Here is a 57671-nt window from a genome sequence, read left to right on the forward strand (position 1 = left end):
AAGCTCGCTCCCACAAGGGGGGTGTAGTGGGTGTCAAATCTCACCGTCATCCTGGAAAAAAGTGGGCTCGCTATTCATGCACCGTCACCCGATTGCGCCCGGTCTTCTTCGAGGTATACAGCGCCTGGTCGGCCCTGGTGATCAGCTCGGCGTGGTCGTTCGAGGGCTGGCTCAGGTCGGCCACTCCCAGGCTGACGGTGAAGCGGATAGTCTGGTCGTTGAACTGCACTTCCAGCGCTTCGATAGCCTTGCGCAGGCGTTCGGCGAAAATCTGTGCGCCGGCCTTGTCGGTGTCTGAAAGCACTACGCCGAACTCTTCACCGCCATAACGCCCGGCCACGTCGGACTCGCGCACATGCTCGTGCAGCAGCTTGGCGACGTGCTCGATGACCTTGTCGCCAGCCTGGTGGCCGTAGGTGTCGTTGACCCGCTTGAAATGATCGATGTCGAGCATGACCAGGCTCAACGCATGGCCATAGCGCTGGTGCCGGGCGTAGGCGGCTTTCAGATTGCCCTCCCAATAACCGCGGTTGTACAGGCCGGTCAACTGATCGGTACTGGAAAGTCGCTGCAGCTGTGCGTTGGCGGCCTGGAGCTGATGCCGGTTGGTGGCGACGTCGGTGACGTCATAGATCACCAGGCAGATATGCTTGATGGTGTTGTCGGGCGAGCGCAGCGGCAACAGCGTGGTGTTCTGGTACATGAACGCTTCCTGGCCGGTGATCGGCTGGTAACTCTTGAAGCGCATCAAGTACGGGCGCTGCTCCCAGACCGTGAACGCTGGCGTGCCCAGGGTCGCGACGCTTTCCACCTTGCGGCTGAACCATTGGCGATCGATTTCAGGGAACAGGCTGAAAAAATGCTGGTTGTGCGCGTCCTTGGGCTGCACCCCGGAGCGGTTCTCCATGAAGGTGTTCCAGACTTGCACGCGGTACTCGCGGTCGAGCACCACCACCCCGACGTCGATGCTCTGAACGATGGCCAGCAACCAGTGGAATTCGTTCAGATCGATGGATTCGCTCATGGCTCAGTTCATCAGGTAGGCGAGTTTGTGGGTCAACCGTTCGACGGAGTCCTCCGTGAACAACAGCAACAGGTCGAAACGAATATCGTGCCCTTCCAGGCTGTAGCTGATTTCCACCGCCAGGGTCTTTTTCCAGTGTTTGCTGTTGTCCCGGATCAGTTCCTCGATGGCCGCGTGCTGGCCGAGAATCTGCGGGTGGCCTTGGGAAAACACCACGTCGATCTGTTCGGCAATGCTGCTCAGGCATGCGCCGATCAAGACGCTGGAAAGGTCCAGCAACATCTCCAGGTCCGAATAGTCGGCGCTCTGGCGCTGCATCAATTGCGCGATGTCGGCGATTTCCGAGTCATGGAAGATCAACAGGGCTTCGCCAGCGATGCCGCTGCCGATAAACCCCTGGCAGATCGCGGTGAGTTGCTGGGAGCTGCCGACGTCGGTCAAGGCCATGTGCAACTCCCCGACCTCGAGGAGGTTCACGTTCGGCACCGGCAATTGCACGAAGACCCCCAGCACCTTGGCGATCAGGGCCGCTGCCCGGCCGATGGCCACGTTGACCGTCTCGCGGAACACATCGTGGAAACTGATGGCCGTGTTCGTGACCGAACGATTCTGCAACGGCACCTGGCTGGGTTGGGCCAGTAGCCCCAGCCGCGCCAGCGTCTGGCGCAGGTCGTTTTCATCGAACGGTTTTTTCAGGAACGCCAGCGCGCCCAGCTCATGTACGCGGCGCACCGCCTCATCCTGGACGTCACCGGAAATCACGATGACCTGCGCCTTCAATCCTTCGTCGCGCAAGGCGCCCAATACCTGGTAGCCATCCATTTCCGGCATGGTCAGGTCGAGCAGCACCACGTGCCCCAGGCCCTGGCGTATGGCGTCCATGGCCTGGCGGCCATTGCTCGCCTCGGTGACCGAAACCGGCCAGTCTGTCGGCAGTGCACGCAACACCTGTTTGCGCGCCATGTTGGAGTCGTCACACACCACCAGGGGAATCAACGACACAGGAACGACCATGGGTGACCAATGGCAGGGGAGGAGGGGCTACTGACATCATTCATAGGCTTGCAAAGACCCTTTGATTAACGAACCGGGTTTATCAAGCTTAGCGTCCTGCACGAAAACTGCGGGGCTCGGTTGCATTAGAAACTGGACCAATAAGTCAGGGGCGTCAACTGCACTTCGTCATTCACACCCCACGCAAAGCCACGGTCGACGCGCGATTGGCCATGGCGGGTGCGGTTTGTGGTCTATAGTTTTCAGCAGACCCGGAATCTTTCCGTACCGGCGATCAGGGACTGCGGACGCCTCGCGCCGTAGCTGCATCGGATACCCGCAGGCCGTCAGCAGTGAACAATGCAGGGAGCACACCATGGCGATCCAACGGGCGAGTGTAATGACGTCGGCCCCGGATATCGTTCATCGTGAAAGCGCCCTGGCCGATGGGACGAGCCATTGGTTTCGGCGCGGCTTCGACCAGGCCAGGGAAGCCTACATCCTGTTCCCGCTGCTGGCCGTTCTGCTGTTGGTGGTCATCTGGGCAGGCACCCTGTACCTGATCAAGGTCGAACAGGCCCGCGCGCAGCAAGGGATCGCCGAGGCGAGCCTGGAAATCGGCGCCACCTACGAGGCGCAGATCCTGCGGGCAGTGCGTGAAATCGATCAGACCCTCAAGCTCGTCAAGTACACCTACGAGTCCGAGCGGGAGCCCAACCCGCTGCCCAAGCTCAAGGCTCGCGCCTTGTTGCCTTCTCCCTACTTGTTCGACGTCAGTGTGGTCGATGCCAGCGGCCGGGTCGTCGCCAGTACCCAGCCGAGCGAAGCCGGAAGCCGAATGGCCAAGGATGAGCTGCAAACGCTGGGCCCGGACACGGCGCTGTCGATCAGCCGTCCGTGGAAAAGCCCGGTGACGGGGGAGTGGAAGTTGCGTTTCAGCCGACGGCTCGATGGCGGGGATGGCGCGTTCGCCGGGATCGCCATGGTCGAGGTCGATGCCGCCTATTTCGTCAGCAGTTATGACGCCTCGAAACTCGGCAATCACGGCTTGCTCGGCCTGTTGGGTATTGACGGTGTCTTTCGGGCACGGCGCAGTGGAGAGGACGTATCGGCCGGCGACTCGATCGATTACGCAAGCGTGGTACCGGACACTGAAAACACCGAAGCCGTACGCGCGATCAATGCGGGGGATGGTGTGTGGCGCTACACCAGTGCCCGCCAGCTCTACGACTTCCCACTGGCGGTGATTGTCGGGTTGTCCGAGGAAGAACAACTGGCGGCGGTGAACCAGCAAGCGCGTACCTACCTGTGGCGCGCCACGGGCGGCAGTCTGGTGCTGGTGTTGCTGGCGGGGCTGCTCGCCCGGATGAGCTGGCAACTGGTGCAAAGCCGCTTGCGCGCCGGCGAAGCGAAAATCGCCTACGCGGAAAGTGTCGAGTACCTGGCCTATCACGACGGCCTTACGGCCTTGCCCAATCGCAGTCTGTTCAGCAAGCTGTTGGGCCAGAGCATCCGCGAGGCCAGCCGTTATGATCGGCAACTGGCGGTGCTGTTTCTTGACCTCGACCGCTTCAAGCAAGTCAACGATACCCTGGGGCACGATGCCGGCGATCAACTGCTCAAGGAGGTCGCGCTGCGCCTCGAGGCGTGTCTGCGCGGCAGCGATACGGTGGCTCGATTGGGCGGCGACGAATTCGTGATCTTGCTGCCGGAGCTGTCGCAGGACAACGACGTGGCGACTGCCGCCCAAAAAATCCTGACCGCCATAGCCCGGCCCTTCAACCTCGAGGGCCAGGAGTTCCGTGTGACCGCCAGCGTTGGTATCAGTGTGTACCCACAGGATGGCCTGGACGAGCAGACACTCAAGAAAAACGCCGATATCGCGATGTACCAGGCCAAGCAATGTGGCAAGAACAACTTCCAGTTTTACTCCGCGAAGCTGAACGCGGACTCACTGGAACGGCTGACGCTGGAGCTGAGCTTGCGCCACGCGCTGGAGCGCCAGGAGTTCCAACTGCACTACCAGGCCAAGCGGGACATTCCCAGTGGCCAGATCACCGGTATGGAAGCGCTCCTGCGTTGGAATCATCCCGACCTGGGTATCGTGGCGCCCATGCAATTCATCCCGGTCGCGGAAGAGACCGGTTTGATCGTGCCGATCGGCAAGTGGGTGCTCAAGACTGCCTGCCGGCAAAACGTCGCCTGGCAACGACAAGGGCTGCCACACCTGGGAGTCGCTGTGAACCTCACGGCTCGGCAGTTCGCCGATGAGAACCTGTTGACGGACTTGGCCGAGATACTGGCCGAAACCGGTATGGACGCGCGCCTGTTGGAGCTGGAGATCGCCGAGAGCCTGCTCATGCAGGACGTCAAGAGGGCGTTGAATGTATTGACCGGGCTCAAGCGCCTGCAGGTCCGCATCGCCATCGATGATTTCGGGATCGGTTATTCGTCGCTCTCCGCGCTCGAGCAGTTTCCGCTGGATGTCATCAAGATCGACCGCTCGTGTATCTGCGATACCAGCAGCGTGTCGGAAGACAAAGCCCTGACCGAGGCCATCATCGCGATGGGCCGGACCCTCAGCCTGACCGTGGTGGCCCAAGGCGTGGAAACCAAGGAGCAGGCCGATTTCCTGCGGGATAACGCCTGCGATGAGTTCCAGGGTTTCTACTTCAACAAACCGGTGCCCGCCGATCAGTTCAAGCTGTTGCTGCAAGCCCAGGCGGCTGGCACGGGGCTCGGTACGTAGAGCCGTACTCACTGCGACTCGAGCGGCACTGCCCTGACGCTGCCGTCCAGCTCCCGTGCCTGGATATAGCCGATGGTGTCGGGGTTCTCTGCGATACGTTTCTTGACCTCCGCCCCGCTCGAAACCGCCTGCGGCGGCTGGCCCCTGCCGGTGAAGATGATTTTCGACCAATGCGCCTTGAGCTGGGCTGCGGACTTGCCGGTGAACGTTGTGTAGAACTCATCGCGGGTTGGTGAATCTTCTGTCTGGTCAATGGGAATCGCCTGTCCGCCGCCGGGAAAACGACTGGCCTTGCCCAGGAAAATATCCGCCACCTGATTGCGCGCGAGCGTCTTCACCGGGCTGGACGCGGCGACGACCACCACCACGTCGGCCTTGACGGCAACGCTGGCGGCGCACAGGGCGAGCCCCGCCATGGCGAATCCGATGAGTCTCACAACCCACATGGCCTGCTCCATCAGAAGACAAAATCAACAGCCAGGCTGATGACGTTGAGCGAACCCCCCGACGTGAAGTCCGGTTGGGGGTTGATCAACGGACCGACCGAGTTGCCCTTGAAACGTGTGTGATCGAATTGCACTTTGGCGTCCATGTTCTTGGTGAAATCCCAACGCATACCCAGGGAAAGGGTCTGCAGGCCTTCGTTCGAGCCCAGGACGCTGTTGAGCGCACCGTTGAGTTCGGCGGCCGTGCCCGCCAAGGCCGGCGGCAAGGTCGATAGCGTCAGGCCCGGGCTGGAGACTTCTGTTTCGGTCCTGGAGCGCGCGTAGGTGACATAGGGGGTGAACGCTGCGATGCGGTACCCGCCGCTGATGTACCAGGCGCTGGTCCTGCCCAGGCCGGAACGGCTGTCGAGACGTCCCCATTCACTCATGACGAACCAGTCGCCCGGATCGTAGCTGGCACCCACGCCGATAAAGTCGACGGGGGTGTCATCGGAGTCGTAGCGATCGGCGATGGCGATGCCTTCCGGACCGAACTCCCTGAACGTATCGAAGAGTGAATTGAATGGCTCCAGGGTCAGGTCGGCCTTCATGTAGGTGATGCGTGTGGTGAGGGCACCGAGTTCGGTGGTGTTGGTGACCCCCCAGAGATTTCTCGTCAGCGCCTTGCCGGTCCCGTCGGAATCGCGGCTGTCGGTCTGGCCGTAGTGGGCCTGCACCGTGTTGGTGATTTCATCGACTCGAAACCGGTAGCTGCCATCGATGCCGTCGCTGCTGGAGATCGGCATCAGGCCGTAGACCTCCATGGGCGCCCGCACCCAGGGCAGGGTGTAGCCCACTTTGCGGTTGTCGGATACCAGGAATGTCGGCAACACGGTACGGCCAATGCGTGCGCTGAAATCCGGCGTGAACTGGTACTTGATGTTGGCCCACTCGACGAAGGGCCGGTAACTGTTGTCGTAGCGCTGCTCGGAAATGACCTGCACCACGGCCGACAGCTGCGGGGTGAAATTGGCGGTCAGTTGGGCGCCTATCAGGCTGTCGACGTCGGCGCTCCAGTTGCGCGAATGCCCCGCGCCGTTGGGCTTGAAGATACTGGACGTGAAGTCGGCTTTTTTCTCGCTGGAATGGACGATCCCCACCGTGCCGAAACTGCTCAGCGAGAACATGTCGGCTGCGTCGGCACTGGCACCGCCGGCATACAGCGTCACGACTACCAAGGCCAAGGTATTGGGCTTTTTCACCATGGGGGTCAAGGTAACCTCGTTGCGTGGATCGCCATTCGTCTGTTCCTTGTAACGTTGGCTGAAGCTGCGCGTTATCACGCGCCGAAGCGTAGCCTAGATCGCCAATTTGAGCGTAAAGGTCGCTCCCGTTCCCGGGCCATCGCTATGGGCCTCCAGCGAGCCGCCCATCTCCATGGCCGCCAGGACGCAGCTGTGCAGGCCAAAACCATGGCCATCCTTGCGTGTGGTAAAGCCATGGGCAAAGATCCGCGTCAGGTTCTCGGGCGCTATGCCTTCGCCGTTGTCGATGACCTTGATCACCAGGGTGTCTTCTTGGGGGATCTCGCTCTGAAGGATGATTTGAGGGGTCAGCTCCGGCCGGTCATCCATCGCCCTGCTGGCGTTTTTTATCAGGTTGATCAGGATCAGCAGCACCCGATGCTTGTCCAGTTGCAGCAAGGGTGTTTCGGCCAGGTTTCGCACCACGGTGATCCGATGCGCGGCGATGATGCCGGCGTTCATGCGCACGGCATCCTCGATCAGGTCCTTGATCTGCACGGTTTCGGCCAGGCTGGAGGTGCCTGCGTAAGATTGCTGGGCGGCGACGATTTCCTTGATGTGATCAACGCTTTTGCTCAGTTGGCCGAGTTCTTCGGTCATGCTCTGTTGCTCCACCGCCAGCGCGTCCACCAACTGGTTCAGGTAGCCGGGCAGCAGCTTGCCTTTCTCGTCGTGGGAGATGAAGTCGCCGAGGTCATCGGCGTGCTCGTTCATCATTTGCACCGCCTTGCCGAGCCCCAGGGCCTTGCTGGTGCGCAGCTTGCGGGTGACCAGGTCGGCGGAGATATTCACGCTGTTGAGCACGTTGCCCACGTTGTGCAGGACGTTGGTGGCGATTTCGGCCATGCCGGCCTGGCGAGCGGCGGCGGCCAGTTGAGCCTGGGCTTCGGCGGCGCGCAGACGGCTCTGCGCCAGTTGCCAGCTCATCCGGGCGAGCACGCCCACCAGCAGCACCAGGACCAGGCTGCCGCCTGCCGCGCGCCAGAGGTAGGTACGCGCTTGCTGGTTCACCGCGGCCAGTTGTTCCTCCTCGGACAACCCGACAATCACCGCCAGTGGAAAGTCGTAGAGCTGGCGGGCACTGGTGTAGCGCCGAACCCCGTCCCAACCATTGACCGAGAGCACTGCCTCGGTGTTTTCCGCATCCGGCACCACCGCCGTGTAATCGACCGTATCGCCGGCCAGTACCGTTTCTCCGGTGCGCCGCACGCGGAAGAGGCCGTCAGTGCCCAGCAGCCCGAGCGCACCTTGTTCGCCGAGTTTCGAGGCGTCGTAGCTGCTGACGAAATAGGCGGCATCGACCTCGACCCTGGCGATCCCGGAAAGTGTGCCATCCGCGGCGTCGAGTCGCCGGCTGAAGCGCAAGCGCCATTCTCCCGTGACCGGACTTTTCCACGGATGACTGATGGACAATGAGTCGCTGTGCCGCAGTGTTTGCTGCTCATTCGGGTCAGCGATATTTTCCCGGTCGTTGGTCCGTGTACTCGCCACGAGCCTGCCGTCCGGGTTGACCACGCTGACGTCGAACACCAAGGCCGGCGGTAACAAGGCCCGCTCCTGGAGCCGGCGCAGGGGATTAGGCTCGCTCTCGGTCTCATAGGTGTATTTGACCAGCTTGAGGGTTTGGTCGATTTCATGGATGGCGCGCAACATTTGCGCTTCGTAGGTGGCGCCCATTTCCAGGCTGGCCGTCGCGGCGCTCTGTTGCGCGCGAAGATGTTCGACCTTGATCAGATAGAGGGTAGCGCTCCAGATGGCCAGCAACAGCAGAACGGCCAGCAACGGGAACAGGATGTAGGCTTCCTTGGCCTGGTCGAAGGCGCGCCGAAGCACGCCGGCCTTGGTATCGCCATCGGCCTCGGCACAATGAGCAGTGCCAGGGGCCAACCTCAGTGTCTCAGGCCGCTGGATCGGCATGGTGTGCTCCCTGCATTGTTCGACCGAAGGCTGGTGGGCGTCGACACAGTCACGGCTCGAGGGGTATTGCTCCTGCTGGCCCGAGCATAAAGAGCCTGGATCTGTCAGAACTATAGACCACAAACTCTGTATGCCAATGTGCGAAGGTGGGCCCGACTGACTGGGGCACTGAGGATTTTGTGGCAAGGGGATTTTGTGGGAGCAAGGCTTGCCCGCGATACACACGACTCGACTTCAGGAAGACCGCGTCGCATCCATCGCGGGCAAGTCTTGCTCCCACGACCCCCTTCGCCACAGGTTATTCAGTGTTTGCTCTATCGGGGTCACACCGCTTGCTTGATCTTGCGATGCACCCACTGCGCCTCGTCCTTCAATTCAAGGACCTGCCAATGGAAGCGCTCCAGGGCGGCGCTGTGCCCGACGCTGATCAGGATCGTGTCCGGCAGCGTCTGCCTGAGCAGTTGATAGCAACGCGCTTCGTTTGCCGCATCCAGCGCCGAGCTGCTTTCGTCGAGGAACAGCACCGTGGGCCGGGCCAGCAGGGCCCTGACGAACGCACAGCGTTGTTGTTCGCCAACGCTGAGGGTCTGCGCCCAGTCCCGCTCCTGCTCCAACTGATCGCTCAGGTGTTGCAGGCCGACCTGCTCCATGACCTGGCGCAGCGCGGCATCCTCCTCGCAACGGGCTGGGTGGGGGTACCAGAGTGCTTCGCGCAGGCTGCCCAGCGGCAGGTAGGGTTTTTGCGACAGGGTCAGGGCGCGTTCACGGTCATAGCCGCTCGAGCCGCGCGCGTGGGGCCAAAGCCCGGTAATCGTGCGGATCAGCGTCGACTTGCCGTAGCCGGATGGCGCGCTGATCATCAGGCTGTCACCGGGCTTGAGTGACAGGTTGAAGCCTTTGAACAACGGCCGGCCGTTTGGCAGCCAGATGTCCAGGTCCTTGATATCAAGGCCGCTGGCCTGTTGTTGGTGCCTGACCTGGGATTTGACCTCGACGTTATCCAGGCGCTCCTGGAAGCCGACCAAGCGGTCGATCACCGACTTCCATTCCGACAGTTCCGGGAACACGCTCACCAGATAGGCGATGGCCGCGTGCACTTCGCCGAAGGCCGCGCTTATCTGCGTCAGGCGGCCAAGGGGAAAGGCGCCGGCAAAGAACTGTGGCGCCATGATGAACATCGGTATGACCGTCGCGCTGCGCAAATAGAAGGTCGAGTAGCCCATGATCAGCTTCTGTTTTTTCACCAGCGCCCAGAAGTTTTCCAGCGCCGCCTCCAGGCGGTGGTTGAAGCGTTCGTTCTCCACAACTTCGCCGCGGTATTGCGCCACCGAGTCAGCGTTCTCCCGCAGGCGGATGAGCGAGAAACGAAAGTCCGCTTCACGCCGCTGTTGCATGAAGTTGAGGCTGGGCAGCGCACGTCCGAGCCAGAATGCAAGGCCGGTGCCCAGGAGCGCATACACCAGGGCGACCCACACCAGCAGCCCGGGAATGACGATCGATTGCTCGTTGAACGGCACGCTGACGAGGCTGGAGGCTTGCCAGAGGATATGCAGGAAGGAAAACAGCGACACCACCGACGTCAACAGGCCCAGGCTCAACTTGAGCGACTTGACGATAAACAGGTCGATGTCCTCGGCGATCCGCTGGTCGGGGTTGTCGACCTCGGTCTCGGTCAGCTTCAGCTTCTGGTAGCGCTGGCTGCCCAGCCATTGACCGAGCATGTTGCGGGTTGCCCAGCGCCGCCAGCGGATGGTCAGCTTCTGCTGGAAATGGAACGCGCCAACGGTAAAGGCGGCCATGCCGATCTGCAGCAGGATGAACTGCAGGCTACCGATCAGGAAACCGTGGTAGTCCAAGGCCTGCAGGGCGTTATAGAAATGCAGGTTCCAGAAATTGGTGAGGATGTTGACACCGACCAGGCACAGGGTCATCAGTACGGTAGCCAACAGCAGCAACAGGGCCGGGTACTTTTCCTCGGAAGCCCAGAAGGGCTGCGCGAGGCGCCAGAAATTGCGAAGTGTGTGCATGGGGTCTTGGTGAGCCTGGTCGCTAACGACGTTGAGTTTGCAGGGGCGGGAGGATAGGATCAGCCAATGCTAATCGTTTGCATTAATTAGGGAAAGCCACGGGAGCCCTGTTATCGAATTTCCAGAATGGCTTAACCAGGCCTGGCCGCCCATACAGCGGGTCGTCCGGCAGGAACCTGGCGACCAGCCTTCCATCGCGTTGAGCCAGCTTGCCGACCCTGCCGCGTTGCAACCCTTGCTGACCCGATTTGCCCTGCGTTACCCGGGGGTGAACCGCGCCGCCGTGGTTTCGCAGTGGTCGATGAACTACATGAGCATTGTCTTGCCGGCCACCCTGGCCTGTGTGCTGACGCGTGGCTGCGCGATCGAGTTCTGGGGCGAGGGCGCGTTGTTGTTGCACGACGACGGCCAACCGGCGGCGCTGGGCCTGGCCGCCGGGCTGTCGCCCTTGAACGCGGAGGACCGGGCGGTGTATTGGTCGCGGTTGGTCCACGAGCATTTGGCGCCACTGTTTGGCACGTTGGCCGCCGCCGGTGGCTTGGCCCCGAAAATACTGTGGGGCAACTTTGTCGCGATCTGGGACGGCGCCTTCGCCAGGATGGACCCGGATCTGTCCAGGGACGGCTTCGCCGAAGCGCACCGGTGGCTGGAACCGGTTACGGTGAACAACGGACGCCTGAAGCTGCGAGGCCTGCAACGCATGGTCGAATCACCGGCCCCGCAGATATGCCCCAGCTTGCCCTTGCGTCGGCATTGTTGCCTGCATTACCAACTGCACGAACCGGTCGAAGGCCAGCCGCCAGTGCTGTGCGAATCCTGCCCCAAACTGCACCGCCTGCCGGTGGCGGAACAGGTGAGCTACCTGCATTACATCTATGAGGAGGGTTGAGCGCAGCTTTTGACAGCCTTGGCCAGAAACCCTCCACATTCCTCAAGACAGCATTTGCGCCTGGGATGAGGCGTTGGCCTGGGGGGCTACTTCGCTGACCTTGCCATGTTCGACGTGGATCAACCGATCGGCCAGGCCGAAGTAGGCGTCGTCGTGGGAGATGACGATCAGCAATTTGCCGCGCTCGCGCAGGTCCGGCAGGATCCGGGTGTAGAAGAAGTGCTTGAACACCGGGTCCTGGTCGGCCGCCCATTCGTCGAACAGGTAGCAGGGGCGGTCATCCAGATAGGCACTGAGCAATGCCAGGCGCTTGCGTTGCCCGGTGGACAGCGCCAGCGTCGTCAGCTTGCCTCCTTCGATCTGCACCTTATGGTCCAGTTGCAGGTGCACCAGGTAGTCCTGCGCCTGTTTCACCAAGTCCGGATCGTCGCCATCGAACAGGTTTTCGAACAGGCAGAAGTCGGTGAAGATCGCCGAGAAGTGCTGTCGATAATGGAGGTTGTCGTTGCTCGAGGACACCTGCTCATCGAGCATGATGTCGCCACTTTCCGGCCGGTACAGCCCGGTCAGCAGCAAAGCCAGGGTGGTCTTGCCGCTGCCGTTGCCGCCGGTGATGAATACCACTTCGCCGGCATTGAGCGTCAGGTCGATGGGCCCCAGGGTGAAATGGCCGTCCTCGCGTTCGCGGTAATAGGTATGGGCGACCTGCCGGCACACCAGGCGGCGAACCTGGGTCGGCGAGATGGTATCGAAGGTCTCGTCGGATGCTTCCATCTCGCCTTCCAGGGCACGGATCTTATTCAGTGCGACGCTGGCGCGGCCCAGGGTCGGCAAGGCGTTCATCAGTTCCGACAGCGGCGTGATCATGTAGAGGATCGTCAGGATATAGCCGGTGACGAGGCTCACGCCCAGGTCGATGAAATGCGGTGCGGCGAACAGCACCACGCCGATCAGCATGTAGAACACCGCGTTGCCCCAGTTCAATACCAGGGCGTAGATGCTCATGCCGCGTACGAAGTCGCGACGGTATTGCTGGCTGACTGGAATCAGCAAATGGGTGAAGAAGTGTTGCCGGCGAGGATGGTTGAGCTGCAGTTCCTTGCTGCCATCGGTGAGCAGGCGGTACTGGTCGAACAACTGATCCTTGAGCTCCCGGGCCCGGGAGATCGAAGTCAACGCCCGACGTTGCGGCCAGTGAAAAGTGAAGCTGCCCGCGATGATCAGCAGCAGTGTCAGGCCGAGCAGTGGCAGGCTGAGCCAACCCAGGTAGCCCAGGCAGGCGGCGATGATCCCGGCATTGACCAGCAGGATCGGCACCAGCTCCACCGCCTGGCTGATGGTTTGCGTATCGTCGGTCAGCATGGCCAGCAGGCGATGCTTGCCCAGGCGCTGCAATTTCGCGTAGGGGGTATCGATCAGCTTGGCGCTCAGGTGCAGGCGCATGTCGTTGACCGCGGCCTGGCCCAGGCGCAGCAGGCTGATGTCGGAGATCACCCGGGACACCATGACCAGCAGCACCAGCCCGGCGAAAAGCAGCCCGTCCACCGGGCGTAGCTTATCGAACACCTCCAGGCTGTGGTTGATGTTGGCGATCAACCCGGCCGCCGCGAGGCCGCAGATCAGGCCCGTCAGGGTCGCCACCAGCAGTGCGCGCCATGAACGTTTAGCCATGAGTAACAACAGATCCATTTTCAAACCGCTCCGTTCGTAGCGATGGCCTCGAGCCGTGCCGCCAGTTGCTGGTGCAGGGCCGGTTGCTCGAGGATAGTGAGATGCTGCGCCGGGATGACCTCACGGGTCAACGGCCCGGTGCTCAGGTGTTCCCAGTGCGGGTCGGCGAACTCAGCCTGTTCCAGGGTATCGTCGGCCCACCAGACATGCACCGGGCAACTGAGTGGCGCAGGCTTGAAGGTCGCCAGCAGATGCTGCGTATGCTGCTGGTAGTGCAGCCGCGTTTGCAGGTGCTCCCAACTGTCGCCATCGAGCTGCAGGCCCTGCTGGCGCGCCCATTGGGCCAGTTCCGGCAGGCGTGCTGCCGGGGGCAGGGCGTCCAGTTGTTCCAGCAATGCCGCCAGGGTCGCCTGTGGCAACTGGCGCAACACGGTCTGGCTGTCCGGCGTCAACGACAGGGCGGCCGACTCCAGCAGCGCTTCGACGCTGTCTTCCTGGGCGTGATGCTGGTACTGGGAATCGATGATACCGAGAAACGCTACCTGTTCGCCCTGGCTCTCCAGGCGCGCGGTAGCGGCAATCGCGAGCAGCCCGCCGAGGGAGAAACCCAGCAGGTGATAAGGACCGTGCGCTTGCTGCTGGCGCAGATGCTCGACATAGACCGCCGCCAGGCTCTCGATGTCACCGCCCAGTGTCGTGCTGTCGTCGGCCAGGTAGGCCGCCTGGAGTCCCCACAGTTGCCAGGCCGGTAGCGATGCCAGCAGGGGACGGTAGTCCTGCACATGGCCTGTGGAGGGGTGGAAGCAGAAGAGCTTGCCGGCCTCGATGGGCGCTGCGGTTGGCGGCGACAGCCTGACCAGTGGCGAGAGCTTGAGTTCGGCCTGCACCAACGCCGCGAACGCCGAGACGCTGGGGGCGTTGAACACCGCATTGACCGTCACCGGCGCCGACAGCGCGGTCTGCAAGCGGCTGGCGAGGGTCACCGCCGCCAGGGAATGGCCGCCCAGCTCGAAGAAATCATCGTCGATACCCACCCGCTCCAGGCCCAGCACTTGCGCCCAGACCTCGGCAAGCAAAGCTTCCAGCGGCGTGCGCGGCAAGGCACTGCCAACGGTGTCGAGGACTTTGTCGGCCCATTGTTGCAGGGTCTTGCGATCCAGCTTGCCATTGCCCATCAACGGCAAGGCTTCGACGATCCGCAGGGTGGGCAGCATGTAGTCCGGCAAGCAATCCTGGGCCTGGCCATGCAGCCTGGCTACCGTGGTCGAATGCCCGGGCGCCAGGGTCATGAAGGCGAACAGTTGCTGGCCGAGCTCGCCCCGGGGAATGCATTCCACTGCGGCCTGGGCGACGCCGGGAAGGCGAGTCAATTGCGCCTGGATCTCATCGAGTTCCACGCGGAAACCGCGGATCTTCACCTGGCGATCGGCTCGTCCGGTGATTTCCAGGCTACCGTCGTGGAGGTAGCGGGCCATGTCGCCAGTGCGGTAGAGGCGTTCGCCAGGCGATTGCCCCCATTCGATGAAACGGCCGGCGTTCTGTTGCGCGTCCAGGTAACCCCGGGCCAGTTGCGGGCCGGCGATATACAGCTCGGCGCTCTGCCCGGGAGCGGCCAGCGCTTGCTGTTCGTCGAGCAGGTACAGGCGCATGCCATCGAGGCGGTCGCTCAGGGGCAGGCGGCGATAATCCATGGCTGGATCGGCTTTGTGCATCACCACGCCGACCGTGGTTTCGGTCGGGCCGTAATGGTTGAAGACTGTCAGCGTCGGCGCGAGGCCGTGAATGTTTTGCAGCAGGCGCCGCGAGCAGCTTTCGCCACCGAGGATCAGTTGCTTGCGAGGCAACACGGTCGCGCTTTGGGCATGAATCAGCCACGCGTCCAGCAGGGACGGTACGATCTTCAGGTGATCGATGGGGTATTCAGCCTGCCAGGCCGCCCAGGCCTGGGCGTCCATTGCCGTTTCCTTGTCCAGCAGGTGCAATTCACCGCCACTGAGCAGCGCCGGGAACAGCAAGGTGTAGCCCAGGTCGGCCGCCAGCGAAGTGACCACCGCACTGCGCTCGCCAACCCCCAGCGCCAGGCGCCGGGACACGCTGGCGACATAACTGGCGAGTTGGGCGTGTTCGACAATGACGCCTTTGGGCGTGCCGGTGCTGCCGGAGGTGAACAGCACGTAGGCCGCGTCCTGCCCTTGGCACTCGACGTTGGTTGCCGTGGCAGGTGCGTGCTGCCAGGTCGCTTCTTCACGCAGGTCGAGGCTACCGATGCCGGGCAACGCGGGGGCGCTGCCGGCCGAACCGCTCAGGACGAAGACTGGCTGCGCCTGTTGCAGGATGGCCAGGGAGCGTTGTGCCGGCTGATGCACGTCCAGGGGGACGAACGCCGCGCCGCTCTTGAGCACGGCGAGCATGGCCAGGACCATTTGCGCCGAACGATCCAGGTACAACGCCACGCGATCTTCGCGGCCCACGCCCTGAGCGCGCAGGTACTGCGCCAGTTGGTTGCTGCGGGCCTGCAACTGGGCATAGCTCAGATACCCGTGGTGGTCGCGCAGGGCCAAATGCTCGGGGAACTGCGCGGCACATTCAGCGAAGCGCGCCGGTACGCTGGCAAACGGCGGGGCGGCGACGTCGTCCTGCCGGGCGGCCAGCGTCGCGCCGAAGCTCGGCGCCTGCAACGACAGCTTGGCCAAGGGCTTGCCTGGGTTGGCGAGGGCATCGGACAGCAGCGACTGGAACTGCTCCAGAAGCGTCAGGGCTGCTTGTTCGCTGTAGCGGCTCGGCAGATGGTGCAAGTTCAACCGATAGCCAAGGCCGCTGGCTTCGTGGCGGACCGTTTCGGCAACCAGCAGCAACTCCATGCCTGCCGGGATGGCTTGCACGTCCGACACAGTGAGCGTCGATGCAAGACTGCCCAAGGTATCGAGTCGATCGGGCAGGTGTGCGCCCCACTGGAAACCGTAGTGCAAGGTTTCGGCCGGCAGTGCGGTGCTGACGCCGCAGTATTCCTGCCATTCGATGGCTTGCTCGCACAGCGTCTGCAGGGTCTCCAGCGCCTGGACAAATGAGCTGTTCGCAGCCGGTTGCCAGCGCAAGGGCAGGGGCTTGGCGAACAAACCCCAGCAGTCTTCGAGTTCCTCGTAGTCGTCGCGGCAATCGTGTACCCAGTTCAAGGTCAGTGCCGGGCTGTCGCCGGTACTGAGGCGCTGCAGCAACACCCCCCAGGCGCTCATCAGCACCTGCTCGGGCGAGGCACCGTGACGCTGGCAAAAGTGGTCCAGGGCGCTGCTCAATTGCGGGTTGGCGAGCAGGCGGGTGGTCGCCGGGGCATCGTGGCGGTCGTTGCGCACCTGGCGGTAGAGCAGCTCGCTCCCGGCCGGTTCGTCCAAGGCCTGGCTGGCCCAGAAGCGCCGACCGGGAACAGCATCTTCATCGGCCTGCAATTCATGGAGCCAGGCACTGTACTGGGTGTAGGTCATGGCCTCGTCATCGAGGTACGGCGCGTCCGTCGATCCCAGTGCCTGGGCCAGGCGCAGCAAGGTGCCGCGATCCGCGCTCAGGGCCGGCAGTTGCAGTGTCACCCGGTGCCGATCGTCCGCCACCGATTGCACTTCGACACTGATCGCGTCGACTGCGGTGGCGGTGGGCTCGACCACTTGCAGCGGCATCAGCAGGCCCGGCTCGGGCCGCACGCTCAGGCGCAAGGCCTCGTGGCACGCGCTCAGCGCGGCCAGCCGCTGCTGCAGGCGTTCCAGCGCCAACGCGCCGGTGATCTCCAACTCCAGGCGCACGGGCGGCAAACCCGCCAGCCATTGGCTGCGCTGTTGCGGCGAGAGGGCGAAGGCTTCTTCACGTTTCTCAAAGACGGTCATGCCTGCACCTCCGAAGCCGGCAGCGGCTGTGCTTCGGGCAACTGCCCCGTCAGTTCTTCGCGGCGCATCATCTGGCCCATGGCGACGCAGATCTTGCGTTCGCCCTCGAAGGGATCCCGGGCGTGAGCCACCAACATATTGTCCAACATGACCATGTCACCTTTTTGCCAGGTAAAACGTACCGCGCAATGTTCATACGCCTCGCCGATTACCTGCATCACCGCGTCTTCGATCACGCTGCCGTCGCCGTAGTACACGTTGCGGGGCAGGTGCCCGAGGCCGAACAGGTTGATCAGGTTGTTGCGCACTTCCGGCTCCAGGCAGGCAGTGTGGTGCAGTTGCACCTGGTTGAAGAACGACAGTTCCCCGGTCTCGGGATGTTCGACGATGGCCGGGCAGTGCTGGGCGATCCGCAGGTTGTCGGTGCCCAGCCATTCCCAGCGCATGCCCGAGGCCAGGCACTGGCGCTCGACTTCCTCGCGCTGTTCGGTCTTGAAGAAGTCCTGCCAGCGCACATCCAGCTTGTCGGTGAAGTGCCGCACGTAAAGCAGTCCCAGGGCCTTGAAGCGAGCGACGATGTCCTGGGGCAAGCGCGCCAATACCTGCCGGCAATCGACGATGGGCGTGCAGCCGCCACGTGGCGCCGGTGTTTCGCAGTAGAACCACTGCTTGCGTGGCCACTGCGGCAGATGGGAGCTCTCGTTGTGGAAGAGGATCATGTGCTGTTCCGGGTACGGCGTGGAGTGGTAGATATTCTTGCCGGACTTGTTTTTCGGCAGGTCGCCGTAGGTCCCGTAGAGGTCGGGCTCGATGGCCTGGGCGAACTGCTCGAAGGCCGCGGCATCCGGCAGGTTGAACCCTCGGAACAGCAGGCCGCCGTGGGTCAGCAACTGTGCATTGATCCATTCCCGGGCTTGCAGCGCCCAGTGCACCGGGTCCAGGTCGCCGAGCAACGGCTCGATCACCAACGGCAAGGCTTGCCCGGCGTCGAGGGTACGGGTACGGACCTGCTCGTGGGCCACTTGGCTGACGGCGGTGGCGCGGGTCTGCTTGAGCTTGCTCAGTTTCGACTGCTTGCGTGCGCTGCGGGCCGTGGCCTCGTCGAGCGACGAATCAGGCTGGGACGCGGCGCCAGCGTGGCTGCCCTCAAGGCGCCACGACCACTGCTCCAATGCCTGGGCGGGGGCCGAGACGATCTGCTCCAGCAGGTGTTCGAAGCCCTGTTCGAGGCGCTGGATGGTCTGCTCCTGCAACACGCTGGTGCGGTACACCCAGCGCACGTTCAGGCCTTGCTCTTCGTCCTCTTCGACAAACACGGCGAGGTCGAACTTGCTGCTCTGCTGGGGGGCTACCAAGTGTTCCACTTCAAGGTCCGGCAGGCTGGCATTGCCACTGGGCGTGTTCTGCATGACGAACAACACCTGGACCAACGGGTTGACCCCAGGCGTACGCGGCGGCTGCAACTCCTCCACCAGTTTGTCGAACGGCACTTGCTGGTGTTGGAACGCCGACAGGCAATCCTCGCGCAAGCGTTGCAGGCGGGCGTCGAAGGTTTCGCCCTCGCTCAGGCGGGCACGGATCGGCAGCACGTTGACGAAGAACCCGATGAGATGTTCCAGGGCCGGATGTTCGCGGTTGGCCAGGTCGGTGCCGACGATGAAATCGTTGGCCCCGGTGGCCCGCTGCAACAGGCTGTTGAAGGCATTGAGCAAGACCATGAACAGTGTCGCCCGTTGCGCTTGCGCATAGGCCTTCAGCACCTGGGCCTGGGCCGGCGTGAAGCGTTGCTCGAGGGCCGCGCCCTGGTAGTCGGGGCGTGCCGGGCGTGGCTGGTCAAGGGGCAACGGGATCAACGTTGGCGCGCCGTCGAGCTGGCGGCGCCAGTAATCGATGGCCCGCGCGAGCAGGCGCTGTTGCGCTTCGCTGCGTTGCCAGTAGGCATAGTCGGCGAACTGGATCGGCAACACCGGCAACACGGGGGTCGAACCGCTGATGCGTGCCTGGTACCCGACGATCAGTTCCTGCATCAGGATGCCCATGGACCAGGCGTCAGTGGCGATGTGATGCAGCACCAGTTGCAGCACATGGTCCTCGCGTCCCAAGCGCAGCAGGTTGGCGCGCAGCATCGGCGCCTGTTGCAAGTCGAACGGGCGCGCGGCCTGTTCATCGATCAGGCGCTGCAGGCTTTGCGCCTGCTCTGCGCTGTCCAGGTCACTCAGCTCGGTTGGCGTCAAGTCCACCAGCGGCGCCGGGTTGATGACCTGGCAAGGTTGGTCGCCATGGAGGTGGAACGCGGTGCGCAAGGACTCATGGCGTTCGAACACCGCCTGCAAGGCTCCTTGCAGCGCCGCGATGTCCAGCGCCCCACGCAGCCTGACGGTGGTGGTCATGTTGTAGGCGGCACTAGGGCCTTCGAAGCGATCCAGGAACCACAACCGTTGCTGGCTGTAGGACAGCGGCAGCGGTTGGTTGCGCGGCGCCGGGGCCATCTCGGCGTCAGCGTCGGCCTCGGTCTGGGCGTTGCGTTGCTGATCGACCGCTTGGGCCAGTTGCTCAAGGGTGCCGCGTTCGAACAGGGTGCGCAGCGGCAGGTTCACGTTCAACCGTCGGCGAATTCGCGACAAGACTTGGGTGGCCAGCAGCGAGTGACCGCCGATGGCGAAGAAGTCGTCGTGCACACTGACGTTGTCCAGGCCGAGAATTTCTTGCCAGAGTTCGGCCAGGACGTGTTCGGTCGGCGTGCGTGGCGCCATGGATTGCGCCTGTACCGCCTCGTCCTGGGGCACACCCAAGGCGGCGAGGGCACGACGGTCGACCTTGCCATTGGCGTTCAGCGGCAACTGTCCAAGGGCCAGCCAACGGGCCGGGACCATGTAGCTTGCCAGTTGCTGGCCCAGGTATGCGCTCAATACCTGTTGCGCAGGCTCGCCGCCCAGGTCGGCCGTCTCGTCGAGCACATACCAGGCCACCAGTTGCAAGGCGCCGCGGGCGTCGGGCAACGCCAGCACCGCCGCGCTGTCCACCGCCGGGTGTTGCATCAAGCGGTTTTCGATCTCGCCCAGCTCGATGCGGTGGCCACGGATCTTCACTTGCTGGTCGCGACGGCCGAGGTATTCGATCACGCCATCCTCACGCATCCGGCCGATATCACCGCTGCGATACAGGCGCGCATCGGCTTGGAACGGGTGCGGTACAAAAGCCTCGCGGGTGCGTTGCGGGTCGCGCAGGTAGCCGCGACCCACGCCGACACCACCGATGCACAATTCGCCGGGTACACCCACAGGGACCAGGCGCAGCGCCGAGTCGAGAACGAACACCTGGTTATTGGCGGTCGGCGTGCCGATGGGCATGTGCAAGCAGTCGTCGGCCGGTGCTTCAGTGATGGGGTAGAAGGCCACGTCGTCCGAGCATTCGGCAGGACCGTAGGCGTTCATCAACGGGATCGCCGGGAAGCGTGCGAACCAGTCCCGCGCCAGGACCGGCGGCAATGCCTCGCCGGTGGGCAACAGCCAGCGCAGGCTTGCCAGGGTGTGATGGGCCTGGCTTTCCTGGAGCATGCCGCGAATCAGCGCCGGAACGGTTTCCAACAGCGTCAGTTGCTGCTCCTGGACGGCGTCGAGCAGGGCCACGGGATCGTGGGCCTGGGCATCGGGAAGAATGTGCACGGTGGCGCCGAACAGCGGTGCGGCGAGGAACTGCCATACGCTGATATCGAACGCCGCCGAAGCTGTCTGGGCAATCCGGTCGTGTTCACCCAGGCCCAGGCTCGGGACCTTGCCGAACATGTTGTTGAGCATCCCTCGTTGTTCCACCATCACGCCTTTTGGCGTGCCGGTGGAACCCGAGGTGAAGATCACGTAGGCCAGTTGATCCGGCTGGTGCGCATAGGTGACCGGCGGTTGCTCACGACCTTGCCAGAGCGCCTGGGCGACCAGGCAGGTAGGCTGCTTGTGCATTTGCGGCAGGACGTTGTCCAGTGTCGAGGTCGCGTGCTCGCACACCAGCAACAGCGGCGCCTCACCCAGGTCCAGCAGTTCCGCCAGGCGTGCGTGGGGCTGTTGGATGTCCAAGGCCTGGAACGCGGCGCCGACCTTGAGCGTGGCGATCATCATCGTCAGCAACGCCAGGCCACGCTCGGCGAACAGCGCCACCAGGGTTTCCGGGCCGGCACCGGCGGCTTGCAGCGCATGGGCGATGGCATTGGCGCGGCGGTCCAGTTCGGCGTAGGTCAGCGATTGGTCCTGGCATACGGCGGCCAGGTGTTGCGCACGGTTGCGCACTTGCTCGGCGAACAGCGCCGCATAACCGCGCTCCAGCGGGAAGTCGAGGTCGCTGCGGTTGCAGTCGATCAACAGGTGCCGGCGTTCAGCCTCGGGCAGCATATGCAAGCTGCCCAACGGCGCCTGCGGTGTCTCCAGCATGGCCGAAAGCAGTTGCACCAGATGCCCGAGCATGCGCTGTACGGTGTCAGTGCTGAAACGCATGCTGTCGTAGGACAGGCGAATGCCCAGGCGATCGCCGGGGTACAGCACCACCGTCATCGGGAAGTTGGTGTGCACCCGGTCTTCGTAGATGTCGATGCTGAAGGCGTCCAGTTGCACGCTGCTGATGTCCAGCGGGGCGTTTTCGAACACCACCAGGCTGTCGAACAACTGCTGGCCGCGCGGCACTTGGCTGCAACGTTGAATGTCCACCAGCGACGCGCTTTCGTGTTCGCGCAATTGTGCGTTGTGGGATAGCAGTGCCTGCAACCAGTCGGCCACCGGGGCCTCCGGGTCGACATCGATGCGCAGCGGCAGGCTGTTGATGAACAGCCCGACCATTTCTTCTACACCGGCGAGGTCAGTCGGGCGGCCGGCGACGGTCACGCCGAACAACACGTCGCGGTTGCCGCTGTAGCGCGACAGCAACAGTGCCCAGGCACCCTGGATCCAGGTGTTGGGCGTCAGTTGGTACTGCTGGCAGAGCTGTTGCAAGCGTTGGGTCTGGGCGATGCTCAGGGTCTGGTCGAAGTCGCCGACCTGTTCCGGTGCCTGCTCCGGGCGGGCCACCGGACCGTCCACCTGCAGCGGCGTCGGCTCGCTGAAACCGGCCATTTGTGCCTGCCAGAAGGCGTGGGCGGCAGCCATGTCATGGCGTTCCAGCCAACTCATGTAGCCACGGAACGAGCGTAGACGCGGACGAGCCACCGGCTCCTGGCGCACCAGGGCCTGGTAGATCGCCAGCAGGTCTTCCATCAACAGGCCGAAGCACCAGGCATCGGTCAGGATGTGGTGGAAACTGCGCACCACGGCGAAGCGGCGCTCATCGAGCTGGAACACCCGCAGGTGGGTCAGCGGTGCGCAGGCCATGTCGAAGCCTTGCAGGCGTTGTGCTTCGAGGGCCTGGTCCATCGCCTCGCGCTGCTGCTCTTCGTCGAGATGGCGCAGGTCCTGCCAGTCGAACGCCTGGTGGGTCTGGCGGTACACGCACTGCAGCGGTTCATGGTCGTCCTGCCACCAGAAGGCGGTCCGCATCATTGGATGGCGCTCGAGGAACAGCTGCCACGCGGCTTCCATCGCCGGGCGCTGCAATACCCCGTCCCAGCTGTAGCGTTGTTGCATCAGGTAGATACCGCTGTGGGGTTGCAGCAGGGTGTGCAAAAGCATGCCCTGTTGCATCGACGACAGCGGGTAGACGTCTTCGATGTTCAGCCAGTCCAGCGGTTCGGCCGCCAGGGTTGCCGCTTGCTTGTGGCACAGCGGGAATGCCTGGCTGGCAGGGCGCAGGTCGGCCGCGGTGGCCAGTGCGGCGAGCTCGCTCAAGCGTTGGACAAGGCACGGCGCCCAGTCGGCGGCGAGGGTGCCTTGGCTGCGCAGGTGCAAGCGGTCATCCTGCCACCAGGCGTCTACGTTCAGCGGCCCGGTCGAAGCCGGCGATGGGGTTGGCGCTTCAACCTGAGCCAGGATGCCACGCTCTTCGCGGTGGCTATCGAGGTTGCCCAGCCAGCGAATGACGAGCGATGGTGCTGGCAGCTCGCGCAGCGGTTCTTGCAGGTAGGTATTGTCCGACAAGTAGCGCAGGGCGCCATAGTCGACGCCGTGTTGCGGGTAGGCGCGCATCTGCGCGGCCAGTGCCTGCAAGCGTTGTAGCAGGCTCTCGCCTTCGGGCTGGAGGAAGTACGGCACGGTCAGTGCCAAGGGGCCCATGATGCGTGCCGGGTCGAGGTCGGCCACGGCAATCGGCGCAGCGACCGGCAAACGCTCGGCACTCGGACGGGCATCGTGCACGCTCAGCGCGACCAGGCCATTGCCGCACAGTTCACGGCACTGTTCGGCCACGGCAGCGGCCAACAGGGTGTTCCAGTCCAGTTGCAGCACTTCGCCCAGGCGCTTGAGTTCGCTAGAGGTGGCGGCCGGCAGGGTGTCTTCGACCACGCTGGCCGGTTGCTGGCTGTCAGGCAGTTGCAGCGGTTCCACCCCTGCGTATTGCAGCCAATGTTCCCAGGCGTCATCCAGGGCATCACCCTGGGCATGGGCCTGCTGGTGCCGTGTCCACTGGGTGAAATCGCCACCGGCGTAGGACAGGCGCACCGGCCGCTGATAGCGCAGCTGTGCCAAGGCCAGGTTGAGGTCAGCCAGTAGCAGCGACCAGGAGGCTTCGTCCAGGCACAACGGATGAGCGGCCAAGAGCAGGGATTGCGTGCCGTCCACCTCCAGCAGGCTGGCATGCAGGGTTTGGCCTGCACCCAATTCCAGCGCATCGACACCGGCCTGGGCCAGGGCTTGCAGTTGCGCCGGGGCGCAGGTCTCCAACTGCTCGGTGGTGATGACCGGGGCCTTGGCCACGACCAGTACCCGTTGCTGCCACTCGCCCTCCGGCAGCGCCTTGAGCGCCAGACGCAGGGCCTGGTGGTGGTGTTGCAACGCGGCGATGGCCTGGGCCAGCAACTCGCTATCGATGGCCTGGGTCAACGCCACGCAGCGCCAGGTGGCGTGCAATGGCCCTTGCTCCAGGCGTGCCAATTGCCCGGCAGCCAGCGGCAGGTCATAGCCATCGGCAACGGCTTGCGCCACGCCATGGCTGGCATCGGCGCCCAGTACCCGGGCGATATCGGCGATGGTGCGGTTCTCGAAGAGCTGGCGGGGCGTGAGTTTCAGCCCTTGCTGGTTGGCGCGGGCGATGATCTGCAAGTTGATGATCGAGTCGCCGCCCAAGGCGAAGAAGTTGTCATGCACGCCTACACGTTCAAGCTTGAGGACGTCTTGCCAGATGGCGGCCAGCTGCGTTTCGACTTCATTGCGCGGGGCCACGTGAGTGGCGCTGTCGTCCGTGGCTTTTTGCGGGAGCGGCAAGCGCTGGACATCGACCTTGCCGTTCCGGGTGAGGGGCAGTTCGTCGAGGGTGATGAAGTGTGCCGGCACCATGTAGTCCGGCACCCGCGCACCCAGGTCGTTACGCAGTTTCGTCGCGGACAGTGACTGGCTGGCGACCAGGTAGGCCACCAGGCGCAGGCTGCCGTCCAGTTCCACGGCGCGGACCAGCGCCTGTTCGATCAGCGGCGACAGGCGCTTGATCTGCGCTTCGACTTCGCCCAGCTCCAGGCGATTGCCACGGATCTTGACCTGGCTGTCGACCCGGCCGAGGAATGCCAGTTGGCCGTCCACTTGCCAGCGCACGCGATCGCCAGTGCGATACCAGCGTTGCTGATCCGCGTCGAGATGAAAGCGTTCGGCGGTCAGGTCCGGACGGTGCAGGTAACCCCGGGCCAAGGCGCCATTGATCAGCAGCTCACCGGACACCCCGGTGGGCACCTGGCGACCCTTGGCATCCACCACTTGCAGTCGGCGGTTCGGCAGCGGCCGGCCGAGGGCAATGCTGCGCAGGCCTGCGGGCAGCTCGGTGGCGATTGCGCCGACCGTCGCTTCGCTCGGCCCATAGTGGTTGAACACCCTGAGGCCAGGCGCCAGGTGGTTGACCTGCTCCAGCAGCGCCGGGCTGAGGGCGTCGCCACCGAAGACCAGCAGGGCGCGCGGCAACAAGCGTGCATCGGGCAGCGCCTGCAACAGGCCGGACAAATGGCTTGGGGTGATCTTCAGCACATCCACCGGGTGTTGGTCGAAGAGTTCGGCCAATGCCAGGGGGCTGAAACCGCTGTCTTCATCCACCAGCAACAGGCTGGCGCCGCTGCACAGGGCGCCGAACAGTTGGGTGTGGCCCAGGTCGGCGGCGATGCTGGACAGCAAGCCGTAGCGGGCGGGCGGCGGCGGGTTGAGCACCGCGTGCACCGCCGTCAGGTAATCGACGATGGACTGGTGCTCGACCACTACACCCTTAGGGGTGCCGGTGGAGCCTGAGGTGTAGATCACGTAGGCGGCGTCAGTCGGGTTATGGGCCACGGCAGGTGGCGTGTCTGGCTGGGCGGCGATGGCGTCGGCCTGTTCCGCCAGCCACAGCGTCGGCGTGTGCTCGGCCAAGCCTTTGAGCAGGGGCGAGGCGGTGGTGCCGATCAGCAGCGCGGCGCGGCTGTCCACCAGCACATCGGCCAGGCGCCCGGCGGGCTGCTTGAGGTCCAGCGGCAGATAGGCCGCGCCAGCCTTGAGGGTGGCGAGCAGGGCGATCACGAACCCGGCACTGCGTTCCAGGGCCAGTGCCACGACGCTGTCGTGACCGATGCCCTGGGCGCGCAAGTACTGGCTGAGGCGGTTGGCTTGCTGGTCCAGTTCGCGGTAGGTCAGGGCGACCTGGCGGTCGCGGACCGCCAGGTGATCCGGGTGGGCGGCCACTTGTTGTTCGAAGCACTGATGCAGGCACGCCTGGGGTACCGGCAGTTGTACGCCGCGTCCCTGCACGAGCAGTTGCTGGCGTTCTTCAGGGCTCAGCCACTCAAGCTCGCTGACCCGGCACTGCGCTTGCGCCGTCATCGCCAACAGGATGGCGCGCAATTGTGCCGACAACACCGCGACCTCGGCGTCGCTGAAGCGACTGCGGTCGTAGCTGATCAGGTAGTGCAATTGTTTGTCCGGCACCACGATCAGCGACAACGGGAAGTGGTTGCGGCCTTGGGTGAGGGTGATGCCGTCGGCCTGCTGGTCGCTGCTCGGGGCACTGAAGCTCAGGCCGCCGGTGTCCTGGTTGAGCGCGTCGGTGACCGGGAAGTTCTCGAACACCAGGATCGAGTCGAACAGCGCCTGCTCGGCGGCGATGCGCGTCATCGACTTGAGCTTGCCCAGGGGCAGGTAGGCGTGGTGGCGCAGATCGCTGTTGGCCTGCTGCAACTGCTGCAGCCAGTCCACCAGAGCCGGGCCTTCAGACCACTGCACGCGCAACGGCAAGGTGTTGATGAACAGCCCGACGGTGCTGTCCACGGCGGCCAGGTTCTCTGGACGACCGGCAACGGTGACGCCATAGACCACGTCGTCACGCCCGGCATGCTGGCCCAGCAGCAATGCCCAGGCGCCCTGGATCAGGGTGTTGATGGTCAGGTCGTTCTGGCGGGCGAAGTGCGCCAGCTGCTCGGTTTCGCTGGCCGTCAGCAGGCTTTCCCGTTCGGCGAACGGTGCCCCTGTTGGCGCAGGCTGCCGCACGGCGAAGGTGGGCAGCGGTGTCGGTTCGCTCACGTCCTGCAACTGTTCGCGCCAGAAGCCTTCGGTGGCAACCATGTCCTGTTCCGCCAGCCAGGCGATGTAGTCCCGGTAAGGGCGGGTCGGCGGCAGGTCGGCGGGGCGGCCGTGGGCCTGTTCGTAGTACAGCGACAGCCACTCCTGGACGGCGATGCCGACGCTCCAGCCATCCATGAGGATGTGGTGGAAGGTCCAGATCAGGTGCCAGCGCTCGGGCGCCAGGCGCACCAGGCACACGCGCATCAGCGGCGAGTCGTTCAGCTCCAGGGGCTGGGCGCGCTGTTCCAGCGCCAACTGTCCGAGCGCGGCCTGCGGCTCGGGACGGTCTTGCCAGTCCAGTTCCGTCAGGGGCAGTGGCACGTCCTGTTGCACCACCTGATAGGCATCGTCCAGCTCTTCCCAGAGAAAAGCACTGCGCAGCACGGCGTGGCGCCGCATCAACGCCTGCCAGGCACCGCGAAATGCGCTCAGTTGCAGCGGGCCGTTCATGTCCAGGCTCAATTGCTGGTAGTACACCCGCGAATCCGGTTCATAGACGCTGTGGAACAACAGGCCGTGCTGGGTCGGCGAAAGGGAGTAGATGTCTTCGATGTTGTTCATGCTTGCTTGGTCCATTTCAAAGTCTTGAAAACTCGAGTGAGCGTCGATCAAGGCGCCGCGCCGGTCCGCAGACCTGGGCGGGCGCCGCGTCGCTCGCTAGCTTTGGGAATCGGGTTTGGTCTTGAGTTTGCCCAGCAGTTTGTCCAGGGATTTCTGGTTCAGCGCCTTGGCCAGCGGGAAGTCCGCAGGCATCAGCGAACCGGCCTGTGGGTCGAGGCAGTGTTCGACCAGTGCCTGCAAACGTTCCAGCAGGCGAGCAGGCAAATGGCTGTCGGCGTTCGGCGTGACGCTGTGCCACTCGACACGCAACACGCCGTCCTCCAACCAGGCCACCACTTCACGGGTATGGGTCACTCGGTTCACCGGGGCCGCGTCCGCTGGCGGGGTCAGGCTGCTGGCGCGTAACCAGCCCGCTGGCGTTTGCTCATGCCCCAGGTAGTTGAACAGCACATCGCCATGGCTGGCCGGCAACTCGCCGCGCTGGCGCAGCAAGCCATAGCCCAGGCCCAGGCCGGGTACGTCACGCAAGGCTTGCTTGGCGTTGCGCACCTGATCGCCCGCGGCGCCGCTGGCACTCACGCGCAGTGGGTAGAGAGTGGTGAACCAGCCGACGGTGCGGCCGACGTCCAGCCCGGCAAACGGTGCATCACGCCCGTGGCGTTCAAGGTCCACGACGATGTCACTGCGCTGTTCGACCTCGGCCAGGGTCGCGGCGAGGGCGGCGATCAGCAGTTCCTCCGGTTGTGTGCGGTAAGCCGCGTGGGATTCGGTCAGCCATTGGTGCGTGCGGCTGGCATCCCAGTGGGCCGACAGGGTTTGGCGTTCGGCGACCGTGGCCATGGGCGGCGGGTTCGCAGAGGCCTGGGCACTCCAGTAGCGCTGCTCGGCGGCAGCCTTGGCGGCATGGGCTTGCAGGTGCTCGGCCCATTGACGATAAGAGGTGGTTTTCGCCGGCAACGTCGGCTGCTCGTCACGTTCCAGGGCGGCATACAGCTGTTGGAAATCTTCCAGCAGCGGCGTCCAGGACACCGCATCGACCACCAGGTGATGGGCCACCAGGTACAGGCGCTGCGGTGTGCCTTCCAGCAGGGCCGCGGCAAACAGTGGGCCGTGTTGCAGGTCCAGGCTTTGCGCGACTTGCAGCAATTGCTCCGGGTGCTCGCAGCAGGTCAACTGGGCCGGTGCCACCGGTGCGATGTGTGCCTGCCATTGGCCGTCGACGTGGGTGAAACGCAGGCGCAGGGCGTCGTGGTGGGCCACCAGCCGATCCAGCGTGGCTTGGACGATGGCCGGTTCCAGGCGACGGTCGCTGTCGGCCAGCACCGATTGGTTCCAGTGCGCGGCCTGGACCTGTTGCTGGTCAAAGAACCACTGGTGCAACGGCATCAGCGGCATCGGTCCGGTCACGTCGCCTTGTTCGGCCTGGGTCAGCAGCGCCGTGGTCACATGGGCCAGGGCCGCCGGAGTCGGCGAGCGGAACAGGTCCCGTGGCGTGAGCGAATAGCCCTGCTCACGCAAGCGCGAGATCAGTTTCAGGCCGAGAATCGAGTCACCACCCAAGGCGAAGAAACTGTCCGAGGTGCCGACTTCGCGACCGCCAGTCAAGGTTTCGCCGAGCAGTTCGCCGAACAACTGGCAGAGCAGGCGTTCCAGTTCGTTGCGCGGTGCCGCGTAGTCTTTCTGGGTGTTTGGCAAGGGCAGGGCGGCCAGGGCCTTGCGGTCGATCTTGCCGTTGGTGCTCAGGGGCAGCGCCGGGATGTGCACCCACACCGCCGGCACCATGTAGGCCGGCAGCTCGGCCGCGAGCTGGGTGTCGAGGTCCGACTGCGCGGCGCTACTGCTGTAGAACGCCACCAGGCGGTTGTCGATGACCAGGGTGCAGGCGCCGGTGATGGCCGGCAGGTTCAGCAGGGCTGAGTCGATTTCCCCCAGCTCGATGCGCTGGCCGCGCAACTTCACCTGGTGGTCGAGACGGCCCAGGTACTCGATGTTGCCATCGGCCAGGAAGCGGCAGCGGTCGCCGGTGCGGTACAAACGATCGCCGGCCACGAACGGGCTGGCGAGGAAGCGCTCTTCGGTCAGGTCCGGGCGTTTCAAATAGCCACGGGCCACGCCGACGCCGCCGATGTACAGCTCGCCGATGCTGCCAATCGGCAGCGGCTGCATGGTTTCGTCGAGGATGTACAAGCGCAGGTTGGCGATGGGCTTGCCGATCGGCACGATCACATCGTCCGCCGAGCAACGCCAGACCGAAACGTCGATGGCCGCTTCGGTCGGGCCATACAGGTTGACCAGCGCCGCCGGGTGCTGGCCCATGAAGCGCCGCACCAGGTCCACCGGCAAGGCTTCGCCACTGGCGAACACCTGGCGCAAGCTGTGGCAGTCGACCAGGCTCGGTTCCTCGACAAAGGCCCGCAGCATGGACGGTACGAAGTGCAAGGTCGTGACCCGTTCCTGCTGGATCAACTGGCTGAGGTAGGCCGGGTCGCGATGACCGTCCGGACGGGCGACCACCAGGGTCGCGCCAGTGATCAACGGCCAGAAGAACTCCCACACCGATACGTCGAAGCTGTACGGCGTCTTTTGCAGCACACGGTCGTTCGGGCCAATCGGGAAGGCGTCCTGCATCCAGTGCAGGCGGTTCATCAAGGCGCCGTGTTCGTTCATCACGCCCTTGGGTTGGCCGGTGGAACCGGAGGTGTAGAGCACGTAGGCCAGGTCGTTGGCCTGGACACTGATCGGCTCTGCGACTTCAGCGATTGGCAACGCCTCCAGCGTCCAGGCGTCATGCCCGACGGGCAGGCGCGACAGCCATTGCGCCTGGGTCAAGGTGACCTTGGCATCGGCGTCCTCGATCAGGAAGGCCAGGCGCGTGGCCGGCAACTCCGGATCCAGCGGCAGCCACGCGGCGCCGGCATGGACGATGCCGAGCAAGGCCACGACCATTTCCACCGAACGCTCCATGCACACCGGCACGATGCTGTCGCTGCCCACGCCAGCGGCGCGCAGGGCCCGGGCGACGGTTTGCGCCCGTTGGTCCAGTTCGGCGTAACTCAGGCGCTGGCCTTCGAACACCAGCGCCGGGGCGTTGGGGCTCAGGGCCGCTTGCTGGCTCAGGGCGGTGTGCAGGTTGGTCGGGCCGTTGTAATGACGTTCGGTGGCGTTCCACTCGATCAGTTGGCGATGACGCTCGGCCGCCGGCAGCGGTGTCCAATCCCCGAGGCGGGTGCGTGGCGCCTCGAGCATGGCTTGCAGCAGTTGTTGCCATTGTTCCAGCCAACGCCGGGCCGTGGTTTCGCTGAACAGCGCGGCGCGGTATTCCAGCAACACCGACAGCACTTCGCCGTCGTGCACTTCCCAATTCAGGTCGTACTTGGTGGCCTGGGCGGTCACCGCGCGTTCGCTGACCTGCAACTGCGGCCATGGCTGGCTCGACGTGTCGGCGTTCTGCATGGCGAACAGCACTTGGAACAGCGGGGTCTGGCCGAGGCTGCGCGAAGGCTTCAAGTGCTCCACGACCTGGTCGAACGGCACGTCCTGATGCTGTTGGGCATCCAGCACACGGTGACGCACCTGGTTGAGCAAACCTTCGAAATCCAGGGCCGGATCCAGGTCGGCGCGCATGACCACGGTGTTGACGAAGCAGCCGATCAGCGGTTGCAGCTCGGCGAATGGACGCTGGGCCACCGGGCTGCCGACCCGCACGTCGCGCTGGTTGGCGTAGCGCCCCAAGAGCAACTGCGCGGCACCGAGCATGAGCATGAACAGGGTGGCACCGCGTTGCTGGGCGAACTGCCGCAGACGTTCCACCAGGACGGGCGGCAATTGCAGTTGCACCGCGCCGGCCGCCGGGGCGAGCTGGTTTGGACGACCCTGTTCGGTCGGCAGGTCGAGCAGGTAGTCGCCGTCCTCCAGTTGGTTGCGCCAGTATTCCAGTTGGCTGCTGAACGCGGTCTGTTGGCCGGGCTCGCGCTGCCAGAGGGCGTAATCGGGGTATTGCAGCGCCAGCGCCGGCAGTGCCACCGGAGTGCCTTGGCACTGGGCGGTGTAGCACTGTCGCAGTTCCTCCAGCAGGTTCTGGCTGGAGGCGTCATCGGTGGCGCAGTGGTGCACGCTGAGCAACAGCAGCGACTGGGCGCCGCCACTGCGTTGCAGCAGCGTGGCCCGGACCGGCACTTCGGCGGCGAGGTCGAAACGGCGACCGGTTTCTGCGTGGGTCGCCGCGTCGGTCAGTTGCTGCCACTGTTCGTCGCTGGTCGCCTGCAGGGCCGTCACCTGCACGGTGAGATCGACCTTCGGTTCGATGACCAACGCCAACTCGCCGTCGGTATCACGCACGATGCGGCTGCGCAGGATCTCGTGGCGTTGGACCACACTGTTCAGGGCCGTTTGCAGGGCCTGGACATGGAGTTCGCCGTCCAGTTGCACGGCGCTGACCACGTTGTACTCGCCACCGCCGGCGCTCAGTTGTTCGAGGAACCACAAGCGTTGTTGTTCGAACGACAGCGGCAGGCGCGCCGGACGCGGCGCGGCAACGAAGGTCGCCGCCGGGGCTTGCAGAGGATCGCCCAGCAGCGCGGCCAAGGCGTCGAGGGTCGGGTGTTCGAACACCGCCCGCAACGGCGGCACAGTGGCGAACTGTTGGCGCAGGCGGGCAAACAGCGCCGCCGCCAGCAGCGAGTGGCCGCCGAGGTAGAAGAAATGGCTGTCACGGCCGATCTGCGTCGACGGCACGTTCAGCAACTCGGCCCACAGGGCGGCCAGTTGCTGTTCGGCGGCGCTGCGCGGCGGGTCCAGGGCGTCTGGCGCGGCTTGGATGTCCGGGGCCGGCAAGGCCTTGCGGTTGAGTTTGCCGTTGTCGGTCAGCGGCAGCTCATCGAGCAGCACGAACGCCGAGGGCACCATGTAGTCGGGCAGGGCGGCGCCAATGGTTTTGCGCCAGGCATGGATGTCGGCCTGCTGGTCGCACGTCACGTAGGCCACCAGGCGCTTGTCGCCGGGTACGTCTTCACGGGCCAGCACCACGGCCTGGCGTACGCCCGGTTGGGCGCCGATCAGGGTTTCGATTTCCCCCAGCTCGACACGGAAGCCACGGATCTTCACTTGATGATCCATGCGTCCCAGGTATTCGAGCTGGCCGTCGGGCAACCAGCGCACCAGGTCGCCGGACTTGTACATCCGTGCGCCTGGCAGGGACGAGAACGGGTCTTCGATGAACACCTTCGCGGTCTGTTCGGCACGGTTGAGGTAGCCCAGGGTCACGCCGGCACCGCCGATGTGCAGTTCCCCCGGGACGCCCACCGGCATCGGGTTGAGGAAGGCATCGAGCACGTAGGTGCGCACGTTGGCGATGGGCCGGCCGATGATCGGCCGCTGCGGGAAGTCATCCACCGCGCAACCGGTGGCATCCACGGTGCATTCGGTCGGGCCGTAGGTGTTGAAGAAGCGGCTGCCGGCAATCGATGGCAGGCGTTGCCACAGTTGGGCGTCCACCGCATCGCCACCGAACAGCACGAAGCGCGGCAGGTACACCTCGCCAAGGCGAACGCCGTCGCTTTCGAGCAGGGCCTTGAGCTGTGCCGGGGTGCACTCGAAGGCGTCCAGGCGGGTATCGCGGAAGAAACCGGCCAGGGCCTCGGGGTCGTAGCGCACGTCCTCCGGGGTCAGGTACAGGCTATGGCCGTCGAGCAACAGGATCAGCTCGGCCACCGAACTGTCGAAGGCGAACGAGTAGTTGAAGCTGGTGCGCATCGGCTGGTCGGTGTAGCGGCGATACAAGCCATGGATACGCGCCCAGGCCAGGTTGACCACCGAACCGTTGGTCACCAGGGTGCCCTTGGGCTTACCGGTCGAACCGGAGGTGTACATGATGTAGGCCAGGTCTTGCGGCCCGGCGAGCGGGGCCGGGTTGCTGTCCGGCTGGTTGGCGAACAGCGCCGCGTCGCTGTCCAGGCGCAAGCGGGGCAGCTCGGCGCCCAGTTGTTCCAACAGGCCCTGCTGGCCTATGAACAGTGCCGGTTGCGCGTCCTCGAGCATGTACGCCAGGCGATCCACCGGGTAGGTCGGGTCCAGCGGCACATAGGCGCCACCGGACTTGAGAATGCCCAGCAGGCCGACCAGCAGTTCCAGCGAACGCTCGACACACAGCGCCACCGGGCGGTTGGCGCCAACGCCCTGGCTGCGCAGGTAATGCGCCACCTGGTTGGCCCGACGGTTCAGTTCGCCGTAGCTCAGGCTGCGGCCTTCGAAACACAGGGCGTCACGCTCCGGGGTGCGCTCGGCCTGTTGTTCGAACAACTGGGCGAAGGTCAGGTGCGTTGGCACCTCCATCTCGGTACGGTTCCACTCGACCACGGTGCGTTGCCACTCCGCGTCCATCAGCAACGGCAAGGCGGCGACCGGGCGCTGGGGCTCGGCGAGCATGTGTTCGAGCAGGTGTTCCAGGCGGGCGAGGGTCTGGCGGGCGCTGTCGGCGACGAACAGGTCGAGGGCGAACATCAACTCCAGTTGGATCGGCGCGTTGGCCGGGCACAGCACGTGCAGGTCCAGGTCGCATTCGGAGTGGCGCAGCGGGGTGTCCAGCGCTTCGAATTCCAACCCGGGGAAGCGCAACCGCGACTCCATGGCCAGTTGCTGGGCGACCATGACCTGGTACAGCGGCGCATGGCTGAGGCTGCGCGGCAGTTGCAGGCTGTCCACCAGCTGCTCGAACGGCAAGTCTTGATGCAGCAGGCCATCGCGCAGGCGTTCGGCCACTTGCTTGACCAGGGCGCTGAAGCCGGCTTGTGGATCGAAGTCGGCGCGGATCGCCAGGTTGTTCAACAGAATACCCAGCAGGCCTTCGGTACCCGGTTGTTCACGGTGGGTGACCGGGGTGCCGACCAGCACCGTGGCGTCGCCGCTCAAGCGGTGCATCAGTACGGCGAAACCGGCGAACAGGACGGTGAACGGTGTGGTGCCGAGACGACTGGCAAAGGCTTGTACCCGGCCGCTGAGGTCGGCGCTGAGTTCACGCTGCACGATCCCGGCGCGGTAGCTTTGCACCGAGGGCCGTGGATGGTCGGTGGGCAAGGCCAGCAGCGGGCTGGCGTCGCTGTCGCGACGGTCCAGGGTGGTGGTCCAGTAGTCGAGTTGGCGCTTGAGTTCGGCGCCTTGCAGGTGTTCGCGCTGCCAGAGGGCGAAATCGGCGTATTGCAGCGGCAGGGCCGGCAGGTCGGCGCGAGTACCGTTGCAACGGGCTTCATAACCCAGGGCCAGCTCGCGCAGGGCGATGGTGGCCGACCAGGCGTCCGACACCAGGTGATGCAGGGCGATGCCGAGCACGTGCTCGCCCGGCGCCAGGCGCAGCAAGCGCGCACGCAGTAGCGGTGGGCGGGTCAGGTCGAACGGCTGCTCGAAGGTGTCTTGCAGGGCATTGAATTGCGCGCCGGCGCGGGCGGTGGCGGTCAGCCCCGACAAGTCTTCGAAGGGCAACGCGATGTCCAGCGCTGGGCTGATGCGTTGGCACGGCACGCCGTCGGTGCTGTGGATGCCGGTGCGCAGGATTTCGTGGCGCACCAGCAGGTCGTTCAGGCTGGCGTGCAGCGCCTGGACATTGAGTTCACCCTTGAGGTGCAGGGCGAACGGGATGTTGAACAGGGTGGTGCCCGGCGTCAGTTGCTCGATGAACCACAGGCGCTGTTGCGAGAACGACAGGGGTAGCAGCGTCGGGCGTGGTTGGGCCTTGGGCACGCTGAGCGCGTTGGCTTGCGGTGCGGCGGCCTCGGCCTGGCGGGCGTCGATGGCCACGGCCAGCAAGGCTACGGTGGGGTGTTCGAACAGCACCCGCAATGGCAGGTCCAGTTTGAACTGGGTGCGCAGGCGGGCCACGATCTGGGTCGCCAGCAGCGAGTGCCCGCCGAGGGTGAAGAAGTTGTCTTCCACGCCGACCGTGTCGCGCCCCAGGACTTCGGCCCAGATGGACGCCACGGTGGTTTCCAGGGCGTTGCGCGGGGCGATGCTCTCCTGGGCGTCCGCCTGCCAGTCCAGCTCGCGGGCGGCGAGGGCCTTGCGGTCGACCTTGCCGTTATTGTTCAGGGGCAGTTTGTCCAGGCCGACGAAAGCCGCCGGCACCATGTACGGCGGCAGTTGCGCCCGCAGGTGTTCGCTCAGGCCGTCGCTGCCCTGGGTCTCGTCATGGGCCGACCAGTACGCCACCAGCCAGGCTTCGCCGACGGTGTTTTCCCGCAGCAGGACAGCGGCTTCGCGTACGTTCGGGTGCTGGGCGAGACGGTGTTCGATTTCCGTCAGTTCGATTCGGTGCCCGCGCAGTTTTACCTGCTGGTCGCGACGGCCGAGGTATTCGATCACCCCGTCTGCACGCCAGCGTCCCAGGTCACCAGTGCGGTACAGGCGACCTTCGAGTTGAGGGTGCTCGATAAAGGCCTCAGCGGTGCGCTGCGGGTCGTGCAGGTAGCCGCGACCGACGCCGACGCCGCCGACGCAGATTTCCCCGGCGACGCCAACCGGCACCGGGCGCAGGGCTTCGTCCAGCACATACAGACGGTTGTTGGCGGTCGGCTGGCCGATGGGCATGTGGCTGACCTCGGCCCCCGGGGCTGCGAAGATCGGCTGGAAGGCCACGTCGTCGGCACATTCGGCCGGTCCGTAGGCGTTCATCAGGGCGATGTCGGGGAACCGTGCGAACCAGTCCCGGGCCACGGTCGGCGGCAGGGCTTCACCGGTGGGCAATACCCAGCGCAGGTCCGGCAGTTGCAAATCGCATGGGCATAACGCGAGCACGGTGCGCATCAGGCTCGGGACGATTTCCAGCACGTTCAGGCGCTCGCTGGCGAGCACCTGCAACAGGCGTTGCGGGTCGTGGGCAACTTCATCGGGAAGAATGTGCACGGTGGCGCCGAGCACCGGCGCGGCGAGGAACTGCCACACCGAAATGTCGAACGCCACCGAAGCGGTCTGGGGAATGCGGTCGGCGGCGCTGAGCCCCAGGGCCGGCACCTTGCCGAAGATGTTGTTGAGCATGCCGCGCTGTTCGATCATCACGCCCTTTGGCGTGCCGGTCGAACCCGAGGTGAACAGCACGTAGGCCAGGCTGTCGGGGCGGGCGAGCACCGGCAGTGGCGTGTCGTTGCCCGATGCCCAGCAGGCTTCGGCGAACAGCGCCGTGGGCGCCTGGTCGAGGCCGCTGAGCAGTGGCTCGAGCAGACCGCTGCAGGCTTGGCTGGCGATCAGCAGCGGCGCGCGGGACAGCCCGAGGATTTCCCGCAGGCGCTCGGGCGGATGATTGACCTCCAGGGGCAGCATCGCCGCGCCAGCCTTGAACACGGCCAGCATCATGGTCAACAGCGCCAGGCCACGAGGCGCCACCAGCGCGACCAGTTGGTCTTCACCGGCACCGGCCTCGCGCAGGGCGTGGGCCAGGCGCGTGGAACGCAGGTCCAGCTCGGCGTAGGTCAGCGATTCACCGGCGCAGATCGCGGCGACCTGATCACCGCGCAGGGCGACCTGGGCGGCAAACAGCTCGGCGTAGCTTTGATCCAGCGCAAAGTCGTGGGGGTTCAGCGCCCATTCGCCCAGCAACTGTTGACGTTCATCGGCCGCCAGCAGTTCGAAGCTGGCCAGCGGCGCGTCGGGGGCGACGAGCATGCTGCGCACCAGGCTGGCGATGTGGCCCAGCAGGCGCTGCACGGTGGCGGCCTCGAAACGTTCGCGGTCATAAGACACGCGGATGCCCAGTTGTTCGCCCGGCAGGATCACCACGGTCAAGCCGTAGTGGGTGTGCACACTGTGGTCCATGCCTTCGAGGCTGAACTGGAAACCGCCTTCGAGGATCTGTTCGTCGATGGGCGCGTTTTCGAACACCAGGATGCTGTCGAACAGGGTCTCGCCCCGGGGGAAATCGCTCCAGCCCTGGATGTCGGTCAACGGCGTGTGCTCGAAGTCGCGCATGTCGACGTTGAGTTTCTGCAGGTCGCCCAGCCAACTGCCGAGCGAGGCGTTCGGATCCACCGAAACCCGCAGCGGCAAGGTGTTGATGAACAGGCCGATCATTTCCGCAACGCCGGTCAGGTCAGCCGGACGCCCGGCCACGGTGACACCAAAGACGACGTCCTGCTGCCCGCTGTAGCGCGACAGCAGCAACGACCAGACCCCCTGGAAAAACGTGTTCGGGGTGATCCGGCGACCGCGGCAGAACGCCGCCAGTGCCTGGGTTTCCTGCGCGTCGAGGTGAATCAGTTGGTCGTCCACCAGCACCGCATCGGTGTAGCGGTCGCGGCTCACGCCGTTGTCCACGGTCAGTGGCGTGGGGGCGTTGAGGCCTTGCAACTGGCCGCGCCAGAATTGCTCGGCCTTGCCCGCATCCTGGCGTTGCAGCCACTGGATGTAATCGCGAAACGGCCGAGGGCTTTTCAGTTCCGGCGTACGGTCGTTGCACAGCGCTTCGTAGACTTTGAGGAAGTCCACGGTCACCAGGGAGATGCACCAGGCGTCCATCAGGATGTGGTGGAAGCTGCGAATGAACTCGTAGGACTCGTCGGCCAGGCGCACCAGCCGGAAGCGAATCAGCGGTGGCTTGGACAGGTTGAAGCCGACTTTCTGCTCGTCTTCCAGCAGCGTGCGGATCCGCGCCTCCTGCTCATGGGGCGCGAGCCCGCGCAGGTCGAGGGTGTCCAGCGGCACCTTGACCTGGCGATGGATCACCTGCACCGGTTGCTTCTGGCTTTTCCACTGGAAACTGGCGCGCAGGGAAGGGTGCAGTGCCACCACCTGGCGCCACGATTCGAGGAACGCCCCTTCATCGATGGCCCCGCCGATGCGGTAGCGATCCTGCATCAGGTACACCCCGGAGTCTTCGTGCAGCAGGGAGTGGAACAGCATCCCTTGTTGCAACGGCGACAGCGGGTAAATGTCTTCGATCGGGTTGCCAGTGGTTTTTTCGGTGGTCATTGAAAGCGTCCTGCGTAAAAAGGGGCAACGGTGATGGCGGGGCGACGGGAGGAACCGTTCACAGGTCGGCCTCGTCCAGTTCGGCCATCAGCGCTTGCATTTCGTCATCGGACAGGCCCGAGGCGCTGAATTCGGTGCTGTCGGCTTGCGGCTCGGCGGCGCTCGGCTCCAGCGGTTGCGCGACCTCGGCCATGGCCGCGATGGTCTGGCGTTCGAAGACTTGCTTGGCCGACAGCGCGATGCCTTGCTCGTGGGCCTGGGCCACCACTTGCAGGCTCAGGATCGAGTCACCGCCGATGGCGAAGAAGTTGTCGGTGACACTCACTGTCGAGAGTTTCAAGACCTTGGCGACGATCGCTTGCAGGGCGGTTTCCATGGCGTTGCGCGGCGCCACGTGGGCGTTTTCGTCGAACTGGTCCGGGTCGGGCAACTGGCGGGTGTCGAGCTTGCCGTTGGGCGTGCGCGGAAAGCTTGCCAGGGTCAGCACCAGGGCCGGCACCATGTACGACGGCAGGCGTTCACCGAGGAAGCGCTTGATCGCCTCCGAATCCGGCGCGTAGCCGTGGGCAGCCAGGATGTAGGCGAGCAGGCGTTTGCCTGCGGCATGTTCCTGGACGATCACCGCGGCTTCGCGCACGTCGCTGTGGCTGCACAACTGGCGTTCGATTTCGCCCAGTTCGATGCGGTAGCCGCGGACCTTGACCTGATGGTCCTTGCGGCCCAGGAACGCCAGGCGTCCGTCGGCCAACCAGCAGGCCAGGTCGCCCGTACGGTAGGCACGAGTGCCGTCGGCCAGGGTGACGAAGGCCTTGGCGGTTTCTTCGGGCTTGTTGCGATAGCCGCGGGCCAGGGTCGGGCCGGCCAGGACGATCTCGCCCGGTTCGCCAATGCCGCAAGCGCGGTCGAATTCGTTCAGCAGGCGCAGGTCCATGCCGGCGATGGGGCGGCCGATGCTGACGTTCCGGCTGGGCTCCAACACTTCATAGGTGGCCCAGACCGTCGCTTCAGTGGGACCGTATTCGTTCACCAGCCGGGCGTTTGGCAGGGTCTTGCTGTGTTGCGCGATCAGCGACGGCGGGCAAGCTTCACCGGCGACGATCCAGCAGGCGAGGGGAGCGGCTGCGTCGCTGCGCTGCAATTGATCGAGCAGGGCCTGGTACAGCGATGGCAGCGACAGGCCGTGGCTGACCTGATGCTGGGCAATCAACTGCGCCAGGCGAGCCATCTCCAGCTCTTCACCCGGGGCGGGCAACACCAGGCGTCCGCCTTGGGCCAGGGTCCAGAAAATCCCGGCGACCGAACTGTCAAAGGCAAACGAGGACAGCAGCAGGTAGGCGCGCACGGGCGTCTCATAGGCGGCCATGCGCACTTGGGTCGAGAAACTCAGCGCGCCATGGCTGATTTCCACGGCTTTCGGCGCACCGGTAGAGCCGGAGGTGTAGATCAGGTAGGCGAGGTCGTTCGCGTCCGGCAACGGCAGCGCCGGCCAATCGCCGAGGTCCGGCGTTGCCAGGTCGTCCAGCACGAAGCGTAGCAGATGGACCGGCACGCTGTCGGCCAGTTCGGCGCTGACCACGATGTGGGCAATGGCGCTGTCGGCGAGCATGTAGGCGCGGCGGTCGGCCGGGTAGGTCGGGTCGACTGGCACGTAGGCGCCACCGGCTTTCAAGACGGCGAGCATGGCAACGATGGCCGCGTTGCTGCGGGCGAACAGGATGCCGACGGGCACCCCGGGGCCGATGCCGGCAGCGACCAGTCGATGGGCCAGTTGCGTGGCGCAGGCGTCGAGGCGGCTGTAGCTGAGGTCGCCGTCCTGGTCGCTGAGGGCGATGGCGTTCGGTTGCTGGCGAACCTGACGGGCAATCAATTCCACCAGCGTCACGGGTTCGATGGACGGCACGCTCGCGCCGGCGCCAATCAGTTGGGATTGCAGTGCACCACCCAGGGGCAACTGGGCCCAGGCCTGTTGCGGTTCCGCCAGGGCACCTTGCAGCAGTTGCAGGCATTGCTCGGCAAGGCAGCCGGCGGCTTCGGCGCTGAGGGCATGGCGGTCGTAGACCAGTTGCGCGTGCAGGCCGTCGGGCAACTGGCGGACGTTCAGGCATGCCTTCAGCGGATTCATCACCGCGCTGGCATGACGTTCCCGGGCATCGCCCGAGCGCCAGGCAAAGGCGTATCCGGCGTCGAGGGTGCCGGTGTAATAGTCCTGCCAGCCGACCGCCCGTTCCAGGGTGGCGGCTACTTGCGCGCTTTGCTCCAGCAGGGTCACCTGGGCATCCAGTTCGATGTTCACGGGCAGGCACTGCTCGAACAGACCCAGGGTGTTCTCCAGTTCCGCGCCGCGACTTTCATGGATCAGGGTGAGCGGCACCTGTTGTTGGCCGGCCAGTCGTCCCAATACCGCTGCCCATGCGGCCAGCAGCACGTCCGGGGTCAGGGCCGGGTGGCGGGCGAGGTCGGCCGGCAGCGCCAGGTCCAATCGGGTCGGCGCAAACCCGCCTTCGAGGATCGATTCGAGGGACAGTTGCAGGGTGGCCTGTTCGGTTTCGCCCGAGGGTTTCCAGAAGCTCACGCCTGGATGGTCCGGCGCGTCTTCAACCAGGCTCCAGCGCCATTCGGCGTAGTCGGCGTACTGCAAGGTGTCGGACAGGTCCGTGGCGCTGTCTTGCAGCAGTGCACCGGCCAGCCATTTCAGGCTGGCGAGGTCGAAGTGGCTGCTGGCCGCCGCCAGGTCCAGGATCGTCTGTTCATCGGACAGGCGCACCAGGGTCACGTACAGGGGAGACGTCCAGTCGCGGGGCTGGTCGGCGAGTTGGGCCAGCGCGGCGTCCTGGTCGGCGTGGTTGTATTGACGCAGGTCCTGGAGCTTCACCGCCAGCGGAGCGGTTTCATCGATCACCTGCACCGGGTGGCGCAGGCCGGGCACGGGCATCAGGCGCGTGCGCAGGATTTCACTGTCGGCCACCAGCGCCTGCAGGCGCTTGTTCAGGGCGTCGATGTCCTGCGGTTGCGACAGCGACCATTGCAAATGGCAACTGAACGGGTGCTCCGCCGCGCCATTGATGTGGGGGTAAACCGATGCCTGTTGCGGCGAAATACGAAAACCTTGAAGTCCGCTCATGTTCATCTCGACTGGAAAAGGGCTTGAGCCTGGATCGCCGCACAGACGCTGGGGCTTGCTGGACATGGGTCAGGCAAGCCTCCTGCGAACGGCGGGTGGACCCGTTGAATGTCAGACGGCAACGTCGCTCGACAGCAGGGCTTCAGCCATGCCAGTCATGATGGCGCGCTTGCCGGTAAAGGGTTCGCGACCGTGCACAGCGAGCATGTTGTCGATGAACAACACGTCCCCCTGTTGCCAACTGAACCGCACCAGCGAGTCGAGGTAGGCCGCGCGTAGCGACTCCAGGACCTGGGGCTCGATGGGTTCGCCATCGCCATAAAAGGTGTTGGTGGGCAGGTCGAGGTCGTTGAAGTTGCTTTGCAGCGAATCGCGGATTCGCCCAGGCAGGGTGCTGATGTGGAAGAACGTGGCGTGGTTGAACCAGACCTCTTCGCCGGTGCGCGGATGGCGCACCACGGCCGGCCCGCGTTGGCGGGTGCGCAGGCGATTGTGGTCTTTCCATTCCACTTCGATGCCGACGCTGGCGCAGTAGGCTTCCACTTCGCCACGGTCTTCGGACTGGAACACGGTCTGCCACGGCAGGCCGAAACCATCGCCGTAGTTGCGAACGTACAGCACGCCTTTTTCCCGGAACCGCGCTTCGATCTGCGGGCTGATCCTGGCCTTCACGGCGCGGGTCGAGCCGATCGGTGTTTCACCGCCGGTCTCGGACGGCAGTTGGCAGTAGAAGAACAGCCGCAGCGGGAAGCGCGGTGAGTAGGAGTGTTCGTTGTGGGGGAAGATCATCTGGTCGGCCGGGTAGTCGGTCGAGGTGTAGATATTGCCGCCGACCCGTGTCCGGGGCGAGGCACGGAACATGTATTCCAGCGCTCCGGGGGAAAGGGCGGCGATCACCTGGTCGAACTGCTCGACGGACGCGACGTTGAAGCCACGAAACAGCAGGGCGCCGTACTGCAGCAGTTTCTTTTCCAACGACTCGCGTTCCCGGGTGGCCCAGGCGATCAGGTCGACGCCACTGACCGCTGGCTCGATCACCAGGGGCAGGGCATGGTCCGGGCTGAGCAGGCGCTCGGTCACCAGTTGTTGTTCCGAGACGTTCATGGCTTTGCGACGCACGGCGCCGAGGGCGCGTGGCGATGGGGGCACGATAGACATAACGGCATCCGACTCGGTTAAAGGGACAAGGAGCGACGTTTGGCTTGCATCATCTGGCTGCGACCGGCCAGTGCCTGGGACTGTTGCCGCTCACGGGCAAAGGCCTGGTCCCAGCTGTCGATGCGCTCGGCCAGTGCCGGCAACGGCTCGTCCAGCAGGGTGTGCAGGTGTTCCAGCAGGCACGTCCACAGGTGCTGCAGGCGCAAGGCTCGGCCCTGGTCGAAGTAGTCGCCGCGATACTTGAGGGTCGCGGCAAGGCCTTCGCTGCCGTGCACGAGGTCGAGTACCAGGTGGAAATCCCCTGGTGCCTGGGCCACGTCCAGCGCGGCCAACTGCGCGCCGGCGATGGCGGTCGGCGTCACCCGTGACGGTTGATAGTTGAGCTTGACCTGGAACAGCGGCGAGTGACCGGGACGGCGCTGCGGCGCGAGGGCCGAGACCACCAGATCGAAAGGCAGGCCTTGATGGGCGTAGGCCAGGCGCGCTTCATCGCGAACCCGCTCAAGGAAACCGGCCAGGGTTGGCTCGCCACGCAGGTCACAGCGCAGGGTCAACTGGTTGACGAAGAAGCCGATGACGTCGTTGTGCTCGGCCAATGGCCGGCCGCTGACGTCGGTGCCCAGCAGGAATTGCTGCTGGCCGCCCAATTGCTTGAGCACCAATTGGTAACTGCCCAGCAACAGCATGAACAAGGTCATGCCTTGCTCGCGGGCCAGTGCTGCCAACCGCTCGCAGCTGGCCTGGGGCACGGTGAAGTCCAGGCTGTGTTCGCCCGGGGCCTGGCCGCTGCCACCCAGCTCCAAGGTTTGGGGCATGCCGGCCAAGTGTCCGCGCCAGAAGTCCTGCTCGTCGGCGATCCGCTGTTCGTTCCAGTGCCGGGCTTCCCATTGGGCGAAATCGAGGTATTGCCCCGGGAGCGCGGCGTCGGCCGCCCCCGCCAGTTCCGCCAGCAATAGTTGCGCCGAGCGCCCGTCGAAGGCGATGTGGTGCAGGGTCAGCAGCAGGTCATGCTGTTGGTCATGTCGGCTGAATAACTGCGCCCGCAGCAGCGGGCCGGCTTGCAAATCGACGGGGGTGGCGTGTTCGTGGGCCAAGCGCTGGCTCAGCGTCTGTTGTTGCTGCGCTTCATTCTGCTCACGCACATCATGATGGACCAGCGCTACCGCCGTGGCCGGCAACACGTGTTGTTGCGGGCCATCGACACCGTCGCGGTACACCGTGCGCAGCACGCCATGTCGCTCGACCAGCGTGTTCAACCGCAGGGCCAGCGTCTCGATGTCCAGCGGACCTTGCAGGCGCAGGTGCAGCACCAGGTTGTGGCGGGTGTCGTCCGGGTTCAGTTGGCGCAGGAACCACAGGCGACGCTGGGCGAACGATTGATGCCCCTGGCTGAGGTTGGCCTGATCGGTCGAAGCCTCGGCCGTCGGCACCGGCTGATTCAGGAGGTCTTGCAGGGCCAGCGCCCATTGGCCGAGGGTGGTTTCCCCGAACAGATCTTGGGTATCGAGGTTCCAGCCCAGGTCCTTGTGCAGGCGCGCGGCGAAGTCGGCCACGCCGATGGAGTCCAGGCCCTGGCCGATCAGGCTGAGGTCGAAGTTGGCGGAAAAATACGGGTTGACCGCGTGCAGCGTCTGTTCCAGCCATTGGCGGCAGGCGGCTTGGGCCTGTTGCGGCGTTTCGGTCGCCAGGCGCTTGAGCTGGGCAAGGTCGAGGGTCACGCCGTTCGCGGCCAGCACGGCACCGCTCTGGGCGATGATGCTCAGCGTGCCCGCAGCGAGCTGTTTGCGTGCGCCTTGACGGGCGATCTTGCCGCTGGTGGTCATCGGGATGGTGCCGGCTTGCACCAGCACGATCTGGTCGATGCCACAGTCGGCGGCTTCGCGCACGGCGTTTTGCATTGACGCGAACAGCGTTGGGTGATGCGCCGGGTCGACGAACTTGCGTTGCGGCTCGGCGACAATCACCAGCTTCTCGCGACCCAGTGCCGGGTCCATTTCCGAGAAGGCGGCAATGCGCCCGGTGCGGATGCCCGGCTCGGCGTCGGTAATGGCGAATTCGATGTCGTGGGGGTAGAGGTTGCGCCCATTGAGAATCAACAGGTCCTTGAGCCGTCCGCAGATCACGACTTGGCCTTCGTGCATGAAGCCCAGGTCGCCGGAGCGCAGGTAATGGTCTGATGAGCCAACAATCCGGGCTTCAAAGGCTTCGCGCGTGGCTTCGGGATTCTTCCAATAGGATTCGGCGTTGCTCGGGCCCTTGAGCCAGACTTCGCCAATGCGATCGGCGGCGCATTGCTCGAAGGTTTGCGGGTCGACGATGGCAATGCTGTGCAGGGCTTGCGGGTAACCACAGGCGACGAACTCCACGGCGGCGGCATCGGTCGCCGCCAGCGCCACGCGGCCGGTCTCCAGCACGGCCTTGTCCAGGCGCAGCACCACCGGCAGCGCGTCGGCCGGCGTGGCGCTGACACACAGGGTCGCTTCGGCCTGGCCATAACCGGGGCTGATGGCCAATGGGTCGAGGCCACAGGCGGCAAAGCGCTGGGCGAACGCTTCGAGGGTGCCAGGGTGGATCGGTTCGGCGCCGTTGATCGCGTGCTTCCAGGCGCTCAGGTCGAGCTGCGCGATGAGGTTATCGCTGACCACGCGGTTGCACAGGGCATAAGCGAAGTTGGGGGCGAAACTGGCGGTGGCGCGATAGCGACTCAACGCTTGCAACCAGGTCGACGGCGCATTGACGAAGGTCTGGGAAGCCATCAGGTAGCACGGCATGCCGCTGTAGAGCGGGGCCAGCATACCGCCGATCAGGCCCATGTCGTGGTACAGCGGCAGCCAGTTGACCATGGCGCCGTGTTCGTCGAAAGCGTAGGCCTGGCGCATCAGTTCGACGTTGGCGATCAGATTGCGCTGACGTACTTCGACGCCTTTCGGCGAGCCGGTAGACCCCGAGGTGTATTGCAGGAAGGCCACGGTCGAAGCGTCGATGGCCGGGCGTTGCCACTGGCTGGCCGGTGGTGTGCCCAGGTCCTGGACAGTCAGCACATCGACCCGGCCCTCCACCAGTTCCAGCAAGCCTTCGCAATAATCCGCCGGGGCGAGAATCAGTGCCGGCTCGGCATCCACCACCACGTTGCGCACGCGGTCGAGGTGGCGCGGTTTGCGCGACGGTGGTGGAAACAACGGCACCGCAATCAGGCCCGCATACAGGCAAGCGCAGAAGGCGCGGGCGTAGTCGAGGCTGCTGGGCAGCATCAAGAGCACCCGATCACCCGGTGCATAACGCGCTTGCAGCGCAGCCGCCAGGGAGCGGGATTGCTCGTGCAGTTGGGCAAACGTCAGGGTTTCGCCAATCTCTACGCCGTCCGGCAGAAAATGCAGGGCGGCACGCTGAGGGAAGTGCTGGGCGTTGGCTTCCAGCACGTCGATCCAGTGTTCGAATGAAAACATGTGCAGTTCACGCCATGGCCACGATGACTTTGCGGTCACCGGTGAAAGGATTGCGACCGTGTGCCACCAGTCGGTTGTCGAGCATCAGGATATCGCCGGGCTGCCAGGGGAAACTGATGGCAGTCTCGCGATAGACCTCGCGCACGGTGTCGAGCATGTCGTCGGCGATCGGCGAACCGTCGCCGAAATAGACATGGCGCGGCAGGTTTTCTTCACCCACCGCCGCCAGCAGGCTGGCGCGTACGCTCGGTTCGATGGCCGAGACATGGAACAGGTGCGCCTGGTTGAACCAGACCCACTCACCGGTCTCGGGATGCTGCTGCACGGCGGCGCAACGCTGGCGGGTGCGCAGGTCGCCGTCGGCTTTCCATTCCCATTCGATGTCGTTGTCCTGGCAGTAGCGTTCGACCTGGGCGCGGTCCTGGGTGTTGAAGACTTTTTCCCAGGGCAGGTCCAGGGCGCCACTGTAGTTGCGCACATAAAGCAGCTCGCGGCTGGCGAACAGCTCGCGGATGTCGGCAGGCATGCGCTGGTAGATCAGGCGGCTGTCGGCAATCGGGGTCTCGCCGCCGGTTTCACTGGCCTTGATGCAGTGGAACCAGATGCGCGAAGGCCAGGGGCGGGTGTAGGCCTGTTCGTTGTGCAACGGAATGAACTGATGGGCCGGGTACTCGGTGGAGCTATAGACCCCGGCGAAGACTTTGCTGCGCGGCGTGGAGCCGAATTCGTAGCTGGCCAGCGGCGCGCCGAAGCTGGCGGCGAAGCGCTTGAAATCGATGGGGGTGGCGACGGTGAAGCCGCGGAACAATACGCCGCCCACCTTAGTCAGGACCTGGGCCAGGCCGTCGCGAATCGAGGCGTCCAGGTCATGGATCGACTGTCCCGATGTCCCCTGCACCAGCACGGGCAGCGCTTGGGCGCTTGCATCCGTGGGCGCCATTGAAAACAGTTCGGAACGCCCGTTCAGGTGTTCGATTGAGGTCATCCTTGTGCATCCTCTTATAGCTTCTTCGACCAGTCACAAGACCTTGAAAGCAGGGCAGCGGTCGGTTGTGTAGGACTCGTCTGTAATGTATTCAATTCAATACAAGACGACATACTAGGTACAAATGAGAGGGATTATCAATACTATTTATTTAATTTTTTTTTTGGATTAGACTCCGCTCCGCTGGCGCCAAACAGCCTTCGGCCAGCTCAAAAAACCAAAAATATCTGTCGCAGGGGAGCGAGGCGTGAATTTCAAAAAGAACACAATTGCGTTGGCTGTAGGGTCGGCCATAGGCTTGAGCAACGGCGCTTGGGCGGCTGAAGAAGCCGGCAAGATGGAGATCGCTCCAATCACCGTGACCGGTGAAAAGATCGACCGTACCCTCGAAAAGACCCAGTCCAGCGTTGTGGTCGTCACCGACAAGAATCTGCGTGAGCACGGCGACAAGGACCTGGTGGATGTGTTTGCCCGCACGCCCGGCGTCTATAGCCAGGCCGGCAATGAGAACTGGGGTATCCGTGGCGTGCCGGTGTCCGGTTTTGACGATCAGGGCCCGGCGGCTCTCAACGGTGCGGTGTCGGTGTATGTCGACGGTGCCGTGCAGCCCAACCGCGCACTGACCCTCAGCCCGGTCCCGCTGTGGGATGCCGAGCAGGTCGAGGTTTTCCTTGGCCCGCAATCAACCACCCAAGGTCGTAACTCCCTGGCGGGTGCGGTGGTCATCCAGACCAAGAACCCAACCTTCGAACCGAGTTTCTCGGCGCAGACCAGCGTGGGCAACTACGGTGAGCACGGCGCGGCCGTGGCGGGTGGCGGGGCCATCGTGGATGACAAGATCGCCGGGCGTATCGCCGTGGATTACGGCGAAGGTGACGGCTATATCCGCAACACCACGCTCAATGACGACGCCAACCCGCGTCGCACCAGCAACACCCGCGGCAAATTGCTGATCCTGCCTAACGATGACACCGATGTCCTCTTGACCTACGCCCACAGCGAACACCGCCAGGGCGACCGTTCGACCATGCGCGTCAATGGCAAGCCGAGCTACTACGACATCGCGTCCAACACCAAGGCCTTCGACAACCTCAAGCAGGACACCCTCAGCGCCAAGGTGGACTATCGCCTGAACGATGCCTGGTCGCTGACAAGCATGACCGCCAATACCAGTACGGACTACAGCAACCGCCTGGACTTCGACCAGACTGCCGTGGACAACGAGGTCGTTCTGCGTAAACAGGACGGTAACCTGTTCAGTCAGGAGCTGCGTCTGAATTACGCCTCGGACACGGTGAAGAGTTTCGTCGGGGCCTACTATGGCCACAACACCAACAACTTCCACGACCGGTTGCTGTTCGATGACGTACTGGTTCGTACCGTCAAAGGTGATACCAAGATTGAAAACAAGGCGGTGTTTGGTGAAGTGAACTGGACGTTCGCGCCGCGCTGGACGTTGATCACCGGCCTGCGTTACGACCACGAGACGAACGATACCGATATCGAGGAGGACGGCCGCTTCGTCCCGGAGAAAATCAAAAAGTCGTTTGATGCCGTGCTACCGAAACTGGGCATCGACTACGAACTGGCAACGGACCAGTACCTCGGTTTCATGGTGCAGAAGGGCTACCGCGGTGGCGGTGTCAACCTGCGCTCCGGTAGTGGCCACCAGGCCTATGACCCGGAATACACCACCAACTACGAGTTGTCCTATCGCGGTTCCTTCTTCGACAAGACCCTGCGCACCCGCGCCAACCTGTACTACACCGACTGGAAAGACCAGCAGGTCAGTGTGCGGGAGAACGGTAGCAACGTCATTGATATCTTCAACGCCGGTCGCAGTGACATCAAGGGCCTGGAGGTCTTTGTCGAAAAAGATATCACCGAACAACTGACCCTCAATGTAGGTGGCGCCATCACCGATGCCAAATACAAGGACTTCGTTGCGGACAATGGGCAGGACCGGAGCGGCGAATCGTTCCTTTACTCGCCCAAGTACAAGATGTCCGTGGGCGGTGTCTATCGCTTCGACGACCGTCTGATATTCGGCACGGACGTGACCTACCAGAGCACCGCGCCTTCGGAATACGAGTTCGATGCCAGCGGCAAGGTCACCGGTGAGCGCCGCAGCGACAACTACGTGCTGGTGAATTTCAACACCGAGTACAAAGTCACCAAGAACGTCGCGGTTTCCGCTTACGTGAAGAACGCGTTCGACAAGGAATACGTCACCAACAACCGCAACGACGACATCATCGACGTCGGCGCACCGCGCACGGTGGGGATGATTCTGCGTTACGACATGTAAACCCAAGGGCGCGGGGAGGCAATCTCCCCGCGCCCGCTCCAACGTTTCGGATGTTTGTTTCCAGGCTGTTCGTTCCCTTCCAAACCCAGCCTCCATGGAGGAAATCATGAGTGCTTTTTCGAATGTCACAGCAGGTGGCGCGCAACAGCTACGCCTGTTGCACACCGGTCTGTCGAGCCCTTACTGCCTCGATTCGACGCCGCTGCTGGAGCGTCAGCAACAGCAGGAATCCAACGCCCGCAGTTACCCGCGACGCATTCCCCTGGTGCTTGAAAGGGCCCATGGCATTTATGTGCAGGACAGCCGGGGGCAAGTGTTCGTCGATTGCCTGGCCGGTGCCGGGACCCTGGCGCTGGGGCACAACCACCCGGTGATCATCGAAGCCATCACCCAGGTCATGGCGGCCGGCGTGCCGATGCATACCCTGGACCTCATGACACCTGTGAAGGACGCATTCGTCCAGGAAATTTTCGCTTGCCTGCCCAGCGAGTTCGCTCGTCACGCACGCATCCAGTTCTGCGGCCCGAGTGGGGCCGATGCGGTCGAGGCCGCGCTCAAGCTGACTCGCACCGCCACCGGGCGACACTCGGTCCTGGCGTTCGAAGGGGCCTATCACGGGATGACCCTGGGCACGCTGGCCATCAGTGGCAACCTGTCGCCCAAAAATGCCCTTGGTGCCTTGATGCCAGGGGTACAGCGCCTGCCGTTCCCCCACGATTATCGTTGCCCGTTCGGGGTGGCCGGCGATCAGGCGGTCACCTTGAACGTGCGCTACCTCGAACACTTGCTCAACGACCCGGAAAGTGGGGTGACCGCCCCCGCGGCGATGATCCTGGAGCCAATCCAGGGCGAGGGCGGGGTGATTGCCGCGCCGGATCGCTGGCTGCAGGAACTGCGCCGGTTGACCCAGGCCCACGGTATTCCGCTGATCGTCGACGAGATCCAGTGTGGCATTGCCCGCAGCGGGCGGATGTTCGGCTTCGAGCAATCGGGCATCACCCCGGATGTCATCACCCTGTCCAAAGCCATTGGCGGCGGGTTGCCGCTGTCGGTGATGGTTTACCACGAGTCGCTGGACGTCTGGCAGCCGGGTGCCCACGCCGGCACGTTCCGCGGCAATCAGTTGGCGATGGCGGCGGGTACCGCGACCTTGCGCTTCATCCGCGATCAAGGCTTGGTCCAGCATGCCGAAACGGTGGGGGCTCATCTGCAAAAACAATTGCAGGCACTGCAAAACGAGTTCGACTGGATCGGTGATGTGCGTGGGCGTGGCCTGATGCTCGGCATGGAAATCGTCGACCCGCAGGGTACCCCCGATGTACAGGGGCATCCGCCGGTGGACACGGCCCGGGCCAAGGCTTTCCAGCAGGCGTGCCTGAAGCACGGATTGATCGTTGAACTGGGCGGCCGCCACGGCGCGACCGTCCGCTTCCTGCCGCCGTTGATCATCACCGAGCAGGAAATCGATTTTGTCGGGAAAATCCTGTTCCAGGCCGCGAGCACGATCAACGAGCGTCCCGCACGCTGATCATCGGGTCAGGGTCAGGGTCAGGGTCAGGGTCGGCGTCCGGCTTGGACGCTGGCCCCGGTCCAACGCGCACTCAGTAGTCCCAATAGGCCGCTACCCAACGAAAGGCATCACCGTCGACCGCCACCCGGCCAACGGAGGGGAACGGCAGGTGAGTGGCGACCAGCAGCTCACCGGACGCCGCCGCTTCTTGCATCAGGCGGACCCGAACGCGGACCGATTCTTCAGGGTCATGCTCAAAGCCGTTGTGCCAGTCGGGGTGGTCGAAAGCGACCGGGAACAACGCATCGCCGGCGAACGTCAAGCGCTCCTCGCCGCAGGTCACGTGGACCACGCTGTGCCCTGGCGTATGGCCGCCGGTGCGCTTGACCAGCACGCCCGGAGCGACCTCGTAGGCTTGCTCGAATGTGCGCAGCTTGTCGTGGTACTCGCGCATGAATTGCTCGGCGGTGGCGCGCAGTACGTCCGGTACCGGTGAGGGCATGGAGGTGAGGGAGAAATCCGGTGCCGCCCAGAACGCTACCTCGCTAGCGGCCACGTGGATCCGCAGGTCTGGACGCAGCCGGCGCTTCACCTCATCAACCAGCAGCCCACCAATGTGGTCCATGTGCATGTGGGTAATCACCACGTCGGTCACCGACGCCAGATCGATACCAGCGGCGGCAAGGCGCTTGGGAAACTGCCCGGCCCGCGGGAAACCGGGAAACTGGCCGCCGAGCCCGGCATCGACCAGTATGGTCTGCTCGCCGCTCCGTATCACCAGCACGTTCAGCGCCCAATCGAAGGCGTCCGGGCCCAGGAACATGTCCTTGAACCAGGCCGCACGAGCGGCTGGGTCGGCATTGGTGGACATCGTTGCGGTCGGCAGGGGCAACACCCCATCGCTGACCACCAGTACGTCGATCTCGCCAATTTTCAGCGCATAACGCGAAGGGACCAACTCCTCGTACGAGGCAGCGTGCAAGCTCATGTTTGAATCCGGATGCATTCCATCCTTTGCGGCAGGGGCGTTCAAATGTGTGGTCATGGTCGTTCTCCGAAGGCTTGGCTCAAGGGCGTTGGCGAAAGCCGCCTTTCTCGGCATGAGAAAGTGGCTGTCGCTGGAGAATGAGTCTGCATCGCGCCGGACCGCGTTCGATACCATACGTGGGTATGTTGTACAGGCGCTTTAGCGTGATGGACCCCAGCAAAAGGTATGGGCATTCAGTGAGCCGGGGAGACGACGGTACAGGCGCCATTGATGCGACTGACCCACCGCCATCGATTTAAGCTGATCCACCGCTTTCGCGAGCAAGCTCGCTCCCACAGGAAAGTCAGGGGGCATGTTTAAGCAGGGTCATTCCAGCGCTTGAACCACCAGTGCAGCCGGGAGATCGGTTTGCCCTCGGCGTCCAGTGGGCGGCCGTCCTGGGCGTAGGCTTGGGCCGGTTCCAGCAGTTGGCCGTTGAGGTAGCGGGCTTCGACCGCCGGGTTGCCGTTGGGGTGCAGGCGGCGGTAGCGGCCATCGCGCACACCGTCGCGATAGACCTCGGCTTCGGCCAGTTGCCCGTCGGGGAAGTAGTTGTTGGCCTCACCGTGCAGCAACCCGCGACGGTACGTTGCCTGGCGTTGCAAGCCGCCTTCGGCCGCATAAAAGCTCGCCACGCCCTGCAATTTTCCCTTTACGAACGGCAGGACCGCCGAGACCTTGCCATTGGGGTGATACAGGGTGCTGGTGCCCTGCAGTTCACCTTGGCTGTAGTTGAGTTTCGCCTGCGGGCGTTGAGCTTCTTCGATGTGCAGCGGGCCGTCGAGCCGGCCATCGACCAGTTGCCCGTCCAGCCGGCTGTCGCCGCGTTCCAGGTCCAGTCTTTTCGTGGTCATCGCCGTGCTCCCGTCAGTTGACCTTCACCAGGCCACCCTTGATGGTCAGCATGCCGCCGCCGTCCACCGTCTGTTCGGCGGCCGCCTTGTTCACCAGGCTGATGCCGGCGTCGTTGGTCAGGGTGGTGCCAGCCTTGTTTTCCAATGACGTCCCGGCCTGGTTGCTCAGGGCCGTGCCGGCTTTCTGGCTGATGGACGTGCTGGCCTGGGCTGCCAGGTCCGCGCCGCTCTTGATGGCGAAGCTGCCGCCGCTTTGCAGGGTCAGGGTGCCGCTGACCTTGATGGTCAGGTTGCCGTCCACCGTCAGGCTGTAATTGCCGGTGACCTTGTGGTCGTAGTTGCCGCCGGTGCTGTGGGTCTGGTCCGAGCCCACGGTGACGGTGCGGGTGTCCTTCACATCGAGGCTGTCGCTGCCGGTCTGGATGGTCACGCTGCGCTTGCCTTTCTCCAGGGTGACGGTTTCGTCGCCGTCCTTCACCGTGCGGGTGCGGGCGTTCTGCACCGTGAGGGTTTCGTCGTGGCCGACGGTGGCGGTGGTGTCGTTGAGCACGTTGATGTTGAAGTCCTTTTGCGCTTGGAGAAACACCTCTTCGGCGTCCTTCTTGTCTTCGAAGCGCAACTCGTTGAATCCGCCGCCGCCCTTGGACGAGTTGGTCTTGATTCCGGATTGGGTCTGGTTCGCCGGCAGCGCGTAAGGCAGGGCGTTGTCGCCGTTATAGACGCAACCGGTGACCAAGGGACGATCCGGGTCGCCGTCGATGAAGGTCACGATGACTTCCTGGCCGATTCGCGGCACGAACTGCATGCCAAAACCTTTGCCGCTCCAGGGCAGGACCACGCGCACCCAGCAGGAGGAAGTCTCGTCGTTCTTGCCGGTACGGTCCCAGGGGAACTGCAACTTGATCCGCCCGTATTCATCGGTCCAGATCTCTTCGCCGGCCTTGCCCACCACCACGGCCGTCTGGGTGTGCATGCGCGGTTTTGATGTGGTGCGGGCCGGTCGATAAGCGGTGGCCTTAGGGATCGCTTCGAAGCGATTGCGGTAGCTTTCATGGCTGGCTTCGTGGCTGACTGAGGTCACCACCCAGTCGATATTCAGCGTCGTGTCTTCATGGCCGGCGAGGGTGAACCAATACCCCGGCACCAACCAGCGACAGTCGCTCTCGCCGACAAAACGTTTCTCCTGGCTGCGCAGGCCGTCCACCCGCTGTTTGGTCAGTGCATCACCCTGGGCCTTGGCGTTGTAGCCGCCCGGATGTTCGTACATCGAGTTGGGTCCGGCCACGGCTTCGGCCTGGCTGAAGAGCGATGTGGTCGGCGTGGTGAATTCATAATCGGTGGCTTGGTAAACCCCGGCCACCGCCTGCAGGCACACCTGCCCTGAGCGGATGCCGTGCAGTTCCCGCTCGCCCATTCCCTGCCCGAGATAATTCACAGTCGGCCCGTTGGGAATCGGTGCGAAGGCGTCGTTGCTGTCGGCCAGCACCAGGGTGTGCTTACCGGCTTCATGGCTGAAGAACCAAAAGATCCCATCTTCTTCCAGCAGTCGGGAAACGAAGGCCAGATCGGTTTCGCCGTACTGGACGCAGTACTCCCTTGGCGTGTAACTGCCGCTGAGTTTGAGCTGGAAATCGGTAAACGCGTGGGCCTTGAAGATCGTGGTGACGATGTCCGAGGTGGCAAGGTTCTGGAACACGCGGTTATTGCTGGCAAGGCTCAGCCACCAGAGCCAGGGGCGCAGTACCAGTTGATAGCGCTCGGCGGTGGCGTCGGCGGGCAGTTGGCGGATTTCGGCGACCAGCCCATCCAGCGGGCGCAGCAGGGCGTCCTTGTGCAGGGTGGTGGTGACATGGCTGGCGACTGCGCTGGCGAGCGTCAGCGGGGCGCCGTCGATGACACCATTGAGGGTATGCGAGCCCAGGGCATTGAGGCTTTCCTCACCGGACAGCGATTCAGGATACAGCGCCGACAGCGTGGCGGCGGTGAGGGAGAGGGTGGTGTTGCTGTCGGTGGAGCGGGGCATCAGCGAGTGCCAAGCCGGATCTCAGGCCGGCTGTTATAGGTGATGTCACCGTTAAACATTCGAACCAACAGTTGACCGTCGACACCGTTGAGTCTGGCACCCAATACCGTCAGATCGATATCACTCAGATGAGTTGCGTTGTCCCCCCAATTCTCCAGATGGGTTTGGTAAGTTGAAAGCTTGAACCCCGTTAATGCATGTTCGAAATGTCGCACTCGTCCATTGAGCAGCTCGATAGATAATTTCCAATTCGGGTCATGATCATAGATCTGACCACCGCCTGTATCGTTCTGGAAACCGGCGTCTATCAAAATGATCGATAGCGGCAACCCGTCGGCATGGCAATGTTTGACAAGGTCGGCCGGACATTGCTGGTTACTGGCTTCGGGGGCGCCTTTATCGCCATTGATATGGCTGCCGGTGCTGATAAAGACAAGATGCCCGGGTTTCGGAGAGTTGATCTGTTGGCGCAAGCGAATGCTCAGAAGCAACATGACTTCCGGATCGAGGACTGGCACGAAGGGTAGGGATACCAAAAGCGTGTAGCTGCTCTCATTTGGCAGCAGCGTTTCCGAAGCGACTTTACCCTTGGCATTGGTCAGGAAGACATCTGCGTGTGCGGGAATCGGGTGTGCACCCAATAACGGGTTGATCTCCTGAACGATGAGAGGTATGGCATCTGCACAAGTCGTATGATCAGCCAAGTCGATAACTTTCGACTTTATAGACTTGAATGAAACAAATATCTGCATGGTCATTTACCCTTCATTCCAATACCCACTCCGCTAACTTTCCCGTCACCTGTGTCATCAGCACATTCTCGACATCTCGTGCTCCAGCCGCGCTGCACTTGGCGAGTACGGCCTTGACGATCCCAGCATCGAATTCGAACTGCTTGCCAGTCGCCGCCTTGTAACGCCCGCGCAATTTCTCCAGCTTCGCCAACACAATTCCTTCCAGCGTCGCCTCATCCAGCGGCCGGTACGCCACCACCGTCATGCGCGCCAGAAACGCCGGGCGGAACGCTTGCAGCAGCACCTTGTGCAAGGCTTCGTTGAAGGCGTCGGTGCCCAGTTGCGCCACCGGCGTGTCCAGCAGCAGTTCGGCACCGACGTTGCTGGTGGCGAGCATCACGGTGTTCTTGAAGTCCACCACCAGGCCGGTGCCGTCTTCCATCAGGCCCTTGTCGAAGACGTTGTAGAAGGCTTCGAGCACGTCCGGGTGGGCCTTTTCGATTTCATCCAGCAGCACCACGGAATAGGGTTTGCGCCGCACCGCTTCGGTGAGCACGCCACCGCTGCCGTAGCCGACGTAGCCGGGCGGGGCGCCTTTGAGTTGGCTGACGGTGTGGGCTTCCTGGTACTCCGAGAGGTTGATGCTGATCAGGTTGCGTTCACCGCCGTACAAGGCATCGGCCAAGGCGTAGGCGGTTTCGGTCTTGCCCACGCCGGTGGGGCCCACCAGCAGGAACACGCCGACCGGTTTCTGTGGGTCGGTGAGGCCGGCGCGGTAGGCTTGCAGGCGCTGGGCGATGGTGTTCAGCGCCGTACTTTGGCCCATGACTCGCTGGCCCATGCGCTGGCCGAGGGTGCGCACGGCGTGGGCTTCGTCGGCGAGCATCTTGCCCACCGGGATGCCGGTCCAGCCGGCGATCACGGCGGCGACGGTCTTGCTGTCCACCTGTTCGGGCACCAGCGGATCGTCCTGGCGAATGGCATCGAGGCCGGCTTCCAGGCGCAGCAGTTCGGCGGCCAGGTGGTCGATGCGGTTATCGACCTCGGTGTCGGCTTTTTCACTGTCGGCCCGTTCGCTCAGGGCCAGCAGTTCGCGCCGGGTGTCGAGCAGTTCGCGTACGGCTTCGCGCTCTTCGCCCCAGCGGGTTTCCAGCTCACGGATGGCCTGCACATTGCTGGTCGATTCGCCCTCCAGCAGGGTGATGCGCTCGCGGTGATCCAGGCCAGTGGCCTGTTCGCGGCGCAGGCGTTCGACTTCATCCTTGAGGCTGTTCTGCCGGTGGCGCAGGCTTTCCAGCGGCGGCGGCACGTCGTGTTGACCGAGGGCGACACGGGCGCAGGCGGTGTCGAGCACGCTGATGGCTTTGTCCGGCAACTGCCGCCCGGAGATGTAGCGGTGGGACAGTTTCACCGCCTCGTGGATGGCGGCGTCCAACACTTGCACGCCGTGGTGCTGTTCCAGTTTGCTCGCCACGCCGCGGAGCATTTCCACGGCGGTGAGTTCGTCCGGTTCTTCGACCTGCACCAACTGGAAGCGGCGGGCCAGGGCCGGGTCTTTCTCGAAATATTTCTTGTATTCCAGCCAGGTGGTGGCAGCCAGGGTGCGCAGTTCGCCCCGGGCCAGGGCCGGCTTGAGCAGATTGGCCGCATCGCTGCCGCCTTCCGCACCGCCGGCGCCGATCAGCGTGTGGGCTTCGTCAATGAACAGGATGATCGGTTTTTCGGCGCTGCGTACCGCGTCGATCACGCCCTTGAGGCGTTGTTCGAATTCGCCCTTGACCCCGGCGCCGGCCTGTAACAGGCCCAGGTCGAGGACGCGCAGGGTGACTTCCTGCAGCGATGGCGGCACATCCCCGGCGGCGATCCGCAGGGCCAGGCCTTCCACCACGGCGGTCTTGCCGACACCCGGCGCGCCCACCAGGATCGGGTTGTTCTGCCGGCGTCTGAGCAGGATGTCGATGCACTGGCGGATTTCGCCGTCGCGGCCGACGATGGGGTCGATGCGACCGTTCCGGGCGTCGGCGGTCAGGTCCTGGGTGTACTGGTCCAGCACCGGGTCCTGTTTCTGTGGCGCCTCGCCGGGCTTGGCCGGGCGCACGCCAGCGACATGCTCACGGGAGCTTTCGGTCCATTCCAATAGCTGGGCGCGCAGGGCGTCGCGGGGAATGCGCAGCAGCGACGAGGCACTGTTGAGCAGCAGGCTGCGGCGCTCATCACGGTCCAGCAGTGCCAGCAGCAACAGCCCGGAGCGAATGCTGTCCAGGCCCAACACGCTGGCCTGGACCACGGCATCTTCCAGCAGGCCGATGGTGTGCGCCGACAGGGCGGGCGTGCGGGTGCTGCCGGATTTGAACAGGTCCAGGGCCTTGTTGGTTTCCGCGGCCACCGCGTCACGTTCCAGGCCGAAACGCGGCAGCAGGCAGGCGAAGTCACCGCCCTCGATGTCGAGCAACTCCAACAGCAGGTGTTCGATTTCCACGTAGTG

23 protein-coding genes (1 of these 23 running past the window's edge) are annotated in these 57671 nt (G+C 64.1%); 4 read left to right on the forward strand and 19 right to left on the reverse strand.

The window, feature by feature from the left end:
- Positions 1-70 precede the first annotated feature (70 nt).
- Both J4E53_RS04540 and J4E53_RS04545 read right to left on the reverse strand, forming a co-directional pair.
- Complete coding sequence (locus J4E53_RS04540) at positions 71-1024, reverse strand: sensor domain-containing diguanylate cyclase (protein ID WP_103309653.1); 954 nt, start codon at positions 1022-1024, stop codon at positions 71-73.
- Positions 1025-1027: 3 nt separating this feature from the next.
- Positions 1028-2038 carry a response regulator gene (locus J4E53_RS04545; RefSeq protein ID WP_103309655.1) on the reverse strand — a complete coding sequence of 337 codons (1011 nt, stop codon included), beginning with the start codon at positions 2036-2038 and terminating at the stop codon, positions 1028-1030.
- A gap of 355 nt (positions 2039-2393) precedes the next feature.
- Here J4E53_RS04545 and J4E53_RS04550 point away from each other — a divergent pair, with 355 nt between their 5' ends.
- Positions 2394-4766, forward strand: a complete 2373-nt coding sequence (locus J4E53_RS04550) for an EAL domain-containing protein (RefSeq protein WP_103309657.1) — start codon at positions 2394-2396, stop codon at positions 4764-4766.
- Between the two features lie 8 nt (positions 4767-4774).
- Here J4E53_RS04550 and J4E53_RS04555 read toward each other — a convergent pair whose 3' ends face one another.
- From J4E53_RS04555 to J4E53_RS04570, 4 genes are all read right to left on the reverse strand, one after another.
- Entirely contained in the window at positions 4775-5212 is a 438-nt protein-coding gene (locus J4E53_RS04555; protein WP_060741927.1) for a hypothetical protein, read from the reverse strand.
- 11 nt (positions 5213-5223) lie between these two features.
- A complete protein-coding gene (locus J4E53_RS04560; RefSeq protein ID WP_103309658.1) occupies positions 5224-6456 on the reverse strand; it encodes a porin in 1233 nt (410 codons plus the stop codon).
- A gap of 93 nt (positions 6457-6549) precedes the next feature.
- Positions 6550-8412, reverse strand: a complete 1863-nt coding sequence (locus J4E53_RS04565; RefSeq protein ID WP_060741929.1) for an ATP-binding protein — start codon at positions 8410-8412, stop codon at positions 6550-6552.
- A gap of 323 nt (positions 8413-8735) precedes the next feature.
- Entirely contained in the window at positions 8736-10439 is a 1704-nt protein-coding gene (locus tag J4E53_RS04570) for an ABC transporter ATP-binding protein/permease (protein ID WP_103309660.1), read from the reverse strand.
- Between the two features lie 199 nt (positions 10440-10638).
- Here J4E53_RS04570 and fhuF point away from each other — a divergent pair, with 199 nt between their 5' ends.
- Positions 10639-11328 carry a siderophore-iron reductase FhuF gene (gene fhuF, locus J4E53_RS04575; protein WP_103309662.1) on the forward strand — a complete coding sequence of 230 codons (690 nt, stop codon included), beginning with the start codon at positions 10639-10641 and terminating at the stop codon, positions 11326-11328.
- A gap of 42 nt (positions 11329-11370) precedes the next feature.
- Here fhuF and J4E53_RS04580 read toward each other — a convergent pair whose 3' ends face one another.
- From J4E53_RS04580 to J4E53_RS04615, 8 genes are all read right to left on the reverse strand, one after another.
- On the reverse strand, positions 11371-13017 hold the full coding sequence (locus J4E53_RS04580; protein WP_060741931.1) for a cyclic peptide export ABC transporter: 1647 nt from the start codon (positions 13015-13017) through the stop codon (positions 11371-11373).
- Between the two features lie 2 nt (positions 13018-13019).
- Positions 13020-16871, reverse strand: a complete 3852-nt coding sequence (locus J4E53_RS04585; protein ID WP_103309663.1) for a non-ribosomal peptide synthetase — start codon at positions 16869-16871, stop codon at positions 13020-13022.
- Positions 16868-27073, reverse strand: a complete 10206-nt coding sequence (locus tag J4E53_RS04590; protein WP_103309665.1) for a non-ribosomal peptide synthetase — start codon at positions 27071-27073, stop codon at positions 16868-16870. Before J4E53_RS04590 ends, J4E53_RS04585 begins: the two co-directional genes overlap by 4 nt.
- A 96-nt stretch (positions 27074-27169) precedes the next feature.
- Complete coding sequence (locus tag J4E53_RS04595) at positions 27170-38020, reverse strand: non-ribosomal peptide synthase/polyketide synthase (protein ID WP_207268112.1); 10851 nt, start codon at positions 38018-38020, stop codon at positions 27170-27172.
- 58 nt (positions 38021-38078) lie between these two features.
- Positions 38079-41141, reverse strand: a complete 3063-nt coding sequence (locus J4E53_RS04600; protein ID WP_103308072.1) for an amino acid adenylation domain-containing protein — start codon at positions 41139-41141, stop codon at positions 38079-38081.
- 111 nt (positions 41142-41252) lie between these two features.
- Entirely contained in the window at positions 41253-42299 is a 1047-nt protein-coding gene (locus tag J4E53_RS04605) for a TauD/TfdA family dioxygenase (protein WP_060741935.1), read from the reverse strand.
- Between the two features lie 17 nt (positions 42300-42316).
- Entirely contained in the window at positions 42317-45745 is a 3429-nt protein-coding gene (locus J4E53_RS04610) for a condensation domain-containing protein (RefSeq protein WP_103308070.1), read from the reverse strand.
- 7 nt (positions 45746-45752) lie between these two features.
- Positions 45753-46730: a TauD/TfdA family dioxygenase gene (locus J4E53_RS04615; RefSeq protein WP_081015417.1), complete on the reverse strand. Its 978-nt coding sequence runs from the start codon at positions 46728-46730 to the stop codon at positions 45753-45755.
- Positions 46731-46977: 247 nt separating this feature from the next.
- Here J4E53_RS04615 and J4E53_RS04620 point away from each other — a divergent pair, with 247 nt between their 5' ends.
- Both J4E53_RS04620 and J4E53_RS04625 read left to right on the forward strand, forming a co-directional pair.
- Positions 46978-49038, forward strand: a complete 2061-nt coding sequence (locus tag J4E53_RS04620; RefSeq protein ID WP_060741937.1) for a TonB-dependent receptor — start codon at positions 46978-46980, stop codon at positions 49036-49038.
- 106 nt (positions 49039-49144) lie between these two features.
- Complete coding sequence (locus J4E53_RS04625; protein ID WP_103308069.1) at positions 49145-50566, forward strand: diaminobutyrate--2-oxoglutarate transaminase; 1422 nt, start codon at positions 49145-49147, stop codon at positions 50564-50566.
- Positions 50567-50639: 73 nt separating this feature from the next.
- Here J4E53_RS04625 and J4E53_RS04630 read toward each other — a convergent pair whose 3' ends face one another.
- From J4E53_RS04630 to tssH, 5 genes are all read right to left on the reverse strand, one after another.
- Positions 50640-51593, reverse strand: coding sequence for an MBL fold metallo-hydrolase (locus J4E53_RS04630; protein ID WP_060741938.1), 954 nt, complete (start codon positions 51591-51593; stop codon positions 50640-50642).
- Positions 51594-51892: 299 nt separating this feature from the next.
- On the reverse strand, positions 51893-52429 hold the full coding sequence (locus tag J4E53_RS04635) for a toxin-antitoxin system YwqK family antitoxin (RefSeq protein ID WP_060741939.1): 537 nt from the start codon (positions 52427-52429) through the stop codon (positions 51893-51895).
- Positions 52430-52442: 13 nt separating this feature from the next.
- Positions 52443-54452, reverse strand: coding sequence for a type VI secretion system tip protein VgrG (gene tssI, locus J4E53_RS04640; protein WP_103308068.1), 2010 nt, complete (start codon positions 54450-54452; stop codon positions 52443-52445).
- On the reverse strand, positions 54452-55210 hold the full coding sequence (locus J4E53_RS04645; RefSeq protein ID WP_103308067.1) for a hypothetical protein: 759 nt from the start codon (positions 55208-55210) through the stop codon (positions 54452-54454). Before J4E53_RS04645 ends, tssI begins: the two co-directional genes overlap by 1 nt.
- A 7-nt stretch (positions 55211-55217) precedes the next feature.
- Positions 55218-57671, reverse strand: the 3' portion of a protein-coding gene (gene tssH, locus J4E53_RS04650; RefSeq protein ID WP_103308066.1) for a type VI secretion system ATPase TssH. Its footprint extends 90 nt past the window's final position; only the last 2454 of its 2544 coding nucleotides appear in the window; the start codon falls outside the window, past its right edge; it ends in the stop codon at positions 55218-55220.

Source organism: Pseudomonas sp. FW305-28 (assembly GCF_017351395.1).
GTDB lineage: Bacteria > Pseudomonadota > Gammaproteobacteria > Pseudomonadales > Pseudomonadaceae > Aquipseudomonas > Aquipseudomonas fluorescens_AA.

Coding starts and splice junctions, on each gene's coding strand:
- J4E53_RS04580 (WP_060741931.1), bottom strand. CDS start 13,017: ATGGATCTGTTGTTACTCATGGCTAAACGTTCATGGCGCGCACTGCTG.
- J4E53_RS04635 (WP_060741939.1), bottom strand. CDS start 52,429: ATGACCACGAAAAGACTGGACCTGGAACGCGGCGACAGCCGGCTGGAC.
- J4E53_RS04570 (WP_103309660.1), bottom strand. CDS start 10,439: ATGCACACACTTCGCAATTTCTGGCGCCTCGCGCAGCCCTTCTGGGCT.
- J4E53_RS04540 (WP_103309653.1), bottom strand. CDS start 1,024: ATGAGCGAATCCATCGATCTGAACGAATTCCACTGGTTGCTGGCCATC.
- J4E53_RS04600 (WP_103308072.1), bottom strand. CDS start 41,141: ATGAGCGGACTTCAAGGTTTTCGTATTTCGCCGCAACAGGCATCGGTT.
- J4E53_RS04645 (WP_103308067.1), bottom strand. CDS start 55,210: ATGACCATGCAGATATTTGTTTCATTCAAGTCTATAAAGTCGAAAGTT.
- J4E53_RS04545 (WP_103309655.1), bottom strand. CDS start 2,038: ATGGTCGTTCCTGTGTCGTTGATTCCCCTGGTGGTGTGTGACGACTCC.
- J4E53_RS04610 (WP_103308070.1), bottom strand. CDS start 45,745: ATGTTTTCATTCGAACACTGGATCGACGTGCTGGAAGCCAACGCCCAG.
- J4E53_RS04595 (WP_207268112.1), bottom strand. CDS start 38,020: ATGACCACCGAAAAAACCACTGGCAACCCGATCGAAGACATTTACCCG.
- J4E53_RS04550 (WP_103309657.1), top strand. CDS start 2,394: ATGGCGATCCAACGGGCGAGTGTAATGACGTCGGCCCCGGATATCGTT.
- J4E53_RS04555 (WP_060741927.1), bottom strand. CDS start 5,212: ATGTGGGTTGTGAGACTCATCGGATTCGCCATGGCGGGGCTCGCCCTG.
- J4E53_RS04560 (WP_103309658.1), bottom strand. CDS start 6,456: ATGGTGAAAAAGCCCAATACCTTGGCCTTGGTAGTCGTGACGCTGTAT.
- J4E53_RS04630 (WP_060741938.1), bottom strand. CDS start 51,593: ATGACCACACATTTGAACGCCCCTGCCGCAAAGGATGGAATGCATCCG.
- J4E53_RS04585 (WP_103309663.1), bottom strand. CDS start 16,871: ATGACCGTCTTTGAGAAACGTGAAGAAGCCTTCGCCCTCTCGCCGCAA.
- J4E53_RS04615 (WP_081015417.1), bottom strand. CDS start 46,730: ATGACCTCAATCGAACACCTGAACGGGCGTTCCGAACTGTTTTCAATG.
- J4E53_RS04625 (WP_103308069.1), top strand. CDS start 49,145: ATGAGTGCTTTTTCGAATGTCACAGCAGGTGGCGCGCAACAGCTACGC.
- J4E53_RS04590 (WP_103309665.1), bottom strand. CDS start 27,073: ATGAACAACATCGAAGACATCTACTCCCTTTCGCCGACCCAGCACGGC.
- J4E53_RS04565 (WP_060741929.1), bottom strand. CDS start 8,412: ATGCCGATCCAGCGGCCTGAGACACTGAGGTTGGCCCCTGGCACTGCT.
- tssI (WP_103308068.1), bottom strand. CDS start 54,452: ATGCCCCGCTCCACCGACAGCAACACCACCCTCTCCCTCACCGCCGCC.
- J4E53_RS04605 (WP_060741935.1), bottom strand. CDS start 42,299: ATGTCTATCGTGCCCCCATCGCCACGCGCCCTCGGCGCCGTGCGTCGC.